We start from the raw sequence: 57,671 nt of genomic DNA, 5'->3' as shown, positions 1-57,671 counted from the left end.
TAGACGAACGAAAAGTGGACGTATCTGGTGCGGTGAGGGGCGATGCAAAATCACAGCCCATAACCCATAGATCTTTCTGGTGGGCCTTCTTGGATACGTATCGAACCGCGTGCCTCGCTCCAAGTCCAGAGATTCGCGAGGTATTTGGGGATATTAGGCGCGGGAGCGCTTCGGTATTGATCTGTTGACCGACGAAGGCAGGTTCGATCGCTCCTGCCCCAACCACCTGAAAACCTCCTATTTCATCGCAAGAATTACAATTCCGTTCTGATATTTCCGGTGCAAGCAGTTCGCAAAATTCCCGTTTGATTTCAATCACTACCAAGCTCTTGCGGCGGCTCCCTGCAGCATGAACGCAGGATGGGGTCTTTTCTGCGCACGACATTTGTGACGCTTCTAGCTGCAGTCTGCCACCTCCGGTGTATCCGGCGGGCAGCACGAAAACGCGGCCTGCAGGGCGGCGTCAGCGCGCGACGTTGTTTGCCATAAGGTGGGCTCAAGCTGTCTCAGCACCTCCACGAAATTCCAGAGGGTGACAACGCACTCGCGGGACATATCTTCAAACGACAGCTCGGTTGCACACTCGCCGATATACTTTGCCCAATCGGAAAGCTCGGTGAAGGCGGCGGCCGCAAGCAGGCAAATTCGGAAAGCATTTTGTTGATTGATTTCGATATCTGGCTTTCGCCTCACTGAGCGCAATAATATCCTAACCTCGGCGGCTAATTTCGTGCTTCTCGTTACCGCAGCGACAATCGCCAGGCCGACGAGTAAATGAAATGCCTCGTCTGAGGATTGAATATTGGGGAGCTCATATTTCGCGCGCGCAAGACCTTCCGCAGCAAGCCGTGCAAATTCCCCATCGAGTGGAAATAGCAAGGCGCTATTGACGAGCGTTACAAAAGATTTCGCCGTGAGCGTTTCGCTTTTGAGCATCTCATTGAGATTGTCTTCGATGTCTTGAGGCATCGTAGCGACCGGTTTCTGACCCCCCTCCAACGGGCCAGGCAAGTACGAAAAGGGAAATGAGACTTGCGCGACAAGGCTGTTGTCGGAAGCTTTATCGAATAATTCTTGGGAGCCTTCTCCCAATTTGGTCGCGACATTTTCTGGCACGGCAGCGACAATTCTTCCGACAAACTCGGCCTTCAATTGTTGGGCCGATAAGAGGTCGGGGTTCCAACGCGGCTCGCGCCTCATATCGACGAAGGTCTGCAGATAAAAATACAACCCCCTGCTTTGCCGGCACCATGCAAGGAAATCGTCAGGCAGCAGATTGACCTCGATTATCGCGCGTTCAATAACAGATGCATGTGCGATAGCGGCAAGCCGACGCCAAAAGGGTTGCCGTTCCCGGCAGAGTCCCGCGCGCGCAAGCTCGCCATCGACGAGTATGATAAGGACACAGAGGAGCTCCAGTCGACCAGTCTCGCTGGCAGGATCGTCTGATCCGATGGTCCGCATGATGCCGCGAATATGTGGTGCCAATTGAGGCATCTTATCGAGATGCTTCAATCCACATTCGACCGCACCAACTTGCGTGAACCGATCGCCCGCGTGCTCGGCCCAGTCAAAGAACTCGAGAACCTTGGCAGGATCAACCGTTTCCAGCGCGATGTTTTGGGTGCCGAAAAGGTGGCTAGACAGCAGAAAAGCGGCTGGGAGATCGAGGTCATCACCCTCCCTCACTGCATGTTCAAAGAATTGCTTGAGGTCGTGGTCCGGTGCAGGCTTTCCAACAAGGCGGTCGAAGTACGTCACCTCGTCCGGGACGAGTGCTTCTATGCTAATATTTTTTTGGCGCAACGCATTTTTGATCGCCGCAGCAACGTATCTTGGCGTGAGACGAAACTGCTTGAGAAGCCCATCGACCTCTTCGTCGTCGATCTCCCTATCAGCAAGTACCCGCCGCCACGCTTCCAAATCGTTATCGTTAACGTTGTGTTTTTTCGCTTCGGCATCAAACCAGGCCAGGCGACGATCAGCATCGTGGTGCAAACAGCTGAAATCAGGGATTACATGTGTTCGACCGCCAGCAGTGATCCGAATTCCATGCTTCTTCTCGTCGAGCGAAATAGTCCAGCTCTGATTGTTCCGGTCCAATATCTCGGCGTTCGCAATGCTCCCCGATAGGAGTGCGCGAATATTCTTGAAGAGAGTCGATCTCCGGAAAGCGACTCCAATCCCATCAAACTGGACAATCGCATCTACACTCACTCCAACTTCGTCACGGAAGCTCTTGCTCTCCAGGGCGGATATCCGTAGCGACGGCGGAAAGAGCGCGAGGCCGGCAATCGCAGCTTCTCTTGTATCAGCTGTTGTCATCGCTACCCCCATTATTGCCGTCCTTTGACCCAGCGATGATTACAGAACGGACCTGCTCAACGAGCTCGGCGTAAACAATTGGCTGCTGTTCCTTCAATGGCTCCAAGAATGTTTTCGCGTGCCATTCCCAATAGCGCTGTTTAGTTTTCAGCTGCACGTTCTTGTTTAACAAACTTAAAGATAGAACAAGCCCACGAAACCGGACGTTGGCGGATCCCGGCGTTTCAGCCTTCCCATATTGGGACGCCCAGTCGCGGATGTCGAATTGCGCGGACAGCCAGCTCGACTTGGCGGATGCGATCTCGGTATCGATATTGTCTTGCCACTGGGACCTGATCGCTTCGATGAAAACAAAGGCGAGATTATCAAGCCATGTCCTTTCCTTCGGCCATTGCAGGCTTCCGGTAAGCCGAGCGAGCAGAAGGTTCTCCCGTATTGCCCTAAGCTCGGCGGCTTCTACGATCACGCCATCAATGACATTTGCCGTCCTGAGCAGGTCGACGAGCTCATCAACACGTATTGGTACAAAACAATAACCGGCGCGCCGCAACGTTGTGATGTGTTCGCGGAATTCGTGCGGCTCGAACAGGAATGATAGGACGTCATACGTTGTCCATATCTGCTTCGCACCGAAGTCTCCCGATATATTGCCGTGCTGATTGAAATGGCGATCGTCAATAATTAACACGTCAGCAATTCGCGCGGCGTTCAATATCTCGAAGCTTGGGTGACTTTGGAGCCGGTCAAGCTGACTTCCTTGCTCCGTCACCGACGGTGCGAGAACGACCTTTCCATTTGCGATGCCCGCGGCCAAAGACTGCCGCAGGTCATCGATAATCGAGAGAGCTCTGCGAGATAAATCTTCGTACCTCACAAAATTGTCGCTCTGATCAATGTCAGCCGGTAATATGACCGCGGTGAAACCGGCGTCACGCAACTTCCGTAGGATGCCGAGATGTTGAAAATAGGTCACCGATAGGCCGTCGAGATATAAGCGAGCTCCTGGGCGAACCGAAACCGTCGTCGGCCAAGGAGTTTCGTGAAGCTTCAAGTAGGCTCGGGCACGCTGTTCTTCTGCTTGTGTAAGTTGACCGCGCTGCACTAGCGCGGTGATAACCTCCGCACAGCCGCACAAATGATTTGCATATTTGCTAAGATCAGCATCCTCCTCCATCAATGAACCAATCCGATGGACCGGCGCGGATCGAACAACGAGCCTTTGCGGTCCGTTCTGATGCGAAAGTGTAGCCTCGGCGAGCAGCGCCGCGAGGTCAGGACCAACCTCGGACGCGAGCGCATCATCTATAGTAGTGGTTCGCTCCAACCTCGTAAGATGATTCGAGCTCAGGAGGCTCCTAATTTCGCGCGCATCGTCCATCCTGCTGGGCTGGTGAAACTGAATGCGCTGACGCTCCTCAAACAGCCAACCGAGCGTGGAATGCGGCACGACGATCTTCTCAAATCGGGCAAAGACCCGCTCTGTCAGTTTTAGATTCGCAAGCGTCATGAGCGCCGTCGGATCGAGTGCTGCCGATTTGGCGCTCGATGTGAATAGCCCTCGGGCGGCACTGTACGCGTAAACGGCGGTCCGCCTGCGTGGATCTATAGTCTCGGGATTTGCGAGAGCCGGCATCATAAATAGATCGAACAGCGTGCGATTAAGGAGATGACCTGCCGCGAATATTGGAAGATCGCCTGCGAGGAGTTGTTCTGTTGTGCGGGATTGTCTTTCTTGCCATTCGGGGTGGAGGTCGACGACATCCTTGAACGACATCCTCTTCACAGGACCGTTGTCGCCCGACAAGATTGCAGCCCTCTCGAGCCACGCCGCTGTCTGTGCGTCTTCCCATCCCGCGCTCACAGCAGCGCCATAGCATCCGAGATAGATCTCAGGGGCGTCATCGGCGCGGTTGGCGGCTTCAACAATCAATTCGCGGGAGCGTGCTGATCCGAGTTGGCGAGCGAGCTGGCCAGCTCTTAGCAATTCTCCGGCGGTTCGATCGGCGCGATTATCCCATTCTTGCTCCACGAAGGCGGCCAGCGTCGTCCAGTCCCCGGATGCTATGGCCAGATTGACCTGGAGAATCCGATCATTGGCGTCGTCGCGGACGGAGCGAAGCCGCGCCAACGCTTCTCTTGAAGCGTCGAGATCACCGGTCCGGAACAGAGCCCATGCTCGTAAGGCCGCCAGAAACGGTGACTGGGCGACAAGGTCGGGATGCTGCGAAAGAGTTGTTAGAAGGTCTTCGAAAGCCTTCGTCTCGAACAAAGCCTCTGCGAGGGCTCGGAGGGCCGGTAAACCGTGCGTTCGGTCGAAGAATTCCTGTCCATACGTCACCAAGCGCGGCCAATCGCGCAGCTCCACAAGTTGTTGAACCAAATTCACGAGATCGGGCAGCGAGCCGCTTTTCTTGAACTCTTCTTCGCGCGCCTCGACTGGATTTGCCCCCTTTGCTTCCGCGATGATCCGTTCGAGACGGCCGCGCTCGCCCTTGAGATCGGCCTGGTGCGGGAGTTGCTGAAAACGCTGCTCGGCCAACTCGATCTGCCCTGACTTGGCCAGCGCCTCAATTTCGACGGCCACGACATAGAACGGATTGAGATATTTCTCTAATTGGGACTTGTACTTCTGAATGTAGTCCGCCGTATCGCGAGGCGACTGCTTCGTTAGCGCCATGCTGAAGCGCGCGAGCGCTACATCTAGTGAGTTGCCGTCAGTGAGAGTTTCTTGACGATCGATCTCGCGCTCCACTGCTTGAAGGTCCAGACGCAATCCGAATTGCAAGGCAAGCGGTAGTCGCCTCAAGGAGTGGGCGGGGTCCCGCATGCTCGCTTGCAGATCGGTGCGTGCTCCGGGCATCGTCGCGGGATCGCGTAGGCGCAGCCATAATGCGCGGTCATTAGCATCGTTGCTTACCCGGGTGCATCCAAGGGCTGAAGCAAACGTTGCGGTCTGCTCATAGAGATCGATTGCTTTTCGGCGTTCATCTAATGACGAGGCGTCGTCAGACAGTGGAATCGACGCTGAATCAAACGGCAGTTGCCAGAAAATGACCTGCCGTAGTTCCTGCGGCGTAGCTTGGACCAGGTACGTGCCCGCGGACAGGTAGGCGAGCACGGGCGTCTGCTCATAATCGTCGGACGTCAGCGTCCGAACGAGGTTGAGGGCATCGTCCCATCGCGCGTTGTCGAGCAGTTGCTTGAGGACAAAGAACTTTCCGTCAGGTGACATCTGCTCCGGCGAAAGGCCGGCTCTCGCCATCCAGGTTAGGGGATTTCGGCCATCCTTTGCGTTTGTCACAATAATAAATGATGCCGCCCGTGCTTCGGCGGAGTTCAGCTTCGACAATTTCTGTAGGGCTGTCGCGACGTCGTCATTGTATGAATCAGCGATAGCTTCAGCGATCGAGACATTCTCAGTACGGCTGATCCGCTTGGCTTCATCGAGCAGTCGAAACGCTTCTTTCCTTTCTTCCGGCTTCGACATAAGGAGTCGTGCACACCAGGCAAGGGCATCCGCTTTCATTGCAGCTGAAGTTGCCCTAAGCTGACCGCGGAGAAGTTCATCAGAAAGCTGAAGGGCTTCTTCAATGTGCGTTGAATCGACGAAAAAACGCATGCGACGCACGCGCTGCATGCGGCGGGTCGTTTCGGCATCCACTAGCGAACTAGGCAATTCCGGCGCGGGCAAAGCCGGCTGTGGCGTTAAAAGCAGTCGTTCTTCAATACGGGCAACCGCGGCGGAGGTCGTTTGCGTTGAAATCGCAATGTCCTGTAAGAAAGTTGGATCGGCGAGCAGCGTTTTTAGCTCAAGCGGTTTTTTCAGCTGATCCCGGATATGGCAATAAACCTCGGATGCCGGTGACTCTGGGGAGGCGATCTGAAAGTGGTCGGCATCAACCGGAATGGGTGGCGAAGGCAGGCCGACATCCCCGCTATCGGGCTTGACGATCATCCCTAGAATGCGGACAGGCCGCGTTTCGACGAGACATTGGGTGTCAATTGAGGTTTGATGTGCGTAGGTCCGATAGAACTGATTCAAGTCCCGAAGATCGGGATCATTGCGAGGGAGGCCCTGCGCAGCATTCGAAGGGCGCATGATCAATCCTAGCCGGGCGCCCCAACTGGCGAGGTCCGCCCCGCGGTGCGGCGTCCCTAAAAATGTGACCCGCCGGATACGGTTCAGAAGATGCGCAACAGCCGGTTCATTCCGGGCACGCTCGTTTGCAATGCGCAATATTTGTTCGAAGACCAAGCCACCGAAGCTATGCGTGACGAACGCAATCTCTCCATTCCGCAAACGTTCCTCAGAGAGCAGCAAGGGAAGGATGTTGTTCGCACGATCGCTTCGCGCCATGGAGTGCCCGCGCCAAAGGGTGGGCGCGGAGTCGTACTCAATGCTCCAAATGCCGAGTTCGGCAACATCGTTCGAAAGCCAAAGTGGCCAAAACTCCTGAGGCGTTCCCGACGACATCCAGGGAACGTGACCAGCGCGCTTGAGGCCGTGGATGAACACCACGTGCCTGTTGATTCTCTCGGTCGTTGATTTGAGAAGAATGTCCGCCAGTTTGCCCCTCCGTCGATGGCGGCACGATCGGTTTTGAAATCGAATGAGACCGGCCGATTCTTGCGCGATAATAGCCCATCATAACCCTGGTGGTGTAGGCTTCGTCTTCAACCTGGCGGGGAGCATGAAAATCTATAGTCTATCGATCGATTTTTCGATCTGGGCCAAGATATGCGCGAAGCTCGACTTGCAGACGTAATATAGGTTTGCTGCCGGGCTCGTCTCGCGGCAGCCTGGGCCGAATCTGCTGAAAATTCCTCGCTTTCGCGCTCAGAGTATCGATGCGCAGATCCGGGATGTGATATCCTGGACTTTCTTGACCGGGATGGCGTCGCGCGGGCCGGGACCGCCGGGGTGACGGGCTTCGTCACCACGTCCGGCTGGCAGCGCGAAGGCTTCGTTCTGGCCGACGCTGTTGAGCAGCTCGGTCTCGTCGATCAGATGTTCGGCGATGACATGGATAACCCCGCTGCCGCGTTGAACCTTGCCGCGGCAGGTCATCATCTGGGCGCCGAGGATCACTCGGCGCTGCTTGTCGAATAGCGAGGCCAGACGATCAGGTTCGCGATGTCGGTCTCGTCTTCCAGGGTGATGAACATGACACCCTTTGCCGAGCCCGGCTTCTGCCGGACCAGTACTAGGCCGGGGACAGTAATCCGTGCGCCATCCTTAGCCTGGCGCAGGTGCTGGCATGGTGCGATGCCGCGGCCCGCTAGCTGTTCCCGCAGGAAAGCGAGCGGATGGGCTCGAAGGGTGAGGCCCGCAGCGCGGTTATCCTCGACGACCCCGCGCCCCTGCGTCATCGGCGGCTCCTCGACTGGCTGTTCCCGAACCTCGGGTGCGATGCCCTGCTCACGCCGGTCCGCTTCGGCAAAGAGGGGGAGAGTGTCGGCCCGGACCGACTCGATTGCCCCATGCAGCCTCGCGGCGTCCGATGTGCAGCGAGCGGAAGGCGTCAGCGCGCCCAAGCCGCACCAAGGCACCCGGATTGAGGTCGGCGCGGCGCGCGAGCTCCAGAATGCTGGCGTAGGGCTTGGTCCCCCTGTTCGCGACCAAACGCTTGCCGTCGGCTTCCGTAAGGCCGCGTGCCATGCGCAGCCCAAGCCGGACCGCCCGGCGGCTGTCATCCAGTGGCTCCAGCGTGCAGTCCCAGTCCGAGGCGTTCACATCAATGGGCCGGACTGCGACGCCATGGTTGCGGGCATCGCGCATGAGCTGCGAGGGATCATAGAATCCCATCGGCTGCGCGTTGAGAATGGCACAGCAGAAGACGTCCGGGTGGTGGCATTTCATCCAGGAAGAGGCGTAGGCGATGAGGGCAAAGCTCGCGGTATGGCTTTCCGGGAAGCCATAGGAGCCGAAACCTTCCAGCTGCTTGAAGGTGCGCTCGGCAAGGGCCTGATCGTAGCCATTGTCGATCATGCCGGCGATCAGCTTACCGCGGAACTTGTGCACGCCCCCGGTGAACTTGAAGGTCGCCATCGCCCGGCGGAGCTGGTCCGCTTCCGTCGCCGAGAAACCGGCGGCGACCATCGCCACCTGCATCGCCTGCTCTTGAAACAGCGGCACGCCGAGGGTTTTGCCGAGCACCTTTTCGAGCTCGGGTTTCGGAAACTCAATCGGCTCCTTGCCCTCGCGGCGGCGCAGTTAGGGATGCACCATGTCACCCTGGATTGGGCCGAGCCGGACAATGGCGACTTCGATCACCAGATTTAAGGTCGAGACCTTCGAGCCCGCTGAAAGCTTCAAGCCGGCGAAGCCCTACAGGACCCGCCTCAAATGGCGCGACTTGCGCCGCGAGGAACAGAGCAAGCTGCTGATCACCACGCCAGAGACCGTCATCGGCGAGCTGCTCAACGGCACGACAGAGGCCGAGCCAGCGGCTCCCGCTAAGCGGCCACGCAAGCGTCCCGTTCGCGGGCGCAGCGGCTCCCGGCGGATGGAGGGTTTTCAGACCTAGCACCCAGCAGCCGAGGAACACGAACGAACGCCCCTGCCAGCTTGGCGGGGGCGTTTTTTTGTCCTGTCCCATCGAGCGAAACAGTGTAGACCATGTGGAACGTACTAGAGTCAGCTTCCTGTCTTACTCCCGCTTTTGAGCTTGTCGGCGAAGGTCGTCCCATTCTCAATCGCCGTGATCAACCCATCTGGTGAAGTCGTGGCTCCCTTCATGAGTGTCTGGTTCTCATCAAGGATCGCCTGAAGACGCGCCTTCAAATCTGGACTTTGATAAGAGGCTCGCCTCGTCAGGTAGGCCTGATATGCTGCTTGTAGCTCAACTCCGGAAGAGATTCCGATATGGCTCCGTCCGCTCATCGGAGATTCCCTCAGATAGGTGAGCGTCTCGCGTGCACACTCGTCCCAAAGTTGAAAGGCGATCAATTCGTCGCCTGTGAGTTCAGTGAGATTGTTTCGGATGACAGACACTGCGGCTCGTAAAGGAGCGTCCATCTGGTTCGCAAGATCGATGAGCGCCTGAACCGTAAAGAGATCGGTGGCGGTATTCGCAATCGGCAAACCCGCACTCGCAACTGATCCAAAATTCGGAAAGCCAGGGAGATTTGCGCTCTGCACGATAAGAGAACTCAGAAACTTGAGCGCGGCCTTTGCGTCGTCCGACTGCTTCTGAATCTTTTGAAGCGCGTCGTTATATTGGTTGATCGTCTCGATAGCCTTATCCACCGCCTTGGAATATTTGGCGTTTTCATCTTTGATAGCCTTCTTGGTCACTGCGGCGATGTATTTCTGGCGTGGGTCTTTCGGGTCCCCGCAGCTGACCCCCACCTCGCCGCGATATCCTTCCGCCGAAAGATAGCGAAGCGTCCGGTCCTCGATTCTGAAGTCTGTATAGAGCCTTGCTGTAAGGGTCCGTTCTGCTTGCAGGTCATCGGTGAATGCTGCAGATGCTTTGGGGAGGATCTTGCTGAGATCCGAACATCCGCCGAGAAAGGCGGGGCTAATCAGCAGAGCAAATGCGATTTGCTTCATGAAATGTGCTCGAGATTTTGAGTTGAAGGAACCAGAAAAGACAACCATCTCAGAATGAGTCGGGATACCGTGCCCCGCACGAAATATCATCGGGGATAGTTCTCTTACCCGATTGACAGTTCGACGTATCTTCCCAACCAGACTGGCCTCCAATAAAGTTGCGCTGATCGAGTGCAGCGCAGCGGAAGCTCGAACAAGGCGCCAAGTGTGAGCCGGGCATCAGTAACTGAGCTTTCGCCACGTTTTTTGATCTGCGAATGTTGTCCAGAGAGGTGAGGGCGGTCAGCCTTAGGGCTGTCCCAGGTTCGAGCCCGGCCAGCCCCTGCTCAAGTTCTTCCGCCAGCCGGCAAAGCTCTTCGCGGATCAGCAGCATCAATTCGTCGATTGTCCAAAGTCGCATGATCGTCTCCATCGTGCGGTCGCGCCAATCGCGGCCTTGAACGGAGGCGCTTGCGCCGGAGGAGGCGGATGCATCGTTGGCGACCGCAACGCAGTGGAGGAGCGTCCCTTTAGGGGCGCTTGCATCCTTGAGGCGACGGCCTACCTTCAGCGAACCGGCGCGATCAAGCCGGAGCAAGGCCGCGATGGTCGGCGATGGGGAAAGGGAGCTGAATGACATCGGCGCTGCCTCTTCTGACGACCGGTTTTGACAGTTCACCACGAAGCAGCGAAACTGGCGCCTTTCTGAAGCTCGTTACAAAGCCCTATGCGCATCAAAGATTTACCTGCTCCCGTTACAGCCGCGAAGGCAGACTGGCTTCCCGGTACTCACTGGATCGGCTTTACGCCAACGGACGGATCGATACGTGCGCGCGAGCAGCGCCGCGCCACGATCAATGCGCAGGTGAACGGCGGCTACATCATCGAGTATGTTACGCTCAAGTTTGACGACCCGAATCCTGGATTTGAGAACGATCCGCGTTACCTCTCCGACAAAGCAGCGCATAAAGAGGTCGCCGGCAAATTTATAGCGGTCCATCGGCTGCGCCCGTCCGCGAGGTCCCTGCGCGAAATCCTTGGCGATGAAGAGTACGATCTGCTGCAGAACATGTGGGCTGACGGCGGCAAGCGCTATCGCTGGTCCGTCGCCTTCCCAATCATAGAAAGCTACGCGCTCAAACCGCATCGCGTCGCCAACGAAGTTCTCTCCGAGAAGGCCATGACACGTTTGTTCGCGCACCCGTCAGGGACGCTAAGGCCGTTGAATGATGATGAACGGGTGCAGATCGCGGAGCTCGAAATCGAGCCACGCCACACGGCAAATGCGTGGATTGGGATTGAAGATGAAGTGACTATGGCACAACAAAGCCAAATCAACGCCAGTACGATCAAGCTGATAAACGTGGATCTGAGTTCTGCCCTTGAAGGTATGACTGACGAGCAGAAGGCGAAGGTACGTATTCGGGCTGCGTGGCTGGCGGACAAGTTCATCAGTCAGCGCGCGAAAGCCGGGCAGCTCCATTGCGACAATTGCGGATTCGATCCCGCGACAATAATCCGCGGCACTACAGTGAGACCGCGGTCCCTCCTTGATGTTCATCATCTGAACCCTTTGGAAGAGGGCATTCGCTATACGACAAGGGCAGATTTCTGCCTTGTATGTCCCAACTGCCACCGCTTTATGCACCGGCTGGCCCAGACATTGACTGACCCGAATGAAAGGTCCCGCGCGCTTAGACCCGCGACTCGAATGGATCAGGCTAGCCGATAACTGCTGCGATCTGTCGATAACCCAAACCGTCTGGCGCTGCGTTCAAATAGGGCACGATGGAACTCATGTCGGCTGCGATCGCTGCGCAACTTCCCTGTCCCTTGCGCCTTGCACACCCGCTGCTCGCCGCGAGGCAGGGGTTCATGGCGGCTTTTCGCCGCGCAAAACCCCAAACCAAGGAGAAGATCATGAGCAGCAGTCAACCCGCCTTCATCGGCTACAGCGTCAATAAACGTGAAGGCAAGCCCGCTATCTGGGCCAAAATCGGCGCGGCATTCCCGCACAAGGGAACCGGTTTCACCATCCAGCTCGACGCGCTCCCGCTCGGTGACCGCATCGTTCTGCGCGAGCCGAAAGACGACAAGACCGTGTCACCAGACGCCAGCAAAGGGGGCGCTCAATGAGCGCCCCTAATGCTCTCGGCCTGAGATGCCCGGTCTGCAATGGCTCGGAACAGATCGAAATCCTCGCCACCACCTGGCTACGGGTCACGGCGGACGGCACCCAAGCCGATCCACCGGATCAAGCCGAGTATCACTACGGTCCGGATCACTTCGCGTCCTGCGAAAGTTGCCGACACCCCGGACGCCTCGCCTTCGTCGCCAAAAGTAATCCAGTTCCGCGCTACGACCACATTGGCGATCCACGGGCGCTCCGATCGATGAGACACAAGGGTTGCATCCTCTGGCTCAGTGCGCGAATAGTTGCATTCGAGGCTGTGGCAACTAAGGTGCCAAAGATTGGGGGGTAGGGTGCGCGTCGTTCATGTGCCGTGCGGCCCGTTCGCCAACGCAAGCGAACTGAGGGCCTTTAAAGCAGTCGATCAGGCGTTTCGGCACGTCGAAGGGGCGGGGACCGCGTTTGTGTTAACCAACCTCGTCTTCCCCAATCCCCACGGGCAGGCGGACGAGATCGACATGGTGGCGATCGGTCCGGGTGGCGCAGTTGCGATCGAGGTCAAACATTGGGATGCGTCGGCGCTGCGGCGAGCCGAACTCGTTGATCCAGCCGCCCAACTGATACTTGCCAAGGCCAAGCGCCTGGCGGGCAAGCTGCGTGCTCTCGATGGTCGACTCGGGTACCTGCCAGCTACGATTCTGCTAACCAACGAATCGGGTTCACTCAAGCGCAATGGGCAGCAGGCCCGCCACTCCCTAGGCGTACTGGCCTATAGCCTCAAAGACGTATTGGAACTCATCGTCGGGCCCGCTTCGGCGAGCGGGATTAATTCCGATAAGCTCGCCAATGGGCTTGCCCCGCGCCACTATCTAGCCGACGGGTTACGCCCAAAACGGCTTGGCCGCTTCGACGAACTCACATTATTGACACCGGTAGACGATCGGTTTCAGCGGATATTCACTGCCCGTGATCCGTGGACTGGTGATCGCGTGCTGTTGCATTGCTATGATCTGTCGGCAGCCCCGGTTGGCGAGGCTGCAGAGCTCAGCGAGAGGCGTGCGCGCCGCGAGTTCGACGTTATTCGTCGTTTTCAGAAATCGCTGTTTCTCCCAAGCCTTGTTGATTCTTGGCAGGCGCTGCCCAATTATGCGGGTGAAATGTATTTCTTCAGCGTGAGCGACAGCGCAGCGGCAACTGTGGCAGTGCTCAAGGATCAGGTGCAGTGGACGTTCGCCGACCGTCGCGATTTTGCAGCCCGCGCGCTACTTGCTCTCGCTGAATTTTCCGAAGGACCGGAGGGCCCGCTCCTCCACCGCGCGCTTGACGACAGAAGTGTGCGAGTAAGAGCCGACAACTCTCCGTTGTTTGCTGGATGGCGTTGGGCGCGGCTCACGCCGGCGCAAACTATCAGCGGCCATAGGACGTCCGATGAGCCTGGCAGCTTTGCGGCGCCGGAGATCCAGTCGGGCGGTCTCGCGGCGGCGACTCCCGCATCGGATCTCTTCAGCCTTTGCGCCGTCCTGACGGAGCTTTTCCCTAGCGACAATGCACGCGATGTTCGAGAGATCTTAGCGCTCGGGCTTAGCTCTACGCCGAGCAATCGGCCAGGCCCACGTGATCTTGCTGGGCTGTTGCAGGAAAGGACTCCTACGTCTTCGGTCTCTGCGAGCGCTGAGTCAGAGCCAGTGTCGCCAGCTCGTTGGGACGAAGGCTATCGATTCTCCTGGAAAGATACCAAGTATCGCGTTGTGTCGGTTCTCGGGCAAGGCGGCGCTGGCCGTACGTTCAAGCTCGAGCAGTTGAGCGGTGACGATGACGAGCCAATCGGTACCTTTGTCGGAAAGGCAGTATTCAACCCTGAGTTCGGACCAGCCTCGCTAGCGGCCTATCAGCGCCTTCGCTCGCTTTCGCTTCGCGAGGGCCTATCCAACATCCTGGAATGTGCCAGCAGTTGGCAAGCCAACGAACTTATGACTTTGCTTCGCTGGACGCAGGGCGCACCGCTGAATGCCTGGCTGGGCGACCTTGAGTTTATTGCTGAAGTATCCGGTCAAGGCACGACTGAGGAGCTCGTTCTGGGTTGGTTTGAAATCTTGTGCGAGGCACTTGATGCGCTTCACGCTCAAGGGTGGGTGCACGGCGATGTCAGCCCGTCGAACATCCTGGTGGATGAGACCAAGGTTGTGCTTATCGACTATGATCTGGCTGGGCCGAATGGGTATCAACCGCGCGGACCCGGAACGCTGCTCTACGCGTCGCCTGAGCGACGTGAAGGCGCGCCAGTTTATGGGCGCGACGATATCTATGGCGTCGCTGCGAGTCTGTTTCATGCCATCACCAATCGGCCACCCGCGTTGGCCAGTTCAGGCTCTGGCTTAGGTTGGACGGCCGAGGAGCGGACGACCTTTCCCCGGCTGATCCCGATCCTTGATCAGGCGACCGCAAAGGCGCCGGAAGGGAGGTTTTGCGATGCAGCGGCCGCGCTTCGGCGCTTGCGCGAGGAGGTGCACTCTAATCGGCCAGTTCAACTCGGCATCAACAATGTGCTGGCTGAGCCCGAATCGCTGCGGCCTAATGTCGTGCACCGCGTCAAGGACATCCTTAGTGCCTATCCAGGCTCGCGCTTCGGTAATGCCGAGACGCGCGGGTTGGATACCATTTTCGCCTTTGATACTTACGTCCCTACAGCGCTCGACATCGCAATTCCCCGGGCCATCGCCTCAGGCGAAATCTCGCTTGTAATTCTTTGCGGTAATGCCGGCGACGGGAAGACCGCGTTTCTGCAGCAACTTGTGCGCAAGTTGGGCGGCGACCCGCCGCCGTCCAGTGAGCGCGTGTGGAAGGGCCGGCTCGCCGGCCGTCCTGCGACCATTAATCTGGATGGCGCGGCGAGCTGGAAGGGAAAGTCTGCCGATGCACTGCTCGATGAGCTGTTCGCGCCTTTCCATTATGGTCCTGCAGATGACAGCCGCATTCATCTCGTCGCGATTAACGACGGACGGCTGATGGAATGGATCGACCATGCCGAGGCTCATCATGACGAGACGACATTGACGCGCGATCTTGCCTCGGCTCTTGCCCATAAGGGCGGTACGCTGCCGCGCCATATACGGCTGATCGAGCTCAACAACCGTTCACTTGTCGGCGGTCTCGATCTTGAGCACGGTACGATTTCGACTGACTTTGTCGACCAGCTGATCGGGCGTCTGATCGGCGCAGCCGATGCTCCCAAGATTTGGGCACCGTGCCGCAGCTGCACCGCGCAAGCGCGATGTACAATGAAGCGCTCGGCGGAGATGATGGGAGCCAAGGACGATCGAGAAATTCGCGCACGGGGCGATCGCCTCAGGTCGCGACTAGTCGACGCCCTCCAGACTGTGCACCAGCGCAACGAGATCCATATCACCGCACGTGAACTAAAAGCTACCATCAGCTATATCTTGTTCGGGCTTTATGCATGCGAAGACTTACACGATAATCCAGAGCTTGAACCCCATGACCCGGCCGATCACGCGTTCAACCCGCAGTCGCCTAATCGGCAAGGTGAGTTGTTGCGGGAACTCGCCCGACTTGATCCGGCCCTTGAGGCCCATGCACGCATAGATCGATATCTGATTGGGCGTGGCACGCCCGATCCAGCGCATGGTGCGCGGCGCTTTCGGGACATGGTTGGGAGGCCGTTACCGCTGCGCGATGCGCGCAGACGCGCATATTTCGACTGGTCGATGGATCAGGTGCGGGCGGTCGGAGGCGACGATCATGCGTTGACCTTGCGAGAGGGACGCCGGGCATCTGAATTTCGTCAGTTCCCGCTGTTGCCGCGCGATGAGCAAGAGAAGATCAAGCGCCGCTTGTGCGAGGGGTTGTCACGGCTCGAATCATTACCCGAGTCGGCTTATCGCCAGGATGATCGTGTGCCAATCCGCATCGTCCCGCGCACGCCGACCGAAACGGCCTTTTGGATTGAAAAGACTCTTACCCGCTTCTCGCTCGAAGCCGAGCAATTTCAAATGACCGAGGGATCGGAGACGCTTCACCGTTTCCTCACTTTGCGGTTTCAACCCACACACGGCGGGGTGGAGGAGCTCGTCGTTCCGCTCGAGCTCTATGCTCTACTTATGGACCTCGCAGACGGCGTGCAGATTCTTGACGCCTTTTCTGATGACGTTTTTGCGAATCTGGGGGTCTTCACCAGCCGGCTTGCGCAAGAAAACGAGCGGGCGCTCAATGCCTGGAATCCGGCGGATGGCGAGCGAATTTATCGCTTGTCCGTTGCAAATCGCGACGACCGTCAATTGATCTTGCTTAGCCAGGAGTCGGCCTGATGCCGAATGAAACACGGCAAGTGGTCGAGTCGGTGCTCGGCAATCACATGACAGCCCAGATCTGGACCAGTACCTATCCCCCCGTGTTTCCCTTTACGCCGCAGGATTTTTCAGTCGGCGCGATCCTGCCGATGGTGCTCTATCTGTTTCGCTGGGGGCATCGCAGAGGCAAGGGGCGGTTTGCCGAAACATACGGCGCGGGCGGCACGCCGACCATAAAATCTACAGTCTCGCGTCTCGTCGCCGATCCGACGATTGATGGATTCGACAGCGACATCGGGCGCGCGATTCTTGGAGACTTTTTGCTTACCTCGATCCTTGAGAACAGGCGCCGCGTCGAATCGCACGATGAACAGATCCAACGCTGCTTTGCCAATCATTATTTTGCGTCTTGGATCGACCTTCCGCTGACCGCTGCAAACTTGCGTGGTGTGCCCGAGATGGTGACCGCGTTGATCAGCAACCAGCGTGAGGGCGACTTGGTCGAACCGTTTGCCGAGCGCGGGCGCTACAGGGTAGGCGCACGTGTCCAGGACAACGAGCTCCTTGCCGCGCTCGCGCCGGGAACGCAGACCATTGGCGCGCTCAAGAGTGATCTTCGGTCGGACACGCTTGACGAGACCTTCCCCTTACCACTCGATCAGTTGCTCACGGTTCGGCTGGCTCAGGGCTGCGGTGAGGCGCCGAGCAAGGCGGTCGGGCGACAGAATCCCGGGCCAATTCCTAATCAGCGACCAATCGCAGTGCGCGCGGCCAACACATTCCGAAATGATCTGCTCGTGTTTCTGGATTGTTATGCCCGCGGAGACGCCACACCGCGTGCAGCACTCTTGTCTATGCTCGAGTCCGCTATGGCGGTTGGTTTAACCGTGATCTTCACCGCGACGGTGGATATCATGAACCGCTGGGGAGCGGACGGTAAAATACCGGAGGCGAATGCCGCAACCAGTTTTCCGTTGTTCATGGACTGCTCAAGCGGCTCCGATCCGGCCCTGCGGGCAAGCTCAGAGGAAAGCGGTTTTCTGGTTCGCCAGGCTGTTAACCGACTGCCTGCGATCCTCATGCACGCACGCTTACTCGACTATTACGCTCGCAACGAGTCGGACATAGATCGACGTACACTTCCGCCGACCTCGCCCGACGCTACACAGTGGCTGAACCTTCTGGGAAGCTTTCTGAATGGAGTCCATGAGGAGGCGCGCGATGCTCGGCGCTACTTCAGCAAGACGGCGCGCAAGCTGCGTGAGGCAGCGGACAAAGCCGAGGATCTCGAGCTGCGCACGCTGCTTGGCGAGGAAGGCGGCGGGGACGACCCCGGGCGCTCGCTCGCCGAAGCGCTGAGCGCGGCGTTCACTGGGTCCGCCAATGGCGGAAAGGAGCGGCTCAACAATTTTCTATCCTCGGCGCTTATGATCGACGAGGTGAACGGGCTCGCTAAGCGGCGTAAGGTGGTCTTGTCTCAAAACCGAAAGAAAGGGCAGCATCGTCGCGGCGATGCACTGTCCTTTGTTCTCACTAACCCCGTGATTGAATATTTAGTTCACCGCCACGTGCGTCAAAACGGCAAAGGGCGTAAGGCGCAGTCCCTATCGTACCCTTCTTTTTTGCGGATCCTAAGGGAAAATTATGGTTTTCATATCGATCGCTCTCCGCCGAATCTCGCGGTTCCGAGCGACCTTCTGCAACGTAACCGTCGCATGCTTGAGCGGAGGCTTCGCGATTTGGGCTTATTAACCGGCGTCAACGATGCCGAACGGATGAAGAAGCTCAAAGCACGCTATCGCGGGCACCAAGATCGCGACGAAGCGATGGAGGAGTCTGCTTAATGGGACCCGAACACGCCAAATTATTCGCTCAGGCAATCACTAATATCTTGAGCGCTCCCGTCTCGGGTTCAGTCGCATTCCTGCGGTGCTTGACGTCTGACCAGGTCGATGTGCTGGCTGATAGCGACGCTTTCCATGTTCCGGGCTGGACCATCAACGCTGTTATTGATGTCACTGGCCCACGACGTATCACCGCGGATCAGGCCGTGGAGCAGCGCGAAGACAAAGGTGATGCTGCGCTTTTAATCATCGACCCGCTGCGCGCCGGCGCAGGTCTCGATGGAATCTACAGCGCCGGGCGTGAGATCGGTGAAGCCGAGCTCTTCAACGAGACGCTCGCTCTAGCGCGCAAGCCCTTCTGGGGGCATATGAGTGTGCTCGATGAGGCGATCCGGCGGGCGGAACGACTTGGTCGACGGCGACGCCTGACGCCGTGGGCTAAGTTCGATTTCTATATCAGCGCGTCGCGGAACGCCGGCCGCGCGGTGGCGCGCCTAGGGTTGTGGCCAATCGCCTGCGAGGGTTATCCGTCGAGTAGCGAACTAGACCTGTCCGCCGAACTTGCCGACCGCTTGCTGTATGTGAACGATACGCGAGTGGTTTCTGAGCGCGTGCGCGCGCTGGTCCTAGAAGAAGCTGATACCGATGGCCCCGAACTTGAAAGGGCGCTGCGCTCAATAGCGGGCCTCAGTCCTGAAGAATCCGCCCGCCGGATCGAGGGCCAACCGAATCTCTGGCTCGGTGCTATCAAGCCGGGATTCGCTAGCGAGGCGCTGCGCTCAATCCAGCTCACCTCCTGGCGAGATGCGAAAGGTAATTTGCTCAAGTGGTCCGGGCTCATAAATGGGGAAGGCGAAGAGACTACGCCGCGGCTAGTTCTTGATCGTAATGCGGCGACCAAGGACCGTGCGCAATGCGTGATGCGGTGGACTACGAACCCAGACGGAATAGCAGCCGGCAGTGTCGATTACCGTATTTCGGTTGTTGCCGGCGAGGACTTATTGGCCGAACGTGTCGTTAGTCATCGCGACCATCGCTATCAACAGGTCGTATTAGGCGTTGATGATTTCGATGAACTCGAAGGTAACGAGAAGTTCGACGCGATCGTCCAAGTGATCGCAATTGGCCTGGATGATGTTGCCGTCGTACAAAGTGAGCCAATCACGCTCGAATTTGGCGAGGCAGCCAAATCACTTAGCAGCGCGTCCGGCCAGGAGGTGCGCACGCTCATTGAAGGTGCCATCGGCGTTGGTGACCGGGACTTGTTTGAATTGTTGGTGGCTGGACCCGACGCGGCGATACGTCCAGTCGAGGACCGCAAGGGCTTCATAAACTGGAAGGGTGAAGCCGCGAGCCGCGGGGCACGTGTCTATCGCCCCTGGTTGTTGCGTGCGGTGGAAAGAGATTGGCAGGCGCGAGGCGGACCGATCGGCCATTGGATCCAGGTCGTGCGCGCTGATGGCTCGCCAATCGGTCCGTTACAATTCGTTGAACTTGAACCGGAGGACAGCAATCCGAGCACAGAGCGCGCCCGCGATGCATGTCGAAAGCTTGCTGGCGAACTGGGGCACGCCGGGTTGCTTGGCCGAGTGCTCACCAACGGCTGGGGCGCAGCAGACAGTTATGTCAACGCGTGGGAGAAGGCGCTGGATGGAGGTGCTCCAGCGCTTGCGCTGCACGGCTCTATCGAGGTTCGTAGCCAATCGGGACAGCTGATTGGCCTGTTGGTTACGCCGCTTCATCCAGTGCGGTTCGCATGGCATGCGCACTATGACCAAGCGATTGCGCATGCTCGGTACGAGCAAAATCTGTCGCCAAGTCACGTCCATAAGTCGGTGTCTCCAATCGACTCCGCCTTCTTTCCCTTTGCGCTGCCTGGAGCAGGCACACGCGGGTTTGTCTTTGCTGATGTACTGGGGTTCCATACAGTTGCGATGACGGTTGACGGTGAGCGCGAACCCAAAGCCGCTACAGCACTTTTGGCCGCGTGCATGAGTGACGACGTTGCAGCGGCATCATCGATCGGTGAAGCTAGTGCTGGCGCGATCGCTCGAGAGCTTGGCCATTATCTCGACTGCTATGGTGGCGCAAGCGGCGAGCGCCCGGATCTTCTCACCATCCAGGCTTGGCGCGCTGGCGATGGGCTAACCGTTGCCAGAGCGTTGGGCCAGACCCTTGCGGCGCGCGGCGTCGATGAGGACGATGAAGCCGCTTCATCGTTATGCTTCACGCTCGATCTCTTCCATGCAGCCAATCCCACCAGCGCGGGTCAGTTTTTAGCAAATGTTGGGCGCCGACGGCGTGCCGGCGGGCACGTTCTGGATGCGCGCGATCGGTGGCTTGCCGATACTGCTACCCGACCAGGCGAGGTGCTGGTTCCTCGCCTCAGATGGGCCAAACATGAAGAACCGGCAATCGAGGATGACGCTGCTTGGAATGCTGTAAACGCCGCCCATGTCAGCTTGGCCTTTGATCTGTTCCGCACTGAGTTGGACGTTGTTCCGACAGGAACGATATCAGACTCGCGCCCGTTGCACGCATGGGGTCTAGTTCGTGCTCTCGAACGACGCGCGTTGGACGGCGAGGAGCTGGCCTGGATCACTTATGCAGCCCCCGAATTGACCGGCGAACCGAGCCCCGACAACCGTACCGCCAGCGATCGGCTGCGCCGCATCGACCGTGCGACAGCACGTGCCACCGCCCGTGCACTAGGCGGTGGGGCTACCGATTGGCCGGTGCTGAAGACAAAGTTACCCGCTGAGGACCGCATCCGCCTCGATCGGCTACATGACCGCAGTGACTGGGTGATCACGCTTGACCGCAATGCAGCACTTGACTATTTCGATGCGCCGCGCGAGAGCCCTGACACTTATGAACGGTTTGTGATCGACACGGTGCCCGAGCGCACTGATCTCGCTGCGATCCAGCTCGTCACTTCGACCACCAATCTCGATTCGGTTCGTGATCTCGTCGACGAAGCGCTTAGCGACATGGGGTTGAGCAGCAGCGAGCGAAACAGTCGGTTCCTGATCAGCCAGCTTAAAGGACTAAGCGGACGCTTGGCAATTCGGCTTTCCGATGGCGGCACGCGGACTGGCGAGCTGATAGCCCTTGCTCTTGTGCATGCGCACTGTGTCTCGGCACGCGGCCGAGGGGGCACTTGGCTAAACGTCGAGCAGGGCGTGCTCATTCCAGTTGACGAGATTGCCGATCATGCACCTATAGTTCTCATGGCCCGTACGGATGGCGAGAGCGCCCGGCGCGCTGACTTTATCCACGTGAGCGCGCCGGCACGTGGTCCACTTGAGTTCCGGTTCGTCGAAGTCAAATATCGACAACATCTCAGAACTGCGCGCCAGCCGGACATGCTGGAGCACATGGTCGCGCAGATGAGCGAGCTTCGTCAGCGCTGGGTAGACTGGTTCTTTAGCGAGACACTAGCGCCCCTCGACCGCGTCGTCCGCCGCGCACAGCTTGCCAAGCTACTTCGCTTCTATGCTGATCGGGCCAGACGTCATCGTCTATCAGAGCGTGCCTACGCACGGTTGACCAACGAGGTCGACCAGTTGGTCCTTAAGGACGTCTATCAGCCCGGGTCGATCAGCGATCCTGATGTGGGCTATATATTCTGCCCGGAGCATCGCACCGGTCAGACGGAGCGGATCATTGCAGAAGGCAGCAACACCGGCTTGTGGCTATTTGGGCCAACGCTTCTGCCTGATGAAAATAGTGTCACGGTCACACGCTTGGCGCTGTCTCCTGCGCTGGAGGAGCCAGCCGTGTCCGTAGAGCTAGCGGGGCTTGCTCGTGAAGACTCCGCGCCGCCAGAGGATCATGATGACACGTCGGATGGTGGTCAGCTGCTGCGCGAGGGAGCCGCCGTCCAATCCACGCCGCCATCGCGATCTTCGCAAGCGCCCGAATCTACGGCGGTCGAGCCAATAATGGCTTTGCCAAACATGGCGCAAGCTTCGCCACAGTCAGAAGCGGCGCCTAGCAGGGAGCCGGTCGACAAAGAGATCTCGAGAGTTGTGCCCTCGACGCGGCCGCAGAGGCCACCAGGCGCAACACACCTAACTCGGGCTGAACCAGTCGAAATTTTGCTGGGCGAGACGCTCACAGCGGTGCCGGTGTGCTGGCCAGTCTCGATCCGCACCAATCCACACTTAATGATGGTGGGTCTGCCCGGCATGGGGAAAACCACTTCGCTCATTAACATTGCCAAGCAGCTTACCGCGTCTGGCATCACACCGGTGATCTTTTCCTATCATGACGATATCGACGAAAAGCTCTCTGCAGCGATCGGACCTATGCGAACGATCGATTTCGATGGCCTAGGCTTTAACCCGCTGCGCGTCGATGCGCCAGGGCCTATGGCGTATATCGATGTAGCAGGGACCCTGCGCGACATCTTCTCATCCATCTTCCCCGATCTCGGTGAGATTCAACTTGAGGAATTGCGTGGTGCAATCAAGCAAAGCTACGACGATTTGGGGTGGAATGATCGAACGCGGGAGCGGCCGCCGTCGCCCCGATTCCGGTCATTCTTCGACATCCTTAGATCGCGCGCCAAGCCGAACCAGAACCTACTCGCACGGCTCCAAGAACTCGCGGACTACGGCTTTTTTGACGGCGACCAAGAAGACGCCGGGATCCTCGGCGACCAGCAACCGACCTTGATACGAGTACACCTGAGCACCAACGATATTGTACAGCGCGCTTTTGCTGCCTTCGTGCTGTATAGCATCTACAAAGACATGTTTCGGCGTGGCGTCCAGAGCCGCCTTACCCATGCAATCATCTTCGATGAAGCGCATCGCGCTGCGAAGCTCAAGTTAATCCCACGGTTTGCTAAGGAGTGTCGCAAATATGGACTGGCTCTTGCTCTTGCCTCGCAAGGAGTGCGAGATTTCGATGGTGCACTATTTGAAGCAGTGGCAAGCTATCTAGTCCTACGCGTGACTGAGGCCGATGCCCGGGTATTGGCGCGCAACACTGGTGCGACGGCGGATCAGCAGCGCACTACTGATCGTCTTAAGTCACTCGAACCATATCAAGCTATGTTGTTTAGTGCGGCAACGGCAAAGCCACTGATGATCCGCCTTGCCATGGGCTAAGCGACGCATCATTCGGAAATCGCCAAGGCCGGTGTCTCTGATCATGCAGATCGCTGGTGTGCCGGCGATTTATGCAAGTTCGAGGCGTCGGGCCGATCGCCGTGCTGTGATTTATTGCAACGGTCGATGCTCCGTCCCGCTTTCGGCACTCACTTGACACGGCGGCGTATTTTGGCGTGACGTCGTGGCAGCGGTAGTCGAGCAGCTCGATCGATGTGCAGGGCGGAATGAGGAAGGCGGTCGACGCCGATGTGCAGCGCTCTCTACGAGGCGGTGAACGCGTTGCGGACGCACTTCATGCGTTGAGGCAGGGTCGATACCTGGGCTCGTCGATTGGCAAGCGCTCTGGACACCGCTTGGGCTCCTCGCTAGCGACGAGCTACAGATACAGCCGCGCAGCAAACGTCCAGGCGGTTCACGGGATGGCAGTCGATCATCCGCTGCAGGATGTCTCGCAGATAGGCGTAGGGCTCGACGTCGTTCAGCTTGCACGTGGTGATCAGCGAGCTGACCGCTGCCCAGCGATGTCCGCCACCGTCGCTGCCGGCGAACAGATGGTTCTTGCGGCCGAGCGTGACAGGACGGATTGCGCGCTCGACCGGATTGGTATCGAGCTCGGCGCGGCCGTCGTTCAGGAAGCGTGTCAGGCCATGCCACCGCGAGAGCGCATAGCGGATCGCCTCGGCAAGCGTGCTGCGGCCGGAGACCAGGCGGAGCTGCGCATCGAGCCAGACGTTCAGAGCGTCGACGATTGGCTTGGCGAAGGTCCTGCGTTCGGCAAGACGGTAGTCAGGCGATTGGCCGCGGATGCGCGCCTCGATCGCATAGAGTTCGCCGATCCGGCGCAGGGCTTCTGTCGACACGGGAGACGCCGTGGCTTCGGCCACATCGTAAAACTTGCGTCGCGAGTGGCTCCAACACGCTGCGAGCGTGATGCCCTCCTTGTCGGCCAGCTGCTTGAAGCCAGCATATCCGTCGACATGCAGGATACCCTTGAAGGCAGCAAGATGTGCGGCCGGTCGCTCGGCCTTGCGGTCGGGTGCGAACAGGTAGATGGCGGCCGGAGGTTCGGGTCCGCTCCACGGCCGTTGCTCGCGCGCGTACACCCAGAGCCGTCCCGTTTTGGTTCGTCCGCGACCAGGATCAAGCACCGGGATCGGCGTGTCATCGGCAAAGAGATGGTTGGAGGCGAACACGTTCTTGCACAGCCGTTCGTGCAAGGCCTCGAGCCACCAGCATGCGCCGCCAACCCAGCCCGCGAGCGTCGAGCGGCAGAGATCGACGCAGTGACGGTCGAAGATCTGCGCCTGCCGATAGAGCGGAAGGTGATCGCAGTATTTGCTGATCAACACGTGCGCGAGCAGCGCCGGCGTCGCCAAGCCACCGGCGATCAATCGCTCGGGCGCGCCGGCTTGCACCACCGTGCTGCAGGCTCGGCAGGCGTATTTCGGACGGGTAGTGCGCACGACGCGAAGCTGCGCCGGTACCCAATCCAGCATCTCGCTGACGCTCTCACCGATCAGATGGAGAACTCCACCACAGCAGCTGCAAACCCTGTCTTGCACGTCGAGCAGAACGTCTTCGCGTGGCAGATGATCGGGAAGCGGACGGCGTCGCGGCGAAGAGTTGGCTTCCGGTGTGATCTTCGGTTGCGCTTCTGCGACGCGGCGAATGTCGCTGTCGAGATCCTCCAGACCGAGTGCAAGCTGGTCGGGATCGATGCGTTCGGAGCTGCGGCCGAACTGCATTCGCTGCAGCTGTTTGATGATGGATTTGAGCCGCTCGATCTCGGTATCGCGATGGTCGATCGCAGCGGCAATGTCGCGCACCAGGCGCTGCAGAAGCGCAGGATCGGAAGGGAGATTGGTGAGATCGAGCTGCATGACCGATGGTACTCGAACCGGCTTCCTCGTAGAAGAATCGCAACTCAGTTCAGCACTATATTTTGCAGATCATCCTGCAATCGCAGGCTTCCATACGCGTTCTGGCGCACGCCAGTCGATGCCTTCAATCAGCATCGCGAGCTGCGCCGGTGTCAGTGTGATCGATCCATCATAGCCCGCCATCACTGGCCACACGAAGCCGCCCTGATCGATGCGTTTGGTGAACAGACAAAGCCCGTTTCCGTCCCAGAACAGAACCTTCAGGATCGATGCCTTCTTGCCGCGGAAGGCAAACAGATGGCCGGAGAACGGATCCTTCTTGAGCGTGTCCTGGACCAGCATTGCAAGCCCGTCCATGCCCTTGCGCATGTCGGTGTAGCCGAGCGCCAGGTGCACCTTCACGCCTGCAGGAACGAACATCATTGTGCGGCCTCTTTGCTCTCGATCTGCGCTCGCACGGCATCCGGATCGCTGCCGGCGGGAGCGAAGACACGCCGTCCATCATGGAGGTCGACGGCCATCATGCCCTCCGGTGGATGCACGAGATCGCGCAGGTCGCGCGCGGCGGGCATGTCGTCGGGCAGCAGGACGCGGGCGAGCTTGGAGCGCTTCTTTTGCGCAATGCCGAACTGCGCGCGCCAGCGGAACAGCAGCCCGGTGACGATCCCATGCTTGCGCGCGACGGCAGAGACCTTGGCGCCCGGCAGCTCAGTCTCCCTGGCGATCGCGAGCTTTTCCTCGTCGCTGAAGAAACGCCGCGTCGGCGTTTTGGCCGCAGCCGGATCGCCGATTTCGGCGGCTGTCAAGTTGCGTTCGGGCTGTGAGTTCCTAGCACTAGTGCTAACAGCGGGACGGGCGGAGGGATGAAGATGGTCGCGCCAGTCGATCGTGACCTCGCCGGCCGCCAGTCGGTCGCGCCATTTCCGCAGCGAATGCGGCGACAGCTGCACCGCCGAGGCGTAGGCGCGGAGCTCCATTCCGCTCCAGTTCAGTGCCTCGACATGCATAGCCCAGAAAGCCTGGGACGCCCGATTGCGCACATCCGAGGTGATCGTGAACCTGCGCTGCTTCTGCCTTCGGAGCTCCTTTTCTCGCTCTTCCCGGGCGCGCTCGCGGCGCAATTCCGTCTGATATTTCTCGAGCTTAAGTGCAGTCTCGTTGCCGGCCAGCCGCTTCAGCCAACGCCGCAACGTGTTCTCGGTCAGACGTTGCTGCTGGCAGTATTTGCGGATCCCGAGACCACTGCGACGCCACGCTTCGATGTGCAGCGACCACCATTCGCGGCGCGCTCTGTTCTCGAAATGTTTGGGTCCCACCGGAGATTCTCCACAGCAGCAGAGAACTCGAAATGGAACGACAACACACGAGGGGGAAGGTGTGCAGGGACCGGACGCTTACGAGCGACGTTTCTAGGGCTAGGGCAAGATAAAAGCGGCTCGCCGGTTGATCAGCAAGCTATTGACATAGCTTGTGTTCAACGGTGCCGGTCGGTCGTAGCGCGTGCCGCGTTTGCGGTTTTTGCCTGCGAGATCAGTGCTATTCGTGGCACTTATCGTAGCATAGCGAACACAAGCGTATGCGAGCGAGAGTTCTTATTCAGTGCTTGAAACGCAGGACGGAGGGCGAGGCCCAGTCGAGCGATGGAGCTAGCTGAGATGAGAATCGAACGCTCGCTAGGTGACGCTCAGCTCGCGAGTGCTTGTTTGAGATCGTCGATTAGATCTTGTGTCTGCTCCAACCCGATATTCAGGCGGACCAAGCGTGCTCCACAGAATCTCGCATTCGAACCGTTCGCCGGGTAGGCCATGACGAGACTGGTCGTTCCGCCCCAACTGTACCCAGTACGAAAGAGCCGGAGGGCATCGACGAATCCGGCAACGCGCCTCGCAAGCCAATCTTCTGCAAACACGATCGAGAACACGCTCGCCGAGCCGGTAAATTGGTTTCTCCATATCTCGTGACCCGGGCAGTCTGGAATAGCCGGATGGAGAACCAGGGCGACTTCCGGCTGTTCCTTCAGCCATCGAGCGATAACCAAGGTAGAACGCTCAAGGGCATCGAGGCGCACAGCTAGTGTTTCAAGTCCGCGTAACGCCAAGGCGCAGTCGTCGGGGGAAACCGCAAGCCCGAGCAGCCGGTTCACGGAACCTACCCGTTCGTAGGTTGCCTCGTCCCGAACGGAGACCGTGCCGAGCAGCAGGTCGCTATGGCCGCCGACATATTTAGTCAGTGCCTGGACCGACACATCCACGCCGGCGGCGAAGGCGTCGAACAGAATGCCTGCGGCGTAAGTATTGTCCAGCGCAACCGGCACGCCATGTGCGTGAGCAGCCGCCACGATGGCAGGAACATCTTGGACCTCCATCGTGATGGAGCCAGGGCTCTCGCACCAGACAAGGCGCGTTTCAGGCCGGATCAGACGCGCCACGTCGCCGCCGATCATCGGTGGATAGGTTTCGACGGAGATGCCCAAACCTTGCAGAAGCCCGGGGCCTAACTCCTTGTTCGGACCATAAGCGCTCTCGGGCACGAGGACATGCGATCCAGCGGTGCAGAACGCGAGGTAGGCAAGGACGAGAGCCGCCTGTCCACCCGGGACGACAAAACTATGACGCGCTCCTTCGAGGTCCGCGATCCGCAGGCCGAGTTCGAGCACGGTCGGCGTTCCATAGAGGCCGTAGGTGTATCGTTCAGATCGCCAATCGTCCTGCGCGTCCGCCAGGCGCTCGAACACCACAGTCGATCCCCGGTGAACGGCAGGCGCCAATGAGACGAAGTCACCCGGCGGCTCAACCTCTGGCTGGATAAGGCGCGTGCGCCAGTCTCGTCTGTTGCCTAATCGCCCGCGATCTACCATCGGCTCCCCTCTGATCGAGAACATCTCCGCATCACCCTGAGGGCCAATCAGATCAGTCGCGGCAGGCTTAGCTGGTGGATGATTGGGCCGGCACGGTTCGCGGCTGGGTTCCCTCGGTGTCAAGACCGATAACGCAAAGCTCGGAGCCGCAACCGGTGTTCGGAAGCGCGGCGCGCGGCCGCGTACTACCCCTCCAGTTCATAGATATGGCCGGCAAGCCGCTTGCTTCAAGTCCCCCGACACACCGTAGAACCAGCCCCTGTCTATTCTGAGGTGGCAATGACTGTACAAGGACACGAAGTGATCATCGCGGGCGCCGGGCCGACCGGGATGATGCTGGCAGGTGAGTTGGCTCTGGCGGGTGTGGACGTTGCGATCATCGAACGTCGGCTCAACCACGATGTCGAGGGTTCCCGAGCCAGCGGTCTGCACCCGCGCGCCATAGAGATTCTGGATCAGCGGGGCATTGCGGACAGGTTCCTTGCGCAAGGGAAGAAACACTACGCGGTCGCGGTTGCCGGCATGATCGTCGATGCCAGCGATCGTCCGACCCGCCACAATTACACGCTCGGTCTTTGGCAAGAGAAAATTGAGCGCGGGCTCGCCGACTGGATCTCCGAGCTTGCCGTGACGGTTTACCGCGGGTGCGAGTTGGAGACCTTCGTCGATGGCGGAGAATACGTAGAAATCAAAATGGCCGACGGGCGAGCGCTCCGCTGCAGCTACCTAGTCGGTTGTGATGGTGGACGTAGCCGCGTGCGGAAGATGGCCGGCATCCGATTTCCTGGATTGGAGCCCCAGACAAGTTATCTGATCTTCGAGGCCGCCATGACCGATCCGCCACTCGGTATCAGATATGGCGAGCGCGGCTTATATGCACTTGGGCGGTTCGATGATGGCCCCCGCGTGCGCGGCGTCGCAACAGAAATGCAACTGGAGCGGGGTGAAAGACCGGACGAGGAGGCACTCAAGGTCGCGCTCGCGGCTGGCTATGGATCGGATCTAGGTGTCAGTGACGTCACGTGGGTGTCGCGGTTTACCGATGCGGCGCGGCAGGCAGAGACCTATCGAAAGGGACGCATCCTACTGGCAGGGGATGCCGCACATGTCCATTCCCCCGTAGGAGGGCAGGGATTGAACGTGGGCATGCAGGACGCCGTCAACCTCGGATGGAAGCTTGCGCAGGTGGTGAAGGGGATATCATCCGATGCCCTCCTGGCCACCTATCACGAGGAGCGGCACCCCGTCGGGGCGGCGCTGCTTGAGCAGACGCTGGCGCTTACCGCACTGAACCGAGGCGATGAGCGCACGACCGCGCTCCGGGGGCTTATGGCGAAGGTCATGCAGATGGATGAACCAAGGAAATGGTACACCGCGGCAATATCGGGCCTCGACATCCGACATGGTGACGAGGGGACTCATCCTCTGCTTGGTCGCCGCATGCCCGATCTGGACATTAGCGTTGGCGACGGCGGGGGGCCCGCTCGCATATTCGAGCTCCTGCATGAAGCTCGCCCGGTGCTGGTCAACTTCGGGACTCCAGGCTCGCTCTCAGTTGGTCGATGGGGCCGCGTCCGGCTGGTCGATGCACGTTTTGAAGGTGTGTGCGAGCTGCCGGTGATCGGTGCAGTCCCATCCCCGTCCGCCGTCCTCATCCGTCCTGATGGACATGCCGCGTGGGTCGGAGAGGGAACTGACGCTGGTCTCGTGGACGCGCTGGGAACGTGGTGTGGAGACTAGAAGAGAACGTGTCAAATCCGGACGAAATCAGTAAGGAGAGAAAAATGCACTCGAACGCAAAGGTAGGAACACGCCTTTCCGCCAGGAATCCGGCGCGGGCATTCTATTCGGAGAAACTCGGCCTCGAGCCACGATTCGAAAAGCGTTCAAATGCGGTCAGACGCCGCGGCCGGGGCTCGACATCGCCGAGATAGACCTCGTCCCTGAGGAGAACGATCTCGGCCTCGACGGAGGACTGCTGGACGTCGATCTACCAGGATTTCGGACGTCCGTCGGTGGCGTCCGACCACCGGTAGCCACGCTTCTTCGAGGAATTGCTGAGCCCGCAGGGAGACTGCTCCGCCCACACTCGCACGGCCGGCTTGCACGCTGTCTGGAGCAGCGCGGCGAGACTCCTTCAGATCCAACATGAAGTTGGTCGTGCCGATAATTTCTTCGCGTCCGCATCTCAGAAGCCTCGAAGTATAGCAAATTCAGATAAGTCGGCGCGCTCCGTGCGAAGGCTGTTGATGGGATGTTCAGCATCCTCGTAGCCAACAGCCATGCCGCAAAAGATCATGAGATGGGGTGGCAAGGAAATGAATTCGGCAATGGTCTTGTGCCAAATCGCCCACGCTTCTTGCGGGCAGGTGGCTAGTCCCCTTTCAAAGGCCAGCAACATGAGGGATTGCAAGTACATGCCGAGATCAACCCATTCCCCGGCTCCATTTGCCGATCAACGGCAAAGAACAAGCCGACCGGCGCGCCGAAAAACTTAAAATTCTTCGCTAGTTGCTTTAGTCGTGCGGCCTTGTCCTCGCGTGGAATTCCAATTGCGCGATAGAGATCTTCGCCGTTCTTGAAGCGTCGGGTTCTGTAAGGCTCCTTCAGCTCGGGTGGATAGATGTTGTATTCTGCTTTTTCGCCAGTGGGGTCGATCTTCATCCGCTCGGCTACCAGCGACTTGAACCGTTCGAGCTCCTGGCCGGCCAGCGCCCAGACGTGCCAGGGCTGCAGGTTACCGCCCGAAGGTGAACGACCGGCCGCCAGCAGGATGTCCTTGACGGTCTCTCCCGGGACCGGCTTGTCGAGAAACGCGCGGACCGATATTCTTGAGTTTAGAGCGTCCGAAACTTTCATAGCTTCTCCTCGTGCAAAGCAGAAGGCGCGATCCGAATAACCATCTTTCCCAGTGCGGAACGCGTGGTCATTGCCTCGAAGGCATCACGAAAATCCTGGAGGGCGAAGATCCTGCCTACCACAGGGATGAGTGTCCTTTCGTGCAACCAGGCAAATAGCTGGGCAATCACTTGGTCCCGGACGTCCGGTTCGCGGTGGCCGATCTGAGCGAGGTCGACGCCCAGCAGTGCGCCCCCTTTGAGAAGTGGTAAATTGAAGGGCAGCGCAGGAATGCGACCGGACGCAAAGCCGATGACAAGATGACGTCCATTCCAGGCGATCGAACGGAACGCCTGTAGGCTCACGTCACCACCGACCGGGTCAAAGATCACATCGACGCCACGACCGTTAGTGAGAGTTCTTATCTCATCACGCCAACCGTCTGCGGTGTAATCTACCACTGCGTCGGCGCCATAGGCCTTCGCGAACTGCCGTTTCGCATCAGTCGATGCGGCTGCTATGACCGAAGCGCCCAACAGCTTTGCTACTTGTACCGCAGCTATGCCGACGCCGCCAGCTGCGCCAAGCACCAGGAGCGTTTCGCCGTGACAAAGTTTTGCCCGCACACCCAGCGAATAGAGCGCTGTGAGATAATTCGCAAAAAACGAGGCGCCGACTTCCGGTGTCACACCTTCCGGCCGGACGAAAAGCGACGACGCTGGCAGGCAAATGTATTCAGCAAGCCCACCCGATCTGGCCATACCGATAACCGGCGTCCCTGGTGTAAAGCCTTCCACATCGGGGGCGAGCGCATCGACTGTACCTGAAAACTCTGTACCCGGTATGAGGGGCAGGGGATCCTTGGTCTGATATAGACCCTGGACCTTCAATCCATCCACAAAGCCAATGCTTGCCGCCTGTATCCGGACACGAACCATCCCAGGCGTTATCTCCGGTTGTGCCACATCCTTTAGAGCGACTTTGTCGATGGTGTCGTATTTCTCGACCACGACTGCTTTCATGATGGCCTCCTGAGAATTCGGTCGCGTTTAGTCGATCGCGGCATCGGCTCCAAGGCCGGGCGCAGTTGTTCGTTCTCTTCGGTCGGGCGGCAGCAATGAGGCGTGCGCCGAATATCTATTGCGGCTATTCTGAGGCCTCCAGCTGCGCCCAGGACGAGCTGTTCGCCAGGTGCAGCCTCGCGCGCTCTGTCAGTGCATGATAGACAGTGACATAATCGGCGCGAAACGGCGCCCCTGCGTCCAGTACCGAGCTCACCTCAGTCGGTCCTTGCGCTTCCGACTTCGCCGTCGATCAATCCTTCGAGAGGTTGCCACCTCTGACCGTCAAAGCGAATCAGCTGCATCTGCTCGACGGGGAAGAAATCCTTGGCAGACGTATTGATCTTGATACCCGGCAAAAGCATGGGAACGTCAAGGTCTCTTAGGCTGGTCGCTTGCCGCATGACGTTTTCGCGCGTGAGATCGTCCCCACAGCGCTTGAGCACCTCGAGCAAAGTATGTGCTACGGCGTAGCTATAGACGGTGACGCGATCTGCTTTGTCGCCTTCTGGAAAATATTTATCCATGAATGCATTCCAATTTCTTGTGGCGGCGTCGTTGCTCCATGCGGGGTCGCTGGGATCCTTCAGATAGGAACTTGAAATAATCCCCTCGGCGTTTTCCACGCCGGCGGGACGAAGCACGCTCGCGACCGAAGTGGAGACGCTTGCGAGAAAGACGACCGGCTTCCAGTCGAGCTCGGCGAGCTTCCGGATGGCTTGCGCGCTCGCTTTGGGGGTGGTCCAGGACACGAAAACGTCTGCGCCGGAAGCTTTCAGCCGGGCGATGTGAGGATCGATCGTCGGTTCGGACACCTCGAACGACGAGTCCGCGACGATCATCGAGGCCTTCGCGCCCAACCCATCGCGCAGACCTTTCACCTGATCCCGCCCGGCGTCGTCATTTTGCCAAAGCATGGCAATCTTCGCGTTGGGATAGTTCCGTAAGATGTACTTCGCGTAGGCGCGGCCTTCGCTCTGGAAGTTCGGCTGCCAGCCCATCGTCCAGGGAAAATGTTCGGGATCGCCCCACCGGGTCGCGTTGCTCGCAACAAAGAGCTGAGGTACCTTCCGCGCATTCAGGAACTTCTGGATCGCCGCGTTGGAGGCCGTTCCAACAGATTGGTAGATCAGAAGCACTTCATCACCCTCGACGAGCTTTCTTGCCTGCTCCACGGCCTTTGGCGGGCTAAAAGCGTCATCGTAGCTGATAAAGGTGACGGTCCGCCCGTTGATGCCGCCTTCATCGTTTACCTTTCTGAAGAACGCTGCGGCGTTGCGACCGATGGTGCTGTAGGCCGATGCCGGCCCGCTATAGGGAACGATGTTTCCGATCTTGATCTCGTTGTCGGTGACGCCGGGACCATATTTCTTTTCGGCTGCATTAGACGGTAACACCGCGAAGTTTGCCAACAAAGCAGCGGCGACGATAATTGGCAGGCGTTTTCCTAGTAACATTGATTCACCATCGAGCCTCAAGGGTTCGGCTGCAACTGGTTCGAAAGGCAAGGCTCCGGATTCGGGCAGCAGCTCAATCAACCCACGGCGCCAGTTTCTTTCAGGCGAGCGATGTCCCCATCGGAATATCCAAGCTCTTTCAAGATCTGCACGGTGTGCTGCCCCAATTCCGGCGCGGGCTGTGGCGGCCTCTTCTCCACACCACTTATTTGGAATGGGCTGTCCACGATCGCGCCCCGTCCGGGCATCCAAGCAGCCTGAACCAGCGCGCCGGCATGATACATCTGGTTATCGTTGACCAGATCGCCGGCCTTCGCCACGATCGCCGCGGTCAGATCTGCCGCCTGAAACGTGCGCTGCCAATCGGACGAGGAGCGCGTAGCGAATAGCTCGTCGAGGACTGCTACAAGTTCGGCCGCGTTGGCACGCCGCGTTGCTAGAGCCGAGAAGCGTGGGTCGTCGATCAAGGCGGGCAGGCCAACGGCATTGCAGAAGCGCGGCCAGTCGCGTTCCTCCTGCACCAAACTGATCATGAACCACCGGTCGTCAGCGCACCGAAAGAAGCACGTCAAGGCGTTCCGCGTCGCCTTTCGAGGCAGGCGGTATTGGATCTCGCCACCACATAGGACCGCCTGGATCGATGCCGCATTGGACCAGGCTCCATTCGCAAGCAACGACGTCGTGACACAGCTTCCACGGCCCGTGCGCTCTCGGTGAAGAAGCGCCGTGACAATCCCGGCGTAGAGTGTGACGCCCGTTGGCTGATCGCCCATGCCCAGAGTAGGCGCTGCCGGAGGACTCTCGATGTCAGGCCGTACGTTATCGGCCAATCCCGACCGAGCCCAATAGGCGTGCGCATCGAATCCCGGTCTTTCAGCTTCGAGACCCGTTTCCCCGTAACCCGTGAGCGCTGCATAGATGAGACGCGGATTGATTTGCGAAAGCTGCTCATAGCTTATTCCGAGCCGAGAGCGCGAAGCCGGCGACTGGTTGGTGATGAAAACATCGGCGGAACGTACGAGCTGTCCCAGGATGGCTCGGCCAGTCTCGTTCTTGAGGTCTAGCCCGAGCGCGCGCTTGCCGCGCGCGGCCATGGTCCATGCGTAATTGTGGTCGGCCTTTGGCAGGTTGGGGAGACGGCCGAGAACGCGCTGCGGATCTCCGGCGCCGGCCGGCTCGATCTTGACGACGTCCGCACCGAAGTCCGCGAGGATCACGGCCGCCGCCGGGCCGGCGACGAAGGTGGCGCTGTCAATGACTTTGAGGCCCTGGAACACGCCGGTCACGAGATCCTCCCTGCCGCCAAGCGGACTTGATGCTGGCTGGATAAAGCCAGCCAAACCGCCTGATTGCAGATCGTCTAGCACAAAGCACGAAAAGGTTCAACCATTCACATCTCATCTGCCGAGTGGCAGAGTGTCCCTGTGCAGGTTGACCAAGAAGGTTCACCATCGTGTCCAACGAATGGAGAGTTGGATGGCAAGGGGTCTACTTCATTCGATTTCCGCGGCGCACCAATGCTTCACCTCGCCGGAGAAATGGCGGGCGACGCTGGAGCCTCATTTCTCTGGCGCGCGTTACACGCCTCGGCGCGATTCCTTCTTCATGCATGCGCGCGTGGAGAAGCTTGCGGGAATATCATTGTTCGACATCCTGGTAGCGCGGTCGGGTTTGGAAGGTGTCGCGGGCGGATACGGATATTCGGTCAAAGCCATCGAAACACATCCCTGTTTCATCATTTGGCAGCAGGATGGAGTAGCGCGGATACGGCAGAATGATTGCGACATGGAGCTGAGAGGCGGCGAATGGGCCCTCTTTGAAGCGCGACGCCCAACATCATTTCTTGTGCAGGACAATTCCCGAACGATCGGAATGATGTTACCGGGCAGTCATTACGATTGGACAAGGAACGCCCGCTCGGGAGGTGTGCGCCTACAAACATTGCTCGAAACCAGGATCGCAGCCGCAGCCCTGCTGGAAGCATTTGCATCAGCCGAATGGCTGGGACTGCCGTTGCAGTCCGCGTTGGAGATATTCCTGATCGGTGTGGTTGAAGCCTGTCTTCCGCCGCACGCAGCGCCGGGCCGCAACCGTCCCGCTCGCCTGACCTCAAAGATGGACCGGGCCAGGCAAGCAATTGAAGCAAACCTGGCAAACGTCCAGCTTCGTCCCGAGGACATCGGAGAGGCGATCGGCTTGTCTCGTCGCTCGCTCTACAGAATGTTCAGCCAACTGGGCAAGACGCCGATGGAGTATGTTTACGAATTGCGGCTCGCTGAAGCGGCGCGCCGGTTGCGGAGCAAGGGTTGCGATTATCGGGGCATCACCGAGCTCGCTCTCGACGTCGGCTTCGCCGATTCCAGCCACTTCAGCCGGTCATTTCGAAGCCGGTACGGCGTGAGCCCGAAAGAGTGGGCCGCGGCCAGCTAGTGCACGCTGAACGGCACAGTCAGACCTGAACTTGGCACGCTGGAGCGGGATCCCAATCTCGAATGGAGGTTATGCTCGTTTCCAAAAACATCGAGTAGAACGCTCAGGAGGAAACGATGCTGCGGTTGGACGATCAGATAGCCGACCCCCGGACGTATGGCGCTCCGGCGGTGTACGACAAGCTCTTTGCGACTCTCCGTCGGGACGATCCGGTGCGCTGGACCTCACCGGCCGGCTATCGTCCGTTCTGGACGGTGACGCGATACCAGGACATTGTTGAGATTGAGCGACAGAACGAGAAGTTCATCAACGAGCCGAGATTGAGCCTCAATCTCATCGAAGATGAGGAGCGGGTGCGAGCCGGCCCCGGAAGGGGCACCACAAATCCCATGCGCTTGCTCCTCAACATGGACGGAGCCATGCACCGCGCTCACCGCAACATCACACAGTCGTGGTTCTTGCCGGCGAGCCTGCGAAAGATCGAAAGCGACGTAGCTGCCTTGGCAAAGGAATTCGTCGACCTCATGGAAGCGCGCGGCGGCGAGTGTGATTTCGCGCAGGACATCGCAATGTGGTTTCCATTGCGGATGATTATGACCATTCTTGGCGTTCCTCGTCACGATGATCAGAAGATGCTCAGGCTCACCAAGGCCCTCCTAGGGGCTACCGACCCCGAGATGGCGCGCGGTCCTTCGGCGGGCGAGTCGAAGCGCAAAGCAATCGAGGAGTTTTTTGCCTATTTTACTCTGTTGATTGCGGACCGGCGCGAGAGGCCGACAGGCGATCTAGCCAGTGTGATTGCAAATGCTCACGTCGACGGCAGGCCGATCTCCGACATGGAGGCGATCTCGTACTACGTGCTCACTGCGACAGCTGGGCATGATTCGACGAGCGCGTCGATCGCCGGAGGACTACATGCGCTGCTCGCTCATCCATCGGAGATGGAGAAGTTGCGCGGCTCGCCGGATTTGTTGCCATTGGCCGTGGAAGAGATGCTTCGTTGGGTCTCGCCGGTCAGGCATTTCTTCCGCACGGCGACGGACAGCTATGTGCTTCGTGGCCAGCCGATCGCCCCGGGCGACTCGCTCATGATGTGCTACCCCTCGGCCAATCGCGACGAAGATGTCTTCGAGGATCCTTTCACTTTCAAGATCGATCGCGCGCAAAACCGCCACGTGGCCTTCGGCTTTGGCGTGCACCAATGCCTGGGTCTGCAACTGGCGCGGATGGAGATGAAGGCCTTCTTCGCGGAACTTTTAAGCAGAGTCGATCACACCGAGCTCGCTGGTGAGCCAGCCTGGATCGAATCGAGCATAGTCAGCGGGCCGAAGCACTTGCCGATCCGGTATGCAATGCGCAGGTGAGCGACATCAACGCGTGTAGGGCTAGCTCCGAGCGGTCATGGACGGGCAATTCCTGTCGCTGCCGTCGGCGCCCACCTTGCTTTGCGCCAGACATTAGCAGCAGCCCTGATGAAAGGGGAGGGAATGGGCTTGCAGCCGTCACGCACGTCAGGTATCAATGGTACAACCAATAAAATGCGGGAGGATAACGCGCCATGTGGGGACGTGTCGCCGCCGGGGTCGTGGGCTCGCTTGTGTGGAGTGGGTTGGCGCTCGGGGAGCCGTTGAAGATCGGTGTCTTGACCGACATGTCGGGCGTCATCGCCGACACGGTGGGCCGCGGCTCGGTCGTTGCTGCGGAGCTCGCAGTCAGCGACGCCGGCGGCGCCGTGCTCGGCCGGCCGATCGAGATCGTCTCGGCCGACCATCAGCTGAAGCCCGATGTCGGCCTGACCATCGCACGGCGCTGGTTCGATGAGGAGCATGTCGAGGCTATTGCCGACATTCCCGTGTCCACGATCGCACTCGGCGTTCAAAATCTCGCCCATGCGAAGGGAAAGATCGCACTGATCTCGGGCGCTGGGACCCTCGATCTGTACGGCAAGTCGTGCTCGCCGACGGGATTTGTGTGGACCTTCGACACCAGCGTGCTTCCGCGCGCTCCCGTCCTGAGCGCAGCGAAATCCGGTGTGAAGAAGTGGTTCGCGGTCGGACCTGACTACTCCTTTGGGCACCAAATGGAACGGGGCGTCGCGGAGGCGGTGAAGGAGACCGGCGGACAATTGGTCGGCACGCGGCGGGCGGCGATCGGGACTTCGGATTATGCCTCGCTGCTTCTGGCTGCGGAGGAAGCGCGGCCCGATGCGATTGCCTCGTCCTTTGCCGGCCACGACGGGGTGCTTCTGATCGAGAACGCAGTCGAATTCGGGCTGCTGCAGAAGGGCATTCGCATCGCGGGGCTGATGTTGTTCGAGTCCGACGTGCACAGCCTGGGGCTCGACCGCATGCAGGGGGTCTATACGACGACGGCCTTCTATTGGGATACGGACGACAGTACTCGCAGCTTCGCAAGGCGGTTCAGCGAGAAAATGGGGCGACCGCCGTCCGCCCTCCAGGCGGGTGTCTACAGCTCGGTCACGCACTACCTGAAGGCGGTCAAGGCGGCGGGCACGACATCCGGTCCCGAAGTGGCCAGCAAGATGCACGAACTGCCGATCTCGGATCTTACGACGCCTTCGGCCAGGATTCGTGCGGACGGCCGCGTCCTGCGGGACATGTTCCTGGTCCAGGTCAAATCGCCGGAGGAGTCGAAAGGGCCATGGGATTATTTCAAGATCGTCCGGCGGATGAAAGCCGATGAATTGATGTCGGAGGCGCCCAATCCGGATTGCAAGCTGGCAGCCCAGTAATCCGGCTTCTCCGCGCCGGCAGCGGCAGCCATGCGCTCCGCCAAGAGCGCTCGATGACCCGAAACGTACTTTGAGGAATGATGACTCCACCCCAAATGTTTCTCGACGGAACGTCCCGCCCCCGCGACGAAGTGCTGACCAACGCCGCGCGTGCTGCAACCGGGCTGCATGCTTGCGGCGTTGCCGAGGGTGATACCGTCGCGCTGCTGTTGCGCAACGACTTCGCTTTTGTCGAGGCGACACAGGCCGCGGCCCTGATCGGCGCCTATTGCGTGCCAATCAATTGGCATGGCCGGGCCCCGGAGATCGGCTACATCCTCAAGGACGCCAAGCCCAAGGTGTTGGTGGCTCATGCCGACCTCCTCGCAGCCGCTCGTGACGAGCTTCGAGAAATATTGAGCGACATTCTGGTGCTGAGCGTGCCGACGCCGCCTGAGCTCATCAGGCAGTTCGGCGTTCCGTCAGGTGCCGAGAAGCCCAAAGCAACGGACCGCATCTGGCCGGACTGGCTGGCGGAATTCCAGCCCTGGAGCGCTGCCCCGCCACGCGCCCGCGCCACACTGATCTACACGTCGGGTACGACGGGACATCCGAAAGGGGTCAAGCGTGAGCCTGCGACACCCGAACAGACCAAGGCGTATGGCGAGTTGATGCGATCGGTCTACGGCATCACGCCCGGCGTTCGTGTCCTGATCGGCGGGCCGCTCTACCATGCGTCTCCCAACGCCTGCTTGCGTCAGGCTATCAATCAGGCCGAATTGATCGCGTTTCAATCGAAGTTCGAGCCCGAAGACACTCTAGCAATAATCGAGCGGGAGCGCATCACGCATGCCGTCATGGTGCCCACCATGTTCGTGCGTCTGATGCGCCTGCCGGAGGAGATACGTTGCCGCTATGATGTGAGCTCGCTTCGATGGGTGATCCACACTGGCGCGCCCTGTGCGCCGGAAATCAAGAAGGCGCTGATGGACTGGTGGGGGCCGGTGGTCTACGAGACCTACGGTGGCACCGAGGTTGGAGCGGTGATGCTGAGTACGCCGGAGGACTGGCTGGCGCATCCCGGTAGCGTCGGGCGTCTCACGCCTGGTGCGCGGATCGCGCTCTATGGCGAGAACGGCGAGCCCGTTGTGCCTGGCGAGATCGGCGAAATCTATGTCCGGCAGGATTCGCTGGCGGATTTCGTCTATCTCAACGACGCGGCCAAGCGCAAATCGGTCGAGCGGGACGGGCTGATCAGCGTGGGAGATGTGGGCTATCTCAAGGACGGCCGGCTCTATCTGTGCGATCGGCGGTCGGACATGGTAATCTCGGCGGGCGTCAACATCTATCCGGCCGAGATCGAATCGACGCTGATTCAATGTCCTGGCGTCCGGGATTGCGCCGTGTTCGGCATTCCCGATGAGGAGTTCGGTGAATCACTCGCCGCCGCGATCGAGGCCGAGCCCGGATCCGAACTGACGACGGACATGGTTCGCGCCTATCTCGCCGAGCGCATTGCCAAATACAAGGTGCCGCGCCGGATCGATTTCCATGCGGCGCTTCCGCGCGAGGAAAGCGGAAAGATCTTCAAGCGCCGGCTCAGGGACCCGTTCTGGAAAGATGCGGGCCGACGCATCTGATCGTCGGTGCGAACGCTGGAGCGCAGCGCGCTTTGGCGGCAATCGCTGTCTTCAACTGGGTGAACCGAATGCGCCCGCCGCTGTCAGCTCGGCGATACGCTCTGGTGCATAACCGAGCACGCGCTCCAGCACCTCGGTCGTGTGTTGCCCGAGAATCGGAGCTGCGAAGGGGTCGACAACCGGCGTTTCGCTGAAGCGCAGGGGGGATCTGATGTTCGGGATTTCGCCTGCCATCGGATGCGGAATGGACGAGGCGAGCGCACGCTCGGCCATTTCCAAGGAGCTGAACGCACCTTCCACGGTTCTGACGACGCCGGACGGGACGCCTGCGGCCTGCATCTTCGCGGCCCATCGTTCGCTGGAATCGCTGGCGAGGACTCCTTCGATGATGGCGGTCAAGTCCTCGCGGTGCGCCATCCGGTCGCGATTGCTCAGGAAGCGTGGATCCTCAGCCAGGTCGGGCCGTTCCAGCACGTTGGTGACGAGACGCCGGTAGGTCCGATCATTCGCGCAGGTGATGTAGAGTGGGCCGTCTGCCGTCTGGAAGGTGCCGGTCGGGGTGCTGTCGGCGCTGCGGTTCCCGGCGCGCGTCGGATTGCGGCCCGTCGCGAGATAGTTCATGGCGTGAAAGCCGAGCATCAGCGCGGCAGTGTCGAACAACGCCGTCTCGACACGCTGCCCGCGTCCGGTGCTCTGGCGTGCGGCGAGCGCGCCGAGCACCGCGATCGCGGCTGTCATGCCGGTGGAGATGTCCATGATCGCAGGGCCGGTGCGAACGCCTTCCTGATCCGGAAAACCGTTCATCGACATGAAGCCGGTCTCCGCCTGGATGACAGGATCGAAGCCCAGACGATCGGCCATTGCCCCGTCGCGGCCATAGGCCGAGACGCTGCAATAGATCAGGCGAGGGTTGCGTTCATGCATCGCGTCGTAGCCGAGGCCGAATCGTTCCATCACCCCGCGCGAGAAATTCTCCACCAGGATGTCGGCCGAAGCGACGAGTTCAGCCGCGATCTTTCGCGCAGCTTCGTTGGTGAGATCGAGCGCAACGCCTTTCTTGTTGCGATTGACCCAGAGGAAGGGCACGCCCTCGCCGCCGAGGTGGGGTTGGAACCGGCGAAAATCGTCGCCGTTCGCAGCGTTCTCGATTTTGATCACCTCGGCGCCCATGTCCGCCAGGAACAGCGTGCACATGGGTCCCGCGATGAAGTGCGAGAAGTCGATGACACGCAAGCCTTGAAGCGGTGAAGGCGCGCCAGGCGCTCGCGGGCGCGGCGGCGGAAGCTGGGGACGGGCTGTGGTCACATGTCACCTCCGGGCAAAAGCTATCGCGGCAGTCCGAGCCCACGTTGGGCGATCAGGCTGCGCTGGATTTCGTTGGTGCCGATGCTGATGACCCACATCAGCGAATGCCGGAGCATCTGCTCGATCCGCCCGCGCAGGATTGCGCCCGGGCTGTGCTCGCTGAGCAGCGCCTCCGGCCCCAAGAGGTCCAGTGCGGTCTCGCCGAAGCGCTCCATCAGCTCGCCGGAATAGACTTTGCTGACCGCCGCCTCGTCCGGCGGCGTCTCGCCCTTGTCCACCTGCTCGGCGCAATGGACCATCATGCGCCGGCCGGCCTCGATCTCGGCCGCCAGCGCAGCGACCTTGGCGCGCACCAGCGGATCGCGTCGCATCGGCCTGCCGTGACGTTCGGCGTTGCGGATGTATTCACACAACAGCTCGAACATGTGGGCGACCTTCAAGACGATGCCGCCGCCAATGAAGCCGCGTTCGGTCGCCAAGGCGCCGGTCAGGACCTTCCAGCCTTCGCCCTCGCCGCCGATGCGGTTTTCGGCGGGTACCCGCACCTCGTCATAGAACACGTTGGCAAAGGTGCCGCCATACATTGTCTCGGAGGGGCGGATCGTGATGCCTGGTGTCGTCATCGGAACGATGAACATGGTGATCCCGGCATGAGGGGGCGACGCATTCGGATCGGTCCGGGTCGCGAGCAGCATGTACTCGCCCCAATAGGTCGTGGTCCAGATCTTCTGCCCGTTGATCACATAGTGGTCACCGTCGCGAACCGCGCGAGTCTTCAGCGATGCCAGATCGGAGCCGGCCTGGGGTTCGCTGTAACCCATGCCATAGATCGCTTCGCCGCGGAGGATTTCCGGCAGGTAACGTTGCTGCTGCTCCGGAGTGCCGTGGACCTGGAGCATGGCGGCCTGCACGGGCGCACCTGCACGTGGCGCTTCGGCGCGCTCCATTTCCTCCATGAAGGCAAGCTGCTCGAAAGCGCCACGCTCCTGACCGCCGAATCGCTTCGGCCAATTCAGGCCAATCCAGCCGGTATCGCCCAGCGCCCTGGCGAATTCGCGGTCAAATTCTCGTTCTGCGAAAGAGAGCTGCTCATGTCGAGAGCGGCGCTCACCCGACCAATGCACGTCGAGCCAGGCGCGCACCTCACGACGGAACGCATTACCCGCCGATCCGAAGTCGTACTCCGGAAACCGGCCGTCACCGTCGTGTTCGAGAAAATGGCTCGCCAGTTGCTCGACCGGCGGGCGCTCGCCGCCATGGCGAAGCACGCCGAGATGAACCTGCCTGAAGTGGCGGGGCGCCTCGTGCTCCTCGCTGTAGCCGATCGCGCCGAAAGCGTGCTGGGTTTCCAGCGACACGTGGCGCAGCGAAGCCGCGGCGGTGGCCACAGCTCCCGCTGCGAACCAGCGCCAGGGCGCGGCTTCCAGGTCATATTGGGCCGCGGCATTCGCAATGGTGAGCTGGACCGCACGCAATGCGATGTGGCAGTTTGCGAGCTTGTGCTGGATGGCCTGGAAACGGCCAATGGGTTGCCCGAATTGGCGACGCTCGCCAGCATAGGCGACGACCTGTTCGAACGCGCGCTGGGCAGCACCGAAGGCCCGCGCGGTCTCGCTCAGGGCCGCGACTGCGAGCAGATCCTGGACCTCGCCTTCGGTGAACGGCACCGTCACGAGCGGGACTGCATCGATTCGGACCCGCCACCAGCCAGCCTTGCCCATCACCGGCGTCGGCTCAGCGGCGACCCCCCTCCCGGTCGTGACGATCACCAGCGCCGGTCCCGGCACGAACACGCCGAGATGGGTCACGACGTCCGCGGATTCGATGAAATCCAACTCCGCAATCAGGCGGCCGCCTTGCACTTCCGCCCGCCCCGAGACGCCGTCATTGTCGAAACTTGCGAAAGACAGGGCCAGCATCGCGTCGCCAGCGTGGAGGTCATCCAGCAGCGCGCGCAGGGTAGGGGCTTCGCTGCGGGCCGGAAGCTGCATGAGGTTGATCAAGGCCGCATCGGCGAGCGGTGCACGGGAGGCGGCGTGGCCAGCCTCTTGCTGCACCAGCACGATCTCGCGCAAGCCGCCTTCGGCGGGGGACGCGGCAATCTGGGTCAGTCCCTGGGCTGCCAGCTGCTTCCAGAGTTGCGCGGTGAGCAGGGCCGCTCTCTCCGAAACGACCTCAAAAAATCCGCGGACGGCTTCTTTCAGGATCCGACGATCCTCGTCCGACGGCAACTCCCGCATCATTCTAGCTCTCGTGCTGGATTTTGGTTCAACCATTCTACATTTGTACAAAGTGTGGGTCAATGGCAGCGCCTCGCTGGCGGGAATCGTCGGCTTCGCCTATAAGTCGTTGCGTGTCGAAGATCCGGGTTGATATGAGCGCTTCACAATTGCCGGCCAAATCCAGCCCCGAAGCTGCGCCGCTGGCGCAGTTTCAGCGTATCCGATCGTCCCGTGCGTTCGACGAGATCGCCGCCCAGATCCGCACAGAGCTCGCCTCCGGCAGGCTTGCGGTCGGCAGCCGCTTGCCGTCCGAGCGGGCGCTGTCTGAGCAGTTTGGCGTCTCCCGCAATACGCTTCGCGAGGCCTTGCGCTCGCTCGAGCATGCCGGTCTGATCCGCCTGCAGAAGGGCGCCCGCGGCGGCGCCTTTATCAGCCAGCACAGCGGTGAAGCGATCGCGACCGGGCTGATGGACATGTATCACGTCGGTACAATCCAGCCGGCGCAATTGACCGAGGCCCGCATCTGGCTCGAATCGATTGTGGTGCGGGAAGCGTGCCGGCGTGCGACCGCCGCGGACATCGACATGCTGAACCGCCTCATCGATGAGGCGCAGGAGGCGCGACGGCGCGGCGATTTCGCGAGCCGCGCGGAGAGGCACATCGAGTTCCACCGGATGCTGGCGCGGCTCACCGACAATCCGATCATGGTCATCGTCATGAACGGTGTCCTCGACGTGCTCGCTCATTTCGTGCAGCGGATCGGCGAGTACGACAACAGCTTCGTGTTGCCGTCGCGCCGCCGCTTCATGGAACACTTCGCAGCCGGCGATGCCGACGCCGCCGTGGCTGAGATGGAATCCTGCCTGAAGCGTCTGCAGCGCAGCTACATGTCGCGGATCCAAGCCGCAGAAGTGGCGCCGGCGACCAAAGCTATTCCACGCGCCCGGCGGTCTCCTTCGTCCTCCCAGCGCTAGACCGACTCACCTCATAACTCCGGTCCGCCGCGGCTCCAGCGGCCGGCCTCGCGCGCGCAACTGAACGGTCCGCCACCAGCCGGAGTGCGGCTTCGTTGGCCGTCGCGGCTCCGTTGACACGGCTTCTGGTCGCGGTTAGTGTCGCAATGGTTCAACCAATAGATCGGAAGCGCATGACTGCAAATCCATCCCTCGGTGAGATGCTGGCGGTGCTGCTTGCGCGCGATATGGTCGATGGCGAGAAGGTCATCATCGGCACCAATTCGGACATCCAGCTCGCCGCCTGCAATCTCGCGCGGCGCCTGCAGGCGCCGCGGCTGTGGTGGATTTCCGGCCCGGGCGGAATGGTCAATCCGACCCGCGATCATCTGCTGTCCACGGCTGATTACGAGAACGTCGAGTCGGCGGAAGCGTGGATGGATCTGCCCGTCATGATCGACTTCATCGACTGGAAGATCCATTTCTTCGATTTCGCCATTCTGTCGGCATTGCAGGTCGACCGGTTCGGCAACATCAACACGGTGGTGGTCGGCGACCAGCGCAAGCCGCGGGTCCGCGGTCCCGGCACCGTCGGCATCAGCGCGCTGTGCGGTCTCGCCAAGCGCTTCTATGTCTGCCTGACCCGTCATGACCGAAGCGCGTTCGTGCCGCGGGTCGATTTCCTGTGCGGCCCCGGTCACATGGAGGGCGGGGATTCCCGCGAGCGCATGGGGTTGCCGCCGGGCGGGCCGAAACTGGTGCTGTCCCCGCTGGGCGTTTTCGATTTCGCTCCCGACAGCAAGGCCATGCGCGTGAAGTCGATCAGCCCCGGCGTGACGCTGGAGCAGATCCGCGACGCCACCGCCTTCGACCTAGTCGTCGAAGGAACGCCCCCCATGACGACCATGCCGACCGATCAGGAGCTCGAATTGCTGCGCAAGCATGTCGACCGGCGCGGCGATCTCCAGCGCAAATTTCCCTGATCGCACTCCAATCAGACCGACAGGCAGACTGAAGCCCCATGACCAAGAGCAAAATCGTTTCCGCCGACGAGGCTGTCGCCGAGATCCAGGACGGAGCCAAGGTTGCGCTCGGTGGCTGGATTTTCAACTCGCAACCCATGGCGCTGGTGCGGGCCTTGATCCGCAAGGGCGCGCGCGACTTGCACCTCATACCGGCGCCCGGCTCGATCGCGCCGGACATGCTGATCGGTGCAGGCTGTGCTGCCTCCACCGTTTGCGTCTTCATCAGCTTCGAGCAGTTTGGCCTGGCGCCGCACTTCCGTCGCCAGGCGGAAAGCGGTGCGCTCAAGGTCTACGATCTGGATGGACCGGGCATTGCCGGCGGACTGCGGGCCGGAATTTGCGACCTGCCTTACATGCCGGTGCCCGACCTCGGCACCGATCTGCCGAAATTTGCTCCGGAGCATTACTGGCCGCTGCCGTCCAAGCCCGGCGAACGCAAGATGCTCGCGGTCGCCGCCGTGAAGCCGGATGTGTGCCTGCTGCACGCCCAGCAGGCCGACGAGCACGGCAACGTCCAGCACCTCGGGCCGCCTTTCTTCGATGCCATGATTGCCCAGGCCTCGCGACGGGTGATCGTCTCCGTGGATCGTATCGTCTCATCCGACACGATCAGGCGCAGCAATCATCTGACCAAGCTGCCGAGCGCCATGGTCGATGCGGTCGTCGAGGCACCGTTCGGCGCGCATCCCACCGCTTCGCCGTCGCTCTATCGCTCCGATGACGCGCATCTGAAGGAGTATGTGAAGAGCAGCGCGAGTGGTGAGGCGTTCGGCGGCTATCTGCAGAGATATGTGCGGAATGCCACGCCTGCCGCGTATCTCGACGCCATCGGCGGCAGCCGGCTGGCTGCCCTTGCTGTCTCCGAAACCAATCTGACATGAGCGTTGATATGCCAACCGGATCGACCCGCCCGGGGATCCTCGACGGAATCCGCGTCCTCGATTTCACCGCCATGATGTCGGGTCCTTACTGCACGCGGCTGATGGCGGATCTCGGCGCCGAGGTGATCAAGGTGGAGCCGCCGGAAGGCGACCACATCCGGTTGCGTCCGCCGCTCCGTGGTGGGCGAAGCGCGTATTTCGCGCAACTGAACGCCGGCAAGAGCAGCATCGCTCTGGATCTCAAGCAGCCTGCGGCGCGTAAACTGATCTACGACTTGGTGCCCCACTGCGATGTGCTCGTCGAGAACTACCGCCCGGGCGTCATGCAGCGACTCGCGCTGGACTACCACACCCTCGCCAAGCTCAATTCCAAGCTCGTCTATTGCTCGATCTCGGGCTTCGGCCAGGAGGGCTCCTGGTCGGGGCGGAGCGCCTACGCGCCAGTGCTGCATGCAACGTCCGGCTACGACATGGCCAACCTTGATTACCAGGAGGGCGATATCGCGCGTCCTCTCAAGAACGGGATCTTCATCGCCGACGTCTTGGGCGGCTCGACCGCGTTCGGAGCCATTCAGGCGGCGCTGTTTCGGATGCTCAAGACAGGGCAGGGAGAATATGTCGACGTGTCGCTGCTCGATGCCATGGTCAGCATGCTCGTGTACGAGTGTCAGGAGGCGCAATTCCCGGCCGAGCGCCGCCGGCCGCTGTATCGACCGACGCAAGCCAGCGACGGCTTCCTTCTCGTCGCTCCCGTGAGCCAGAACAACTTCGAGGCCTTGGCGCGTGGCGTCGGCCATCCCGAATGGATCGGTGACGCGCGCTTCGCAACCAGCGGAGCGCGCGAGCATCACTGGTCGGAGTTGATGAACTTGCTCGACGATTGGGCGGCGTCGCGAACGGCCGCCGAGTGCGAGGCCATCCTAACCAGGGCCGGCGTACCGTGCTCTCAATACCGGACCATCCGCGAGACGATGACGTTGCCTCCCATATCGGAGCGCGGCGTTCTCGAGGAGATCGATGATGGAGCCGGGCCGATGCACATTCCCAATCCCGCATTCCGGTTCGCGCACAGCGCAGCCCATGTCCGGAACAAGGTGCCAGCGCTCGGTGAGGACGCGTCAAGGCTGTTGCAGCGCCTCTTGGGGCTGAGTCCTCAAACGATTGCGACGCTGCGCGCGGACAAGGTTCTGCGGGGCGTGGAAGAGAGGGTCGTCACGACGGCCGAGTAGACCAGTAGCCACGACCACATGGAAGGGGTCAGAGTTGAGCGCGGCGAATCTTCCCATCCCCGAAAACATCGTGGCGGTGTTGACGGATCCTGCTGCCTACGGCGATCAGCGCATCTTCGAGGCCTATCGATGGCTGCGTGCCAATCAGCCGCTCGGAATTGCCACCCGTCGCGGCTTCAATCCCTTCTGGGTCGTGACGCGCCACGCGGACATTCAGACCATCAGCCAGCAGAACCAGCTGTTTCGCAGCAGTGACCGTCCGGTAGCCCTGCTGAGCAGCAAGGCCGAAGCGAAGATCGAAGCGGCAACAGGCGGCAACGGCCTCCTGCGCACCCTGGTGCAGATGGACGCCCCCGACCATCCAAAGTTCCGAGCGTTGACCCAGAAATGGTTCACGCCGGGCAATCTGCGCTCGCTCGAAAGCAAGATCCGCACCATCGCGAAGAGCTATGCGGATCGGCTGACGATGTCCGGCGGACAATGCGACTTCGTCTCCGAAATCGCGCTCGGGTTTCCGCTGCGGGTGGTCATGACTATTCTGGGCGTCGATCCCGAACATGAGCCGAAGATGCTTCGCCTGACGCAGGAGTTCTTCGGCACCAAGGACCCGGACCACGCGGGCAAGGGGAAAGATGACGGTGTAACGGCGCTGTCCGACGTTGTTTCGGAGTTCGGCGAGTTCTTCTCTTCTGTCGTTGCAAGCCGCTGCGCCCAACCCTCCGACGATCTCGCAAGCGTCATTGCCAATGCGCAAATCGACGGCGAGCCGATCTCGGACCTCGATGCGCTCAGCTATTTCGTGACCATCGCGACCGCTGGGCACGACACCACGTCGTCATCGAGTGCCGGCGGGATGTGGGCGCTTTGCGAGCATGCGGAGCAGTTTGACAAGCTGAAAGCCAATCCCGCCCTGATCCCCGGCTTTGTCGACGAGGCGATCCGCTGGACCACGCCCGTCAAGCATTTCATGCGGACGGCGGCCGCGGACACCGAGCTGGGCGGCCGCTCGATCAGGCGCGGCGATTGGCTCATGCTGTGCTACGCATCTGCAAACCGCGACGAGGCGGTCTTCCAGGATCCCGACGTATTCCGGATCGATCGGTCGCCGAATCGCCACCTTGCCTTCGGCTACGGAGCTCATCTGTGTCTGGGGCAGTATCTTGCCAAGCTCGAGATGCGGATTCTCTTCGAGGAGTTGCTGCAGCGGATTTCGTCAGTCGAACTCGACGGCGCCGGCGCAATGACCATCTCCTGGTTCGTCAACGGGCCCAAGCGGCTTCCGATCCGCTATCAACTCCATTGAACGGGTTTGCCGCATTCACTTTCGTGCGTTTCGCGGCACCACCAAACGAGCAGACACGAGCATGAAGATCACAGCCGCAGTCGCGCTCGCGCCAGACCGCCTGTTCGAGCTGATCAGTTGCGATCTGTCCGATGATCTGGCGCCCGGCGAGGTGCTGGTACGCATCGCGGCTTGCGGCATTTGCCATACCGATCTTGCCGTCAAACTGCAGCACATCCCCGTGCCGTTGCCCAAGATCCTCGGGCATGAAGGCGCAGGCGTCATCGAACGCGTCGGTGCGGGCGTGGTCGGATTGGCCGAAGGTGACCACGTCCTGATGAGCTTTGGCTCGTGCGGCGCGTGCGGGCAGTGCCAGCTCGGCGCGCCCGGCTATTGCGACGAGTTCGGCTTGATCAACCTGTTCGGACAACGGCGCGGCGGCTCGGGGCTTCGCTACCGTGGCGCCGAACTCGGCGGTTCGTTCTTTGCCCAATCGGCGTTCGCGACCCATGCCATTGCCACGGCGCGGAACGTTGTCAAGATCGAGAAGGACTTGCCGCTTGAGCTGCTTGCTCCGCTCGGCTGCGGAATCCAGACCGGTGCGGGCGCGGTGCTGAATGTCCTGGCGCCCCGGGCCGGTGCATCGATCGCGGTGTTCGGCGTCGGCGCGGTCGGAATGGCCGGCATTATGGCCGCCCGGCTGGCGGGCTGCAGCACGATCGTCGCGGTCGATGTCCGTCCCGAACGGCTTGCCCGCGCGCGCGAGATCGGAGCAACGCATACGATCGACGGCCGGGTGCCCGATTTGGCCAAAGCGGTAGCCGCGCTAGGCAGCGGGCGCGGCGTCGATCATTCGCTTGACACCACGGGGGTGCCCGACGTGGTCGCGGCTTCGATTGGTTGCCTGCGCCAGCGGGGATCGTCCGCCCAGGTTGCCGCGCCGCCGCGTGGGACCCGCTTTCCCGTCGAAGCGAGCGTGTTGGTTGGCGGAGGCTTGAGCGTGCGGGGCGTCGTCGAGGGCGACGCCGTACCGGGCATCTTCCTGCCGCAGCTGATCGATTTCTTCCGCCGGGGGCAGCTGCCGCTCGACAGGATCGTCAGCTTCTATCCGTTCGAATCGATCAACCAGGCCGTCGAGGACATGGAGACCGGCGCAACGATCAAGCCGGTGCTGCGGATGAACTGAAAAAATTCAAGAGGGGAGGACACCATGCAGGAAGCGAATCTGGATCAGGCGATCGTCAACCACAAAACTTACGGAACTCTCGACAGGCAGCACGCCCTGTTCTCGAAGCTCCGCAAGCAGGATCCCGTGCATTGGACGGAACCGTCGGGATTTCGTCCGTTCTGGACCATCAGCAAGCACCAGGACATCATCGAGATCGAGCGGCAGAACGAGCGCTTCATCAACGCGCCCCGCACGAAGATCCTGTCGATCGATTTCGAGACCAAGGTGCGCGAGGCGATGGCCGGCCGTCCAATGCTGGTCCGCGCCATCAATCACATGGATAATCCCGAGCATGCCAAATACAAGAAGATCACGCATGCCTGGTTTCAGCCGCGTGAGGTGCGCCGCCTCGAAGAAAGGATCGGGTCGCTCGCCCGCGCCAGTGTCGACCAGATGCTGCAGAAAGGCAATGAGTGCGATTTCTATAACGACGTCGCGGTGTGGTACCCGCTGAAGGTGATCATGCTCATCCTGGGGATTCCGGACGAGCATGGGCCGCGCCTGCTCGACATCACCAAGGCCTATTTCGGCGGCGGCGATCCGGAAATGCAGCGTGGCAGTGACCTGATTGACGCCACCTTCGCCTATGTGAACTTCTTCAAGGAGGTCGCGCAGGAGCGGCGGCAGAACCCGAAGGACGACCTCGCAAGCATCATTGCGACGGCCGAGGTCGACGGTAAGCCGATTGGGGAGTTCGAGACCTCGTCCTACTACGTGGCGCTCGCTAGCGCCGGCCACGACACCGCCAGCGCAACGCTCTCCGGCGGCCTGCTCGCCCTGATCGAGAATCCGGCGGAGATGCGCAAGCTGAAGGACAATCCCGATCTCATTCCGTTGGCGGTCGAGGAGATGGTGCGGTGGGTATCGCCGGTGAAGCACTTCTTCCGGACCGCAACCGAGACTTACACCTTGCGCGGCAAGACCATCAAGCAAGGCGACAACCTGCTGCTGGCCTACCCCTCCGCAAATCGGGACGAGGACGCCTTCGAGAGCCCGTTCGTATTCGTCGCTGACCGGACGCCGAACCGCCATGTCGGCTTTGGCTTCGGCATTCACGCCTGCCTTGGCATGTATCTCGCCAAGATCGAAATGATCGCCTTTATGCGCGAGCTCTTGTCGCGCGTGGGCAGCATCGAACTCACCGGTGATCCGGCCTGGACCGAGACATCGTTCGTCGGCGGCCTGAAGCGGCTTCCGATCCGCTTCTCACGACGTCATTAACCGATTGCCGATCTGCAGCGACCGAGATCGGCACATGATCAGGAGGGGAGCGTAGGTATGGACTTGGCGCCCACCGAAGCGCAACAGATGTTGCGCCATAGCATCGAACGTTTCGTCGCCGGGCATTACGACTCGGCAGCGCGTCGTCACGCGATGCAGGCTCCCGAGGGATTCAAGCGCGACAATTGGCGCCGCTTCGCCGACCTTGGCTGGCTCGGGCTGCCGTTCGCAGATGACGTTGGCGGCTTCGGGGGCGGCCCGCCGGAAGTGGCCATCCTGATGGAGGAGCTTGGCCGAGGCCTCGCCACCGAACCTTATCTCTCGACAGTGTTGCTGGGCGGTGGGCTGATCGCGGAGTGCGGCAGCGAAGAGCAACAACGGACCTTGCTGCCCGCCGTCATGAACGGCGAGCGGTTGCTGTCGTTTGCGCATTACGAGACGGACGCAAGAGCCGGCCTTTCGGTGGTTCGGACCGCGGTGAGAAGCGAGGATCAAAGTTGGACGCTGCACGGCCGGAAGATAGCCGTCCTCGATGCCACCTCGGCCGACGTCCACCTCGTGTCGGCGCGGTTGCCCGATCAGCAGGGGCGAGGCCTCGCGCTGTTTCTGGTGCCGAAGGACGCCGCCGGCGTGCGCTTGCGCGACGCGCCCCGCCTGGGCGGAGGCCGTGTCGCGGAGCTGATATTCGAAGACGTTCGGGTCCCCGCGAATGCCCGCCTCGGAACGAGTGCGGACGTGCTGCCCGCGATCGAGGCCGTCGTCGACCGGGCGATCGCCGCACTCGGTGCGGAGGCGGCCGGCCTGATGCGCGCCATGTTCGAGGCGACCCTCGCATACACCAAGGTGCGCAACCAGTTTGGCCGTCCCCTGTCCGCCAACCAGGTCATCCGGCACAGGCTGGCGGACATGTACATCCACTGCGAGGAGGCGCACGCGATGGCGGCGCGTGCGGCTCTCCTGATCGGGAACGAGGCCGATGCGATGGAGCGTTCGCTCGCTGCCTCGGGCGCCAAGGTGAAGATTGGACGCGCCGCGCGCTACGTCGCGGAGCAAGCCGTTCAGCTTCATGGCGCGATGGGCGTGACGGACGAACTCGATCTCGGCTTCTACTTCAAACGCCTGCTGGTCTTTGAAGGGCTATTCGGAAGCGTGGACTTTCATCTCCAGCGTCACGCCGCTTTGTTCGGCAACTCCCGCCCGGAATGAGGAACGATGTCCCTGTCACTCACCCCCGAAGAAAAGCGCTTCAGAGATGAGGTGCGAGCGTTCATTGCTGCGCATCTTTCGCCAGGGCTGCGGCGGGCCAGCTCTCTCAACGTCTCCTTCTTCTCAGATCCGGAGATCGTCGCGCCTTGGCAAAATGCCTTGCACGAGCGCGGCTGGGTCGCACCGGGCTGGCCGCAGGAGCATGGCGGGCCCGGCTGGTCGGCGGCGCAACGCTGGATTTTCGAATCCGAGTGCGCGCGCGCCGGGGCACCGCAGCTCTCGCCCATGGGCATCAAGATGGTGGGACCTGTCTTGATGCGCTTTGGGACCGCTGAGCAGAAGAAGTTCTATCTGCCCCGCATCCTCAGCGGCGAGGACCGCTGGTGCCAGGGTTATTCGGAGCCGGGGTCGGGCTCGGATCTTGCTTCGCTGAAGACGCGCGCGGCCCGCCGTGGGGAGTGCTACATCGTCAATGGCACCAAGATCTGGACCACGCATGCGCATTTTGCAAATCGCATGTTCGCGCTGGTCCGCACCAGCGACGAGCCCCGGAAACAGGACGGCATCAGCTTCCTGCTGATCGACATGAAATCGCCGGGCATTACCATCCGCCCGATTATGATGATCAGCGGCGACCACGACGTCAACCAGGTGTTCTTCGACGACGTCGAAGTCCCCGTGGCCAATCTGGTCGGCGAGGAGGGGCGGGGTTGGACTTATGGCAAGTATCTGTTGGAATTCGAACGGGGCGGCGGGGTCAACTCGCCGAAACTAAAGCACGCGCTGGAGAAAGTGCGGCTGCTCGCCAACTCCGAGCTGTCCTGTCACGCGATAACGCGCCCGGAGATCGCAACCAAACTGTCGGAGATCGAGCTCGATCTCCAGACGCTGGAGTTCACCGAGTTGAAGGTGCTGTCTGCGCTGCAGAGAGGTGAAAATCCTGGACCGGTGTCATCGATCCTCAAGCTGCGGGCCAGTGAAATTCATCAGGCCATCACCCGAGCCGGAGTCGAGATCATCGGGCAGAATGCGTTGGTGGAGGAAACGCGCCGCCCTCTCCACGCTCTCGCCGACGAGCCACTGATCCCCGAAGACCTGCTGAGCGTGGTACCCCGCCATCTCAACGGCCGCGCCAACACGATCTTCGGCGGGAGTTCGGAAATCCAGCGCGATATCATTGCGAGGCAAGTTCTCGGGCTCTAAGACAAGCCGCGTCGGCGTCCGAAACCGTTCAGGCCATGGCGGGGATCTGGCAAGCCTGAACATATTCCTGCTTCAGCCGGCCAACCAGGTCAGCCACCGCGGGAATGTCGTCGATTAAGTCGATACCCTGGCCGGCGCTCCACAGCGTCTTCCAGGGCTTTGCGTCCTCAGGTAGATGGTCGTGCCGCATGCCTTTGCCTTTCGGCTCCGGCAAGTCGTCCGGATCGAGGCCTGCAGCGCGCAGCGACTCGACCAGCCAGTTCGCAGCCACGCCGGCAACTTTCCCGGTGTAGATCAGGCCTGCGGAAGTCTGTGCGACGAGCATCCGTTTGTAGTCTTCGGGTGCCAGGGACTCCCGGGTTGCGATGAACCGGGTGCCGAGATAGGCGAGGTCAGCGCCGAGCACTTCAGCGGCGCGGATGCTGGCGCCATCGGCTATGGCCCCCGCCATCACGATCGTGCCGTCAAAGATCGAGCGGACTTTGCGGATCAACGCCAGATGGCTGATCGTGCCGGAATGACCGCCGCCGCCGGCGCCGATGCAGATCAGGCCGTCCACGCCGGCCGCGATGGCGCGTTCGGCAAACGGGATGCTGGTGATATCGTGAAACACCTTTATTGCTCGATCATGCGCCTGCTGAACGATGGTCTTGGGATTGCCGCCGACAGTGATGACGATACCGACGCCTTGTTCCGCACAGAGATCCAGGTGCTTCCCGATCTCGTCGTCCGGCGTCTTTGCCGACAAGTTTACGGCGAGCGGGCCAATCGGACCCGGCGCCTGCGCGGCGTGTTCGCGCAAATCCTCGCGGATCGTGCGCAGCCAGCCAGCGAATTCTTCGAAGGAGCGGGCGTTCTGGCGGGGCAGGGCGCCAATCACGCCGGCCTTGCACGCCTCGCGAACGAGATCGGGGCCGCTGACCAGGAACATCGGCGCGCAGATTGCAGGCAAGGAAAGCGATTGCCGGAGCCTTGGATCGAGCGTCACGCACGCCTCCTTTGGGGCAAGATCGGTACGGCTCGTTAGCCCTGGTCGGGCGCGAACATCGGGATCATCGTCCCGTCCTCGGCTGGCTTGAAGACGACGTGGACCCGCTGTCCGATGCGCAAGGAGTCGAGATCGCAGTCAACGATGTTGCTCAGCATGGTCACGCCCTCGTCGAGCCGCACATAGGCGATGGCGTAAGGAATCGGGCCGGCACGGCGGGTGACGCTGACGCTGTAGATCTCACCCTTGCCGCTGGCGTCGCGCCATTCAGTGTCGCCGAGGCAATAGGGACAGAGGGGGCGCGGATACCAGTGCGGCTTGCGGCACGAAATACAGATCTTGATGCGCAGCGATCCGGCCGCTGTCGCGGCAAAGAAAGGCTCGGTTGCGCCGTCATGCACGGCCGAGCCGAGCGGGCGGTCCTGGTAAATCGTCGTCATCTCACGCGCGCTCCATGATGAGGGTGGCACTGCCATGGCGTGAGCCGAGCAGGCCGCCGGTACCCTGGGCCAAGGCGAGACTGCAATCCGGCACCTGCACCTTCGGATGCGCTTCGCCGCGCAACTGGCGGACCGCCTCGATCACCTTGGTGATGCCGCCGCGATTGGCGGGATGGTTGTTGCAGAGGCCGCCGCCGTCGGTGTTGAAGGGAAGCTTGCCGACGCCGGAAATCAGATTGCCGTCGGTGACGAAACGCCCGCCCTTGCCTTTCTCGCAAAAGCCGAGATCTTCGATCTGCATCAGCACGGTGATTGTGAAGCTGTCGTAGATCGATGCATATCGAATTTCAGACGGCTTGATTCCAGCTTCCTCGAATGCGCGCGGGCCGGACCACGCCGCGCCCGAGAACGTCAGATCGACCTGCCCGTTGAGCTGGCCCTTGATCGCCTCGCCCGCGCCGAGAACGTTGACGACGGGCCGCTTGAGCGAGCGTGCGATCTCGGGGCGAACGACGACCAGCGCACCGCCACCGTCGCTGACGACGCAGCAGTCGAGCCGATGCAGGGGATCGGAGATCATCGGCGAAGCAAGCACGTCGTCGACGGTAACGGGCTCGCGCAGCATTGCGTTCGGATTGTGCTGGGCGTGGGCGGCGGCTGCGACCTTGATCCAGGCCAATTGCTCGCTGGTCGTGCCGTACTCATGCATGTGCCTGTTAGCGGCCAGGCCATACATGTTGACCGTCACTGGCGCATAAGGCGCCTCCCACGGCACATCCGGCGTGCCGGCGCCGACCAGCCTCGGCGCCACGCCGCTCGATCCCTCGCTGCGCGGCCGACCGGCGAGAGTGATCAGGGCGACGTTGCACTTGCCCAACGCAATGGCCTGGGCCGCATGGGAGACGTGAACCAGATAGGCGGACCCGCCGGTATCGGTGCTGTCCACATGGCGGGGCCGAAGCCCCAGATAGTCCGCCATGCTGTTCGCGCCCAGGCCCGGCGCATCGCCAGCGCAAAAGTAGCCGTCGACATCCTCGAGCCGCAGGCCGGCATCTTCCAGGGCACCACGCGCGCATTCAGCATGCAGCTGGGCCACGGTCTTTTCCGGCGCCTTTCGCGTCGGATGTTCATAAGCGCCTGCGATGCAGGCCTTGCGTCGAATGCTCATCGGCTCTCTCGCGATCACGTTCCTCCGTGGCCGCTTCTCTGCATCCGGCATCATTGACCACGATAGGGGTGGGTATATATCATTGGTTCAACCAAAGACCAATAGTAGATAGGGACAAGTCCCAAGGGGAGAGCTGCCGACCATGGTTGACTATGCAAAGACGCGCGCCTGGCGATCCGGCGACGTCCGGCACGCCTACACGGCACGAGACACCATTCTCTATGCGCTGGGTGTCGGGGCGGCGAGCGACCCGCTAGACGAGCGGCAGCTGCGCCTAGTGTACGAGAAGAATCTCGTTTCGCTTCCGACCATGGCGACAGTGCTGGCATCGCCGGGCGCCTGGATGCGGGACAATGCCGAGCTCGGCATTAATTTCGCAAAGATGGTGCATGGCGAGCAATCGGTGCAGATGTATGCCGCGCTTCCCCCAAGTGGCATTCTGGTCGGCAGGAGCCGCGTCGCTCGGCTGGTCGACAAAGGGGAGGGCAAGGGCGCCGTCATGCATGTCCAGAAGGAGCTATGGGATGAAGCCGCCAACCAGTTGGTGGCCGTCAGCGAACAGGTGCTATTCCTGCGTGGCGACGGCGGCTTCTCGCAAGGTTCGGACGACGACGAGCCCGCTCCTGCGCCTACGCCCGTTCCCGAGCGTGCGCCGGATCTGGTGATCACCCTGCCCACGCGCCCGGACCAGGCGGTGCTCTATCGACTGTCTGGCGATCTCAACCCGCTGCACATTGATCCCGCCTTTGCTGCAAAGGCCGGCTTCCCACGGCCGATCCTGCACGGACTTGCGACCTACGGATTTGCCTGCCGCGGCCTGGTTGAAGCGTTCTGCGACAGCGACGCGTCAAGGCTGAAAGCGATCCGCGCCCGCATGTCCGCGCCGGTCTTTCCAGGAGACATGATCCAGCTGGAATGCTGGCGTCTTGACGACCGCATCGCGTTCCAGGCACGCGTCCTCGAGCGAGAGGCGCTGGTGCTCAGCCATGGCTGGGCAATGGTCTGAATCGGCTGCGCAGATGCGCAAGAAGCAACCTTTACCAACGAACCCAAGGAATCGCGAATGACGAAGAACATGGTGTCGCTGCAAGGCCGGACGGTGGTCGTCACCGGCGCTGCACAGGGAATTGGCAAGGCAACGACCGAACTGGCCGTCGAGCTTGGA

General features: G+C 60.7%; 41 protein-coding genes and 1 pseudogene (1 of these 42 cut by a window edge). 22 read left to right on the top strand and 20 right to left on the bottom strand.

Going from position 1 to position 57,671, the window contains the following annotated elements; translation table 11 throughout:
- Window positions 1–396: 396 nt before the first annotated feature.
- The 4 genes and pseudogenes from ACQR0W_RS29335 to dnaE2 form a co-directional block, all read right to left on the bottom strand.
- A complete protein-coding gene (locus tag ACQR0W_RS29335; protein WP_434840771.1) occupies window positions 397–2,325 on the bottom strand; it encodes a hypothetical protein in 1,929 nt (642 codons plus the stop codon).
- Entirely contained in the window at window positions 2,312–6,844 is a 4,533-nt protein-coding gene (locus tag ACQR0W_RS29330; RefSeq protein WP_434840772.1) for an HTH domain-containing protein, read from the bottom strand. Before ACQR0W_RS29330 ends, ACQR0W_RS29335 begins: the two co-directional genes overlap by 14 nt.
- Window positions 6,845–7,162: 318 nt before the next feature.
- Complete coding sequence (locus tag ACQR0W_RS29325; protein WP_434888679.1) at window positions 7,163–7,414, bottom strand: hypothetical protein; 252 nt, start codon at window positions 7,412–7,414, stop codon at window positions 7,163–7,165.
- A pseudogene (gene dnaE2 / locus ACQR0W_RS29320) lies at window positions 7,412–8,605 on the bottom strand (error-prone DNA polymerase); the annotation flags it as partial. The pseudogene dnaE2 and the gene ACQR0W_RS29325, both read right to left, overlap by 3 nt.
- Between dnaE2 and ACQR0W_RS29315 the strand changes: the two are divergent.
- The gene (locus ACQR0W_RS29315; protein WP_434840822.1) at window positions 8,583–8,852 is read left to right on the top strand and encodes a hypothetical protein; all 270 of its coding nucleotides are present in this window, start codon (window positions 8,583–8,585) and stop codon (window positions 8,850–8,852) included. The pseudogene dnaE2 and the gene ACQR0W_RS29315 overlap by 23 nt on opposite strands.
- Before the next feature lie 110 nt (window positions 8,853–8,962).
- Here the strand turns inward: ACQR0W_RS29315 and ACQR0W_RS29310 are convergent, their stop codons facing one another.
- Window positions 8,963–9,880 (bottom strand): hypothetical protein, encoded by a 918-nt coding sequence (locus tag ACQR0W_RS29310; protein ID WP_434840773.1) that lies wholly within the window; start codon window positions 9,878–9,880, stop codon window positions 8,963–8,965.
- Window positions 9,881–9,929: 49 nt separating this feature from the next.
- Entirely contained in the window at window positions 9,930–10,499 is a 570-nt protein-coding gene (locus ACQR0W_RS29305) for a hypothetical protein (RefSeq protein WP_434840774.1), read from the bottom strand.
- Between the two features lie 87 nt (window positions 10,500–10,586).
- Between ACQR0W_RS29305 and ACQR0W_RS29300 the strand changes: the two genes are divergently transcribed.
- From ACQR0W_RS29300 to ACQR0W_RS29280, 5 genes are all read left to right on the top strand, one after another.
- Window positions 10,587–11,591 (top strand): hypothetical protein, encoded by a 1,005-nt coding sequence (locus ACQR0W_RS29300; protein ID WP_434840775.1) that lies wholly within the window; start codon window positions 10,587–10,589, stop codon window positions 11,589–11,591.
- A 65-nt stretch (window positions 11,592–11,656) separates the two neighbouring features.
- Window positions 11,657–11,995 (top strand): hypothetical protein, encoded by a 339-nt coding sequence (locus tag ACQR0W_RS29295; RefSeq protein WP_434840776.1) that lies wholly within the window; start codon window positions 11,657–11,659, stop codon window positions 11,993–11,995.
- Between the two features lie 348 nt (window positions 11,996–12,343).
- Window positions 12,344–16,315, top strand: coding sequence for an NERD domain-containing protein kinase family protein (locus ACQR0W_RS29290; protein WP_434840777.1), 3,972 nt, complete (start codon window positions 12,344–12,346; stop codon window positions 16,313–16,315).
- On the top strand, window positions 16,315–18,141 hold the full coding sequence (locus ACQR0W_RS29285; protein WP_434840778.1) for a hypothetical protein: 1,827 nt from the start codon (window positions 16,315–16,317) through the stop codon (window positions 18,139–18,141). Before ACQR0W_RS29290 ends, ACQR0W_RS29285 begins: the two co-directional genes overlap by 1 nt.
- Window positions 18,141–23,258, top strand: coding sequence for an ATP-binding protein (locus ACQR0W_RS29280; protein ID WP_434840779.1), 5,118 nt, complete (start codon window positions 18,141–18,143; stop codon window positions 23,256–23,258). Before ACQR0W_RS29285 ends, ACQR0W_RS29280 begins: the two co-directional genes overlap by 1 nt.
- A gap of 368 nt (window positions 23,259–23,626) precedes the next feature.
- Here ACQR0W_RS29280 and tnpC read toward each other — a convergent pair whose 3' ends face one another.
- From tnpC to ACQR0W_RS29260, 4 genes are all read right to left on the bottom strand, one after another.
- Complete coding sequence (gene tnpC / locus ACQR0W_RS29275; RefSeq protein WP_434840780.1) at window positions 23,627–25,141, bottom strand: IS66 family transposase; 1,515 nt, start codon at window positions 25,139–25,141, stop codon at window positions 23,627–23,629.
- Between the two features lie 69 nt (window positions 25,142–25,210).
- Window positions 25,211–25,537 carry an IS66 family insertion sequence element accessory protein TnpB gene (tnpB, locus tag ACQR0W_RS29270; protein ID WP_434840781.1) on the bottom strand — a complete coding sequence of 109 codons (327 nt, stop codon included), beginning with the start codon at window positions 25,535–25,537 and terminating at the stop codon, window positions 25,211–25,213.
- Between the two features lie 23 nt (window positions 25,538–25,560).
- The gene (tnpA, locus tag ACQR0W_RS29265; RefSeq protein ID WP_434888675.1) at window positions 25,561–26,457 is read right to left on the bottom strand and encodes an IS66 family insertion sequence element accessory protein TnpA; all 897 of its coding nucleotides are present in this window, start codon (window positions 26,455–26,457) and stop codon (window positions 25,561–25,563) included.
- A gap of 368 nt (window positions 26,458–26,825) precedes the next feature.
- Window positions 26,826–27,998 carry a cystathionine beta-lyase gene (locus ACQR0W_RS29260; RefSeq protein ID WP_434888676.1) on the bottom strand — a complete coding sequence of 391 codons (1,173 nt, stop codon included), beginning with the start codon at window positions 27,996–27,998 and terminating at the stop codon, window positions 26,826–26,828.
- 279 nt (window positions 27,999–28,277) lie between these two features.
- Between ACQR0W_RS29260 and ACQR0W_RS29255 the strand changes: the two genes are divergently transcribed.
- A complete protein-coding gene (locus tag ACQR0W_RS29255; protein ID WP_434840783.1) occupies window positions 28,278–29,738 on the top strand; it encodes an FAD-dependent monooxygenase in 1,461 nt (486 codons plus the stop codon).
- Between the two features lie 448 nt (window positions 29,739–30,186).
- Here ACQR0W_RS29255 and ACQR0W_RS29250 read toward each other — a convergent pair whose 3' ends face one another.
- The 5 genes from ACQR0W_RS29250 to ACQR0W_RS29230 form a co-directional block, all read right to left on the bottom strand.
- A complete protein-coding gene (locus ACQR0W_RS29250; protein WP_434840784.1) occupies window positions 30,187–30,399 on the bottom strand; it encodes a hypothetical protein in 213 nt (70 codons plus the stop codon).
- Complete coding sequence (locus tag ACQR0W_RS29245) at window positions 30,372–30,857, bottom strand: nitroreductase family protein (protein WP_434840785.1); 486 nt, start codon at window positions 30,855–30,857, stop codon at window positions 30,372–30,374. Before ACQR0W_RS29245 ends, ACQR0W_RS29250 begins: the two co-directional genes overlap by 28 nt.
- The gene (locus ACQR0W_RS29240) at window positions 30,854–31,858 is read right to left on the bottom strand and encodes an NADPH:quinone oxidoreductase family protein (RefSeq protein WP_434840786.1); all 1,005 of its coding nucleotides are present in this window, start codon (window positions 31,856–31,858) and stop codon (window positions 30,854–30,856) included. Before ACQR0W_RS29240 ends, ACQR0W_RS29245 begins: the two co-directional genes overlap by 4 nt.
- Window positions 31,859–32,115: 257 nt before the next feature.
- Complete coding sequence (locus tag ACQR0W_RS29235; protein WP_434840821.1) at window positions 32,116–33,354, bottom strand: ABC transporter substrate-binding protein; 1,239 nt, start codon at window positions 33,352–33,354, stop codon at window positions 32,116–32,118.
- A gap of 77 nt (window positions 33,355–33,431) precedes the next feature.
- The gene (locus tag ACQR0W_RS29230) at window positions 33,432–34,640 is read right to left on the bottom strand and encodes a CaiB/BaiF CoA transferase family protein (protein ID WP_434840787.1); all 1,209 of its coding nucleotides are present in this window, start codon (window positions 34,638–34,640) and stop codon (window positions 33,432–33,434) included.
- 190 nt (window positions 34,641–34,830) lie between these two features.
- Between ACQR0W_RS29230 and ACQR0W_RS29225 the strand changes: the two genes are divergently transcribed.
- The 4 genes from ACQR0W_RS29225 to ACQR0W_RS29210 all read left to right on the top strand — a co-directional run bounded on the left by ACQR0W_RS29225 (window position 34,831) and on the right by ACQR0W_RS29210 (window position 40,155).
- Window positions 34,831–35,784 carry a helix-turn-helix domain-containing protein gene (locus tag ACQR0W_RS29225; protein WP_434840788.1) on the top strand — a complete coding sequence of 318 codons (954 nt, stop codon included), beginning with the start codon at window positions 34,831–34,833 and terminating at the stop codon, window positions 35,782–35,784.
- 116 nt (window positions 35,785–35,900) lie between these two features.
- A complete protein-coding gene (locus tag ACQR0W_RS29220; protein WP_434840789.1) occupies window positions 35,901–37,148 on the top strand; it encodes a cytochrome P450 in 1,248 nt (415 codons plus the stop codon).
- A gap of 194 nt (window positions 37,149–37,342) precedes the next feature.
- Window positions 37,343–38,536 (top strand): ABC transporter substrate-binding protein, encoded by a 1,194-nt coding sequence (locus ACQR0W_RS29215; protein ID WP_434840790.1) that lies wholly within the window; start codon window positions 37,343–37,345, stop codon window positions 38,534–38,536.
- Between the two features lie 80 nt (window positions 38,537–38,616).
- The gene (locus ACQR0W_RS29210; RefSeq protein ID WP_434840791.1) at window positions 38,617–40,155 is read left to right on the top strand and encodes an acyl-CoA synthetase; all 1,539 of its coding nucleotides are present in this window, start codon (window positions 38,617–38,619) and stop codon (window positions 40,153–40,155) included.
- A gap of 51 nt (window positions 40,156–40,206) precedes the next feature.
- On the opposite strand, the gene ACQR0W_RS29205 is transcribed toward ACQR0W_RS29210, so the two are convergent.
- Complete coding sequence (locus tag ACQR0W_RS29205) at window positions 40,207–41,460, bottom strand: CaiB/BaiF CoA transferase family protein (RefSeq protein WP_434840792.1); 1,254 nt, start codon at window positions 41,458–41,460, stop codon at window positions 40,207–40,209.
- 20 nt (window positions 41,461–41,480) lie between these two features.
- Window positions 41,481–43,703, bottom strand: coding sequence for an acyl-CoA dehydrogenase family protein (locus ACQR0W_RS29200; protein WP_434840793.1), 2,223 nt, complete (start codon window positions 43,701–43,703; stop codon window positions 41,481–41,483).
- Between the two features lie 20 nt (window positions 43,704–43,723).
- Between ACQR0W_RS29200 and ACQR0W_RS29195 the strand changes: the two genes are divergently transcribed.
- The 9 genes from ACQR0W_RS29195 to ACQR0W_RS29155 all read left to right on the top strand — a co-directional run bounded on the left by ACQR0W_RS29195 (window position 43,724) and on the right by ACQR0W_RS29155 (window position 53,910).
- A complete protein-coding gene (locus ACQR0W_RS29195; protein WP_434840794.1) occupies window positions 43,724–44,656 on the top strand; it encodes a FadR/GntR family transcriptional regulator in 933 nt (310 codons plus the stop codon).
- 173 nt (window positions 44,657–44,829) lie between these two features.
- Window positions 44,830–45,618 (top strand): CoA-transferase subunit beta, encoded by a 789-nt coding sequence (locus ACQR0W_RS29190; RefSeq protein WP_434840795.1) that lies wholly within the window; start codon window positions 44,830–44,832, stop codon window positions 45,616–45,618.
- A 38-nt stretch (window positions 45,619–45,656) separates the two neighbouring features.
- Window positions 45,657–46,541 carry a CoA transferase subunit A gene (locus ACQR0W_RS29185; protein ID WP_434840796.1) on the top strand — a complete coding sequence of 295 codons (885 nt, stop codon included), beginning with the start codon at window positions 45,657–45,659 and terminating at the stop codon, window positions 46,539–46,541.
- Window positions 46,538–47,770 carry a CaiB/BaiF CoA transferase family protein gene (locus ACQR0W_RS29180; RefSeq protein ID WP_434840797.1) on the top strand — a complete coding sequence of 411 codons (1,233 nt, stop codon included), beginning with the start codon at window positions 46,538–46,540 and terminating at the stop codon, window positions 47,768–47,770. The genes ACQR0W_RS29185 and ACQR0W_RS29180 overlap by 4 nt, the downstream gene beginning before the upstream one ends.
- Window positions 47,771–47,804: 34 nt before the next feature.
- Window positions 47,805–49,073 (top strand): cytochrome P450, encoded by a 1,269-nt coding sequence (locus ACQR0W_RS29175; RefSeq protein WP_434840798.1) that lies wholly within the window; start codon window positions 47,805–47,807, stop codon window positions 49,071–49,073.
- A gap of 61 nt (window positions 49,074–49,134) precedes the next feature.
- Window positions 49,135–50,238: an NAD(P)-dependent alcohol dehydrogenase gene (locus ACQR0W_RS29170; RefSeq protein ID WP_434840799.1), complete on the top strand. Its 1,104-nt coding sequence runs from the start codon at window positions 49,135–49,137 to the stop codon at window positions 50,236–50,238.
- A gap of 24 nt (window positions 50,239–50,262) precedes the next feature.
- The gene (locus tag ACQR0W_RS29165; protein ID WP_434840800.1) at window positions 50,263–51,501 is read left to right on the top strand and encodes a cytochrome P450; all 1,239 of its coding nucleotides are present in this window, start codon (window positions 50,263–50,265) and stop codon (window positions 51,499–51,501) included.
- Between the two features lie 57 nt (window positions 51,502–51,558).
- Window positions 51,559–52,707 carry an acyl-CoA dehydrogenase family protein gene (locus ACQR0W_RS29160; protein WP_434840801.1) on the top strand — a complete coding sequence of 383 codons (1,149 nt, stop codon included), beginning with the start codon at window positions 51,559–51,561 and terminating at the stop codon, window positions 52,705–52,707.
- 6 nt (window positions 52,708–52,713) lie between these two features.
- On the top strand, window positions 52,714–53,910 hold the full coding sequence (locus ACQR0W_RS29155; protein WP_434840802.1) for an acyl-CoA dehydrogenase family protein: 1,197 nt from the start codon (window positions 52,714–52,716) through the stop codon (window positions 53,908–53,910).
- 28 nt (window positions 53,911–53,938) lie between these two features.
- On the opposite strand, the gene ACQR0W_RS29150 is transcribed toward ACQR0W_RS29155, so the two are convergent.
- Genes ACQR0W_RS29150 through ACQR0W_RS29140 form a run of 3 tightly spaced genes read right to left on the bottom strand, consistent with a single transcriptional unit; the run spans window position 53,939 to window position 56,506 of the window.
- On the bottom strand, window positions 53,939–54,898 hold the full coding sequence (locus tag ACQR0W_RS29150) for an NAD(P)H-dependent flavin oxidoreductase (protein WP_434840803.1): 960 nt from the start codon (window positions 54,896–54,898) through the stop codon (window positions 53,939–53,941).
- Between the two features lie 35 nt (window positions 54,899–54,933).
- Window positions 54,934–55,338, bottom strand: a complete 405-nt coding sequence (locus ACQR0W_RS29145) for a Zn-ribbon domain-containing OB-fold protein (RefSeq protein ID WP_434840804.1) — start codon at window positions 55,336–55,338, stop codon at window positions 54,934–54,936.
- 1 nt (window position 55,339) lies between these two features.
- Window positions 55,340–56,506 (bottom strand): thiolase domain-containing protein, encoded by a 1,167-nt coding sequence (locus ACQR0W_RS29140; protein ID WP_434840805.1) that lies wholly within the window; start codon window positions 56,504–56,506, stop codon window positions 55,340–55,342.
- A 142-nt stretch (window positions 56,507–56,648) separates the two neighbouring features.
- On the opposite strand from ACQR0W_RS29140, the gene ACQR0W_RS29135 reads away from it, so the two are divergent.
- Entirely contained in the window at window positions 56,649–57,512 is an 864-nt protein-coding gene (locus ACQR0W_RS29135; RefSeq protein WP_434840806.1) for a MaoC/PaaZ C-terminal domain-containing protein, read from the top strand.
- Between the two features lie 57 nt (window positions 57,513–57,569).
- Window positions 57,570–57,671 carry the start of an SDR family NAD(P)-dependent oxidoreductase gene (locus tag ACQR0W_RS29130; protein ID WP_434840807.1) on the top strand. The gene runs 675 nt beyond the window's last position, so the window shows 102 of its 777 coding nt (coding positions 1–102); the start codon lies at window positions 57,570–57,572; the stop codon falls past the right edge of the window.

The organism is Bradyrhizobium sp. HKCCYLRH1034, from assembly GCF_051168375.1.
Lineage (GTDB): Bacteria > Pseudomonadota > Alphaproteobacteria > Rhizobiales > Xanthobacteraceae > Bradyrhizobium.
The sequence above is the reverse complement of the archived record's forward strand: the minus strand, read 5'-3'. Positions and strand labels throughout refer to the sequence as shown.

Bases quoted from the DNA above. Each gene is read 5' to 3' on its own strand.
- ACQR0W_RS29335 (WP_434840771.1), bottom strand. From the start codon at position 2,325: ATGACAACAGCTGATACAAGAGAAGCTGCGATTGCCGGCCTCGCGCTC.
- ACQR0W_RS29315 (WP_434840822.1), top strand. From the start codon at position 8,583: ATGGCGACTTCGATCACCAGATTTAAGGTCGAGACCTTCGAGCCCGCT.
- ACQR0W_RS29310 (WP_434840773.1), bottom strand. From the start codon at position 9,880: ATGAAGCAAATCGCATTTGCTCTGCTGATTAGCCCCGCCTTTCTCGGC.
- ACQR0W_RS29305 (WP_434840774.1), bottom strand. From the start codon at position 10,499: ATGTCATTCAGCTCCCTTTCCCCATCGCCGACCATCGCGGCCTTGCTC.
- ACQR0W_RS29300 (WP_434840775.1), top strand. From the start codon at position 10,587: ATGCGCATCAAAGATTTACCTGCTCCCGTTACAGCCGCGAAGGCAGAC.
- ACQR0W_RS29295 (WP_434840776.1), top strand. From the start codon at position 11,657: ATGTCGGCTGCGATCGCTGCGCAACTTCCCTGTCCCTTGCGCCTTGCA.
- ACQR0W_RS29285 (WP_434840778.1), top strand. From the start codon at position 16,315: ATGCCGAATGAAACACGGCAAGTGGTCGAGTCGGTGCTCGGCAATCAC.
- ACQR0W_RS29280 (WP_434840779.1), top strand. From the start codon at position 18,141: ATGGGACCCGAACACGCCAAATTATTCGCTCAGGCAATCACTAATATC.
- tnpC (WP_434840780.1), bottom strand. From the start codon at position 25,141: ATGCAGCTCGATCTCACCAATCTCCCTTCCGATCCTGCGCTTCTGCAG.
- ACQR0W_RS29260 (WP_434888676.1), bottom strand. From the start codon at position 27,998: ATGGTAGATCGCGGGCGATTAGGCAACAGACGAGACTGGCGCACGCGC.
- ACQR0W_RS29255 (WP_434840783.1), top strand. From the start codon at position 28,278: ATGACTGTACAAGGACACGAAGTGATCATCGCGGGCGCCGGGCCGACC.
- ACQR0W_RS29250 (WP_434840784.1), bottom strand. From the start codon at position 30,399: ATGTTGCTGGCCTTTGAAAGGGGACTAGCCACCTGCCCGCAAGAAGCG.
- ACQR0W_RS29245 (WP_434840785.1), bottom strand. From the start codon at position 30,857: ATGAAAGTTTCGGACGCTCTAAACTCAAGAATATCGGTCCGCGCGTTT.
- ACQR0W_RS29240 (WP_434840786.1), bottom strand. From the start codon at position 31,858: ATGAAAGCAGTCGTGGTCGAGAAATACGACACCATCGACAAAGTCGCT.
- ACQR0W_RS29235 (WP_434840821.1), bottom strand. From the start codon at position 33,354: ATGTTACTAGGAAAACGCCTGCCAATTATCGTCGCCGCTGCTTTGTTG.
- ACQR0W_RS29225 (WP_434840788.1), top strand. From the start codon at position 34,831: ATGGCAAGGGGTCTACTTCATTCGATTTCCGCGGCGCACCAATGCTTC.
- ACQR0W_RS29220 (WP_434840789.1), top strand. From the start codon at position 35,901: ATGCTGCGGTTGGACGATCAGATAGCCGACCCCCGGACGTATGGCGCT.
- ACQR0W_RS29215 (WP_434840790.1), top strand. From the start codon at position 37,343: ATGTGGGGACGTGTCGCCGCCGGGGTCGTGGGCTCGCTTGTGTGGAGT.
- ACQR0W_RS29210 (WP_434840791.1), top strand. From the start codon at position 38,617: ATGACTCCACCCCAAATGTTTCTCGACGGAACGTCCCGCCCCCGCGAC.
- ACQR0W_RS29200 (WP_434840793.1), bottom strand. From the start codon at position 43,703: ATGATGCGGGAGTTGCCGTCGGACGAGGATCGTCGGATCCTGAAAGAA.
- ACQR0W_RS29190 (WP_434840795.1), top strand. From the start codon at position 44,830: ATGACTGCAAATCCATCCCTCGGTGAGATGCTGGCGGTGCTGCTTGCG.
- ACQR0W_RS29185 (WP_434840796.1), top strand. From the start codon at position 45,657: ATGACCAAGAGCAAAATCGTTTCCGCCGACGAGGCTGTCGCCGAGATC.
- ACQR0W_RS29180 (WP_434840797.1), top strand. From the start codon at position 46,538: ATGAGCGTTGATATGCCAACCGGATCGACCCGCCCGGGGATCCTCGAC.
- ACQR0W_RS29170 (WP_434840799.1), top strand. From the start codon at position 49,135: ATGAAGATCACAGCCGCAGTCGCGCTCGCGCCAGACCGCCTGTTCGAG.
- ACQR0W_RS29165 (WP_434840800.1), top strand. From the start codon at position 50,263: ATGCAGGAAGCGAATCTGGATCAGGCGATCGTCAACCACAAAACTTAC.
- ACQR0W_RS29160 (WP_434840801.1), top strand. From the start codon at position 51,559: ATGGACTTGGCGCCCACCGAAGCGCAACAGATGTTGCGCCATAGCATC.
- ACQR0W_RS29155 (WP_434840802.1), top strand. From the start codon at position 52,714: ATGTCCCTGTCACTCACCCCCGAAGAAAAGCGCTTCAGAGATGAGGTG.
- ACQR0W_RS29145 (WP_434840804.1), bottom strand. From the start codon at position 55,338: ATGACGACGATTTACCAGGACCGCCCGCTCGGCTCGGCCGTGCATGAC.
- ACQR0W_RS29140 (WP_434840805.1), bottom strand. From the start codon at position 56,506: ATGAGCATTCGACGCAAGGCCTGCATCGCAGGCGCTTATGAACATCCG.
- ACQR0W_RS29135 (WP_434840806.1), top strand. From the start codon at position 56,649: ATGGTTGACTATGCAAAGACGCGCGCCTGGCGATCCGGCGACGTCCGG.